The 55,368-nt window shown below is 66.5% G+C and carries 55 protein-coding genes and 1 tRNA gene (2 of these 56 cut by a window edge); 38 read left to right on the top strand and 18 right to left on the bottom strand.

The genetic code is table 11. From position 1 onward, the window contains the following. The 4 genes from IED13_RS17790 to IED13_RS17775 form a co-directional block, all read right to left on the bottom strand. Positions 1-550, bottom strand: the 5' portion of a protein-coding gene (locus tag IED13_RS17790; protein WP_191124987.1) for an ABC transporter permease. It extends 416 nt beyond the left edge of the window; 550 of the gene's 966 nt are visible here — the first part of the coding sequence; it begins with the start codon at positions 548-550; the stop codon falls past the left edge of the window. Between the two features lie 39 nt (positions 551-589). Continuing rightward, positions 590-2,506, bottom strand: a complete 1,917-nt coding sequence (locus IED13_RS17785; protein WP_404801897.1) for an ABC transporter substrate-binding protein — start codon at positions 2,504-2,506, stop codon at positions 590-592. 83 nt (positions 2,507-2,589) lie between these two features. Beyond that, entirely contained in the window at positions 2,590-4,470 is a 1,881-nt protein-coding gene (locus IED13_RS17780; protein WP_191124943.1) for an ABC transporter ATP-binding protein, read from the bottom strand. A gap of 98 nt (positions 4,471-4,568) precedes the next feature. Continuing rightward, positions 4,569-5,561, bottom strand: a complete 993-nt coding sequence (locus tag IED13_RS17775) for a heparin lyase I family protein (protein ID WP_191124942.1) — start codon at positions 5,559-5,561, stop codon at positions 4,569-4,571. 166 nt (positions 5,562-5,727) lie between these two features. Between IED13_RS17775 and IED13_RS17770 the strand changes: the two genes are divergently transcribed. From IED13_RS17770 to IED13_RS17720, 11 genes are all read left to right on the top strand, one after another. Then, entirely contained in the window at positions 5,728-8,463 is a 2,736-nt protein-coding gene (locus IED13_RS17770) for an ABC transporter transmembrane domain-containing protein (RefSeq protein WP_191124941.1), read from the top strand. Continuing rightward, positions 8,460-8,912 (top strand): Crp/Fnr family transcriptional regulator, encoded by a 453-nt coding sequence (locus IED13_RS17765; RefSeq protein ID WP_038363736.1) that lies wholly within the window; start codon positions 8,460-8,462, stop codon positions 8,910-8,912. The genes IED13_RS17770 and IED13_RS17765 overlap by 4 nt, the downstream gene beginning before the upstream one ends. A gap of 13 nt (positions 8,913-8,925) precedes the next feature. After that, a complete protein-coding gene (locus tag IED13_RS17760) occupies positions 8,926-10,743 on the top strand; it encodes an adenylate/guanylate cyclase domain-containing protein (RefSeq protein WP_210323655.1) in 1,818 nt (605 codons plus the stop codon). An 87-nt stretch (positions 10,744-10,830) separates the two neighbouring features. Beyond that, a complete protein-coding gene (locus IED13_RS17755; RefSeq protein ID WP_038363740.1) occupies positions 10,831-11,493 on the top strand; it encodes a hypothetical protein in 663 nt (220 codons plus the stop codon). Then, positions 11,490-12,740 carry a glycosyltransferase family 4 protein gene (locus IED13_RS17750; protein ID WP_191124939.1) on the top strand — a complete coding sequence of 417 codons (1,251 nt, stop codon included), beginning with the start codon at positions 11,490-11,492 and terminating at the stop codon, positions 12,738-12,740. The genes IED13_RS17755 and IED13_RS17750 overlap by 4 nt, the downstream gene beginning before the upstream one ends. Beyond that, positions 12,737-13,933, top strand: a complete 1,197-nt coding sequence (locus IED13_RS17745) for a glycosyltransferase family protein (RefSeq protein ID WP_191124938.1) — start codon at positions 12,737-12,739, stop codon at positions 13,931-13,933. Before IED13_RS17750 ends, IED13_RS17745 begins: the two co-directional genes overlap by 4 nt. A 168-nt stretch (positions 13,934-14,101) precedes the next feature. After that, positions 14,102-15,085 (top strand): cobaltochelatase subunit CobS, encoded by a 984-nt coding sequence (gene cobS, locus IED13_RS17740; protein WP_185747962.1) that lies wholly within the window; start codon positions 14,102-14,104, stop codon positions 15,083-15,085. Positions 15,086-15,101: 16 nt separating this feature from the next. Continuing rightward, on the top strand, positions 15,102-15,452 hold the full coding sequence (locus tag IED13_RS17735; protein WP_038363746.1) for a GFA family protein: 351 nt from the start codon (positions 15,102-15,104) through the stop codon (positions 15,450-15,452). A gap of 8 nt (positions 15,453-15,460) precedes the next feature. Next, a complete protein-coding gene (locus IED13_RS17730) occupies positions 15,461-15,877 on the top strand; it encodes a GNAT family N-acetyltransferase (RefSeq protein WP_038363747.1) in 417 nt (138 codons plus the stop codon). Further along, positions 15,874-17,772 (top strand): cobaltochelatase subunit CobT, encoded by a 1,899-nt coding sequence (cobT, locus tag IED13_RS17725; protein WP_113254935.1) that lies wholly within the window; start codon positions 15,874-15,876, stop codon positions 17,770-17,772. Before IED13_RS17730 ends, cobT begins: the two co-directional genes overlap by 4 nt. Continuing rightward, positions 17,772-18,770, top strand: a complete 999-nt coding sequence (locus IED13_RS17720; RefSeq protein WP_191124937.1) for an esterase-like activity of phytase family protein — start codon at positions 17,772-17,774, stop codon at positions 18,768-18,770. The genes cobT and IED13_RS17720 overlap by 1 nt, the downstream gene beginning before the upstream one ends. A 173-nt stretch (positions 18,771-18,943) precedes the next feature. Here IED13_RS17720 and rpmB read toward each other — a convergent pair whose 3' ends face one another. Then, complete coding sequence (gene rpmB, locus IED13_RS17715; protein ID WP_038363751.1) at positions 18,944-19,231, bottom strand: 50S ribosomal protein L28; 288 nt, start codon at positions 19,229-19,231, stop codon at positions 18,944-18,946. A gap of 291 nt (positions 19,232-19,522) precedes the next feature. Between rpmB and IED13_RS17710 the strand changes: the two genes are divergently transcribed. Next, positions 19,523-20,335: a DUF3108 domain-containing protein gene (locus IED13_RS17710; protein ID WP_038364412.1), complete on the top strand. Its 813-nt coding sequence runs from the start codon at positions 19,523-19,525 to the stop codon at positions 20,333-20,335. 120 nt (positions 20,336-20,455) lie between these two features. On the opposite strand, the gene IED13_RS17705 is transcribed toward IED13_RS17710, so the two are convergent. From IED13_RS17705 to IED13_RS17695, 3 genes are read right to left on the bottom strand one after another with little or no spacing between them, the layout of a single operon-like run. Next, positions 20,456-20,785: a DMT family transporter gene (locus IED13_RS17705; protein ID WP_191124936.1), complete on the bottom strand. Its 330-nt coding sequence runs from the start codon at positions 20,783-20,785 to the stop codon at positions 20,456-20,458. Then, the gene (locus IED13_RS17700) at positions 20,782-21,144 is read right to left on the bottom strand and encodes an NIPSNAP family protein (RefSeq protein WP_133564782.1); all 363 of its coding nucleotides are present in this window, start codon (positions 21,142-21,144) and stop codon (positions 20,782-20,784) included. Before IED13_RS17700 ends, IED13_RS17705 begins: the two co-directional genes overlap by 4 nt. Positions 21,145-21,146: 2 nt before the next feature. Beyond that, positions 21,147-22,331, bottom strand: coding sequence for a pyridoxal phosphate-dependent aminotransferase (locus IED13_RS17695; RefSeq protein WP_191124935.1), 1,185 nt, complete (start codon positions 22,329-22,331; stop codon positions 21,147-21,149). A gap of 258 nt (positions 22,332-22,589) precedes the next feature. Between IED13_RS17695 and IED13_RS17690 the strand changes: the two genes are divergently transcribed. The 7 genes from IED13_RS17690 (at position 22,590) to denD (ending at position 28,762) form a co-directional block, all read left to right on the top strand. Beyond that, the gene (locus IED13_RS17690; RefSeq protein WP_112763566.1) at positions 22,590-24,452 is read left to right on the top strand and encodes an IlvD/Edd family dehydratase; all 1,863 of its coding nucleotides are present in this window, start codon (positions 22,590-22,592) and stop codon (positions 24,450-24,452) included. Between the two features lie 248 nt (positions 24,453-24,700). After that, positions 24,701-25,540: an isocitrate lyase/PEP mutase family protein gene (locus IED13_RS17685; protein ID WP_191124934.1), complete on the top strand. Its 840-nt coding sequence runs from the start codon at positions 24,701-24,703 to the stop codon at positions 25,538-25,540. Beyond that, positions 25,537-25,863 carry a hypothetical protein gene (locus IED13_RS17680; RefSeq protein ID WP_038363760.1) on the top strand — a complete coding sequence of 109 codons (327 nt, stop codon included), beginning with the start codon at positions 25,537-25,539 and terminating at the stop codon, positions 25,861-25,863. The genes IED13_RS17685 and IED13_RS17680 overlap by 4 nt, the downstream gene beginning before the upstream one ends. Then, the gene (locus tag IED13_RS17675; protein ID WP_191124933.1) at positions 25,860-26,531 is read left to right on the top strand and encodes a GNAT family N-acetyltransferase; all 672 of its coding nucleotides are present in this window, start codon (positions 25,860-25,862) and stop codon (positions 26,529-26,531) included. Before IED13_RS17680 ends, IED13_RS17675 begins: the two co-directional genes overlap by 4 nt. 2 nt (positions 26,532-26,533) lie before the next feature. Further along, positions 26,534-26,989, top strand: a complete 456-nt coding sequence (locus IED13_RS17670) for a GNAT family N-acetyltransferase (protein ID WP_191124932.1) — start codon at positions 26,534-26,536, stop codon at positions 26,987-26,989. Between the two features lie 15 nt (positions 26,990-27,004). Further along, on the top strand, positions 27,005-27,751 hold the full coding sequence (locus IED13_RS17665) for an SDR family oxidoreductase (protein ID WP_191124931.1): 747 nt from the start codon (positions 27,005-27,007) through the stop codon (positions 27,749-27,751). 30 nt (positions 27,752-27,781) lie between these two features. Further along, positions 27,782-28,762: a D-erythronate dehydrogenase gene (denD, locus tag IED13_RS17660; protein WP_191124930.1), complete on the top strand. Its 981-nt coding sequence runs from the start codon at positions 27,782-27,784 to the stop codon at positions 28,760-28,762. Between the two features lie 93 nt (positions 28,763-28,855). Here denD and IED13_RS17655 read toward each other — a convergent pair whose 3' ends face one another. The 3 genes from IED13_RS17655 to rplU all read right to left on the bottom strand — a co-directional run bounded on the left by IED13_RS17655 (position 28,856) and on the right by rplU (position 30,623). Further along, positions 28,856-29,542 (bottom strand): GNAT family N-acetyltransferase, encoded by a 687-nt coding sequence (locus IED13_RS17655; protein WP_112763560.1) that lies wholly within the window; start codon positions 29,540-29,542, stop codon positions 28,856-28,858. 155 nt (positions 29,543-29,697) lie between these two features. Then, complete coding sequence (gene rpmA, locus IED13_RS17650) at positions 29,698-29,964, bottom strand: 50S ribosomal protein L27 (RefSeq protein WP_038363769.1); 267 nt, start codon at positions 29,962-29,964, stop codon at positions 29,698-29,700. A 170-nt stretch (positions 29,965-30,134) separates the two neighbouring features. Beyond that, positions 30,135-30,623 (bottom strand): 50S ribosomal protein L21, encoded by a 489-nt coding sequence (gene rplU / locus IED13_RS17645; RefSeq protein WP_191124929.1) that lies wholly within the window; start codon positions 30,621-30,623, stop codon positions 30,135-30,137. A 296-nt stretch (positions 30,624-30,919) separates the two neighbouring features. Here rplU and IED13_RS17640 point away from each other — a divergent pair. The 3 genes from IED13_RS17640 (at position 30,920) to IED13_RS17630 (ending at position 32,670) form a co-directional block, all read left to right on the top strand. Beyond that, positions 30,920-31,009, top strand: a tRNA-Ser gene (locus tag IED13_RS17640). Positions 31,010-31,242: 233 nt separating this feature from the next. Beyond that, positions 31,243-31,524, top strand: a complete 282-nt coding sequence (locus IED13_RS17635; protein WP_113254946.1) for a hypothetical protein — start codon at positions 31,243-31,245, stop codon at positions 31,522-31,524. 462 nt (positions 31,525-31,986) lie between these two features. Further along, positions 31,987-32,670 (top strand): transglutaminase-like cysteine peptidase, encoded by a 684-nt coding sequence (locus IED13_RS17630; protein ID WP_191124928.1) that lies wholly within the window; start codon positions 31,987-31,989, stop codon positions 32,668-32,670. Here the strand turns inward: IED13_RS17630 and IED13_RS17625 are convergent. After that, on the bottom strand, positions 32,657-32,977 hold the full coding sequence (locus IED13_RS17625) for a hypothetical protein (RefSeq protein ID WP_133564751.1): 321 nt from the start codon (positions 32,975-32,977) through the stop codon (positions 32,657-32,659). The two genes, IED13_RS17630 and IED13_RS17625, sit on opposite strands and share 14 nt — an antisense overlap. Beyond that, positions 32,974-33,528, bottom strand: a complete 555-nt coding sequence (locus IED13_RS17620) for a DedA family protein (RefSeq protein ID WP_404801896.1) — start codon at positions 33,526-33,528, stop codon at positions 32,974-32,976. The genes IED13_RS17625 and IED13_RS17620 overlap by 4 nt, the downstream gene beginning before the upstream one ends. A gap of 386 nt (positions 33,529-33,914) precedes the next feature. On the opposite strand from IED13_RS17620, the gene IED13_RS17615 reads away from it, so the two are divergent. From IED13_RS17615 to IED13_RS17555, 13 genes are all read left to right on the top strand, one after another. Beyond that, on the top strand, positions 33,915-34,829 hold the full coding sequence (locus IED13_RS17615; protein WP_191124927.1) for a LysR family transcriptional regulator: 915 nt from the start codon (positions 33,915-33,917) through the stop codon (positions 34,827-34,829). Between the two features lie 92 nt (positions 34,830-34,921). After that, positions 34,922-35,752, top strand: a complete 831-nt coding sequence (locus IED13_RS17610; RefSeq protein WP_191124926.1) for an NAD(P)-dependent oxidoreductase — start codon at positions 34,922-34,924, stop codon at positions 35,750-35,752. Positions 35,753-35,756: 4 nt separating this feature from the next. Then, positions 35,757-36,875: a 4-oxalomesaconate tautomerase gene (locus tag IED13_RS17605; RefSeq protein ID WP_191124925.1), complete on the top strand. Its 1,119-nt coding sequence runs from the start codon at positions 35,757-35,759 to the stop codon at positions 36,873-36,875. 23 nt (positions 36,876-36,898) lie between these two features. Next, on the top strand, positions 36,899-37,624 hold the full coding sequence (locus IED13_RS17600; RefSeq protein ID WP_113254951.1) for a PIG-L deacetylase family protein: 726 nt from the start codon (positions 36,899-36,901) through the stop codon (positions 37,622-37,624). 187 nt (positions 37,625-37,811) lie between these two features. Beyond that, positions 37,812-38,987: an ABC transporter substrate-binding protein gene (locus IED13_RS17595; protein ID WP_113254952.1), complete on the top strand. Its 1,176-nt coding sequence runs from the start codon at positions 37,812-37,814 to the stop codon at positions 38,985-38,987. Positions 38,988-39,018: 31 nt separating this feature from the next. Continuing rightward, the gene (locus IED13_RS17590) at positions 39,019-39,876 is read left to right on the top strand and encodes a branched-chain amino acid ABC transporter permease (RefSeq protein ID WP_191124924.1); all 858 of its coding nucleotides are present in this window, start codon (positions 39,019-39,021) and stop codon (positions 39,874-39,876) included. Then, complete coding sequence (locus IED13_RS17585; protein WP_248312648.1) at positions 39,873-40,880, top strand: branched-chain amino acid ABC transporter permease; 1,008 nt, start codon at positions 39,873-39,875, stop codon at positions 40,878-40,880. Before IED13_RS17590 ends, IED13_RS17585 begins: the two co-directional genes overlap by 4 nt. Beyond that, on the top strand, positions 40,877-41,629 hold the full coding sequence (locus IED13_RS17580; protein ID WP_191124923.1) for an ABC transporter ATP-binding protein: 753 nt from the start codon (positions 40,877-40,879) through the stop codon (positions 41,627-41,629). The genes IED13_RS17585 and IED13_RS17580 overlap by 4 nt, the downstream gene beginning before the upstream one ends. Positions 41,630-41,636: 7 nt before the next feature. Beyond that, positions 41,637-42,347 carry an ABC transporter ATP-binding protein gene (locus IED13_RS17575; RefSeq protein ID WP_191124984.1) on the top strand — a complete coding sequence of 237 codons (711 nt, stop codon included), beginning with the start codon at positions 41,637-41,639 and terminating at the stop codon, positions 42,345-42,347. Positions 42,348-42,371: 24 nt separating this feature from the next. After that, complete coding sequence (locus IED13_RS17570) at positions 42,372-43,481, top strand: 5-methyltetrahydropteroyltriglutamate--homocysteine S-methyltransferase (RefSeq protein WP_191124922.1); 1,110 nt, start codon at positions 42,372-42,374, stop codon at positions 43,479-43,481. A gap of 163 nt (positions 43,482-43,644) precedes the next feature. Then, positions 43,645-44,598, top strand: coding sequence for a VOC family protein (locus IED13_RS17565; protein WP_191124921.1), 954 nt, complete (start codon positions 43,645-43,647; stop codon positions 44,596-44,598). Between the two features lie 332 nt (positions 44,599-44,930). Then, positions 44,931-45,239, top strand: coding sequence for a hypothetical protein (locus IED13_RS17560; RefSeq protein WP_038363791.1), 309 nt, complete (start codon positions 44,931-44,933; stop codon positions 45,237-45,239). A 120-nt stretch (positions 45,240-45,359) separates the two neighbouring features. Next, positions 45,360-45,644, top strand: coding sequence for a hypothetical protein (locus IED13_RS17555; RefSeq protein ID WP_038363793.1), 285 nt, complete (start codon positions 45,360-45,362; stop codon positions 45,642-45,644). 65 nt (positions 45,645-45,709) lie between these two features. On the opposite strand, the gene IED13_RS17550 is transcribed toward IED13_RS17555, so the two are convergent. Together IED13_RS17550 and IED13_RS17545 are read right to left on the bottom strand one after the other, a co-directional pair. After that, positions 45,710-45,958 carry a DUF2934 domain-containing protein gene (locus IED13_RS17550; RefSeq protein WP_038363796.1) on the bottom strand — a complete coding sequence of 83 codons (249 nt, stop codon included), beginning with the start codon at positions 45,956-45,958 and terminating at the stop codon, positions 45,710-45,712. A 304-nt stretch (positions 45,959-46,262) separates the two neighbouring features. Further along, positions 46,263-47,285 carry a bile acid:sodium symporter family protein gene (locus tag IED13_RS17545; RefSeq protein ID WP_113254957.1) on the bottom strand — a complete coding sequence of 341 codons (1,023 nt, stop codon included), beginning with the start codon at positions 47,283-47,285 and terminating at the stop codon, positions 46,263-46,265. Between the two features lie 129 nt (positions 47,286-47,414). On the opposite strand from IED13_RS17545, the gene IED13_RS17540 reads away from it, so the two are divergent. After that, the gene (locus IED13_RS17540) at positions 47,415-48,332 is read left to right on the top strand and encodes a LysR family transcriptional regulator (RefSeq protein ID WP_191124920.1); all 918 of its coding nucleotides are present in this window, start codon (positions 47,415-47,417) and stop codon (positions 48,330-48,332) included. 24 nt (positions 48,333-48,356) lie between these two features. Here the strand turns inward: IED13_RS17540 and bglX are convergent, their stop codons facing one another. Beyond that, on the bottom strand, positions 48,357-50,699 hold the full coding sequence (gene bglX / locus IED13_RS17535; RefSeq protein WP_191124983.1) for a beta-glucosidase BglX: 2,343 nt from the start codon (positions 50,697-50,699) through the stop codon (positions 48,357-48,359). A gap of 352 nt (positions 50,700-51,051) precedes the next feature. Here bglX and IED13_RS17530 point away from each other — a divergent pair, with 352 nt between their 5' ends. Continuing rightward, positions 51,052-52,659: a glucan biosynthesis protein G gene (locus IED13_RS17530; RefSeq protein WP_282568287.1), complete on the top strand. Its 1,608-nt coding sequence runs from the start codon at positions 51,052-51,054 to the stop codon at positions 52,657-52,659. A gap of 93 nt (positions 52,660-52,752) precedes the next feature. On the opposite strand, the gene IED13_RS17525 is transcribed toward IED13_RS17530, so the two are convergent. After that, complete coding sequence (locus IED13_RS17525; protein WP_113254959.1) at positions 52,753-53,961, bottom strand: MFS transporter; 1,209 nt, start codon at positions 53,959-53,961, stop codon at positions 52,753-52,755. Between the two features lie 62 nt (positions 53,962-54,023). Then, positions 54,024-54,470 carry a VOC family protein gene (locus IED13_RS17520; RefSeq protein ID WP_038363802.1) on the bottom strand — a complete coding sequence of 149 codons (447 nt, stop codon included), beginning with the start codon at positions 54,468-54,470 and terminating at the stop codon, positions 54,024-54,026. A gap of 679 nt (positions 54,471-55,149) precedes the next feature. On the opposite strand from IED13_RS17520, the gene IED13_RS17515 reads away from it, so the two are divergent. Further along, a protein-coding gene (locus tag IED13_RS17515) for a hypothetical protein (protein ID WP_191124919.1) crosses the window boundary here: on the top strand, positions 55,150-55,368 show its 5' end (the start). Its footprint extends 432 nt past the window's final position; the window shows 219 of its 651 coding nt (coding positions 1-219); it begins with the start codon at positions 55,150-55,152; its stop codon lies off the right edge, out of view.

Below are 55,368 nucleotides of genomic sequence, written 5' to 3'. Positions count from 1 at the left end.
AGAGATGTTCCAGCACCGATCGGAGCTTCGCCCAGCTTATCGGCTGGTTGAGATATTGCGGATCGACGAGGCCGCCGATCGAGAGGCCGAACCAGAGATTGGCGAAGTACATGAAGACGAGCGCCAGCAGGAAGTGCGGCACGGCAAGTCCGATCAGGCCGAGGAATGTCAGGCCGTAATCGCCCCAGCTATATTGATGCGTCGCGGAATAGATCCCGATCGGGAAGGCGACGATCCAGGTGAACAGGATCGTGGCGAAGGAGACGATCATCGTCAGCAGGAGCCGGTCGCCGACGATCTCCCGCACCGGGCGCTGGTATTCGAAGGAATAGCCCATATCGCCGTGGAGCAGGCCCGCGACCCACCAGGCATAGCGCTCCACCGGGGGCCTGTCGAAGCCGTACTCCTTCTTCAGGAACTCGATGCGGCTCATATCGGCCTTCTCGCCCTGCGCCTGCATCTCGGCGGCGAGGGTCTCGAAATAATCGCCTTCGGGCAGGTTGATCACGGTGAAGATCAGCGCGCTGGTGACCAGCAGCGTCGGGATCATGATCAGGATGCGCTTGAAGATGTAGCGAAAGAGCACCGCTCAGCCCTCGCCGTCTTTCTTTCTACGAAACCAGAAGGTGTCTGGCATGTAGCGGCCGAGGAAGGCCCCGGGCTCGAAGCTGTAAAGCCCGTGATCGGGAACGTTGTTGAGGTCGCGCGACACCACGATGGGCTGCAGCGTGCTGTTGATGACGCCGATGGTGAAGAGCTGCTCGGCGTTGATCCGCAGCATCTTCTGCCAGATTTCGCGGCGCTGCGCCGTCGTCACGCTCATCCGCCATTCGTTGTAGAGCCTGACGAGCTCGTTCGCCTCGGGGAGCGACGGGCGCTCGCCCTCGCGGCCGTTGGTCTCGATGAACTGGCCCCAGCGCGGCCACTGGAACTGGGCGGTGGAGGTCGGGGCGAGCGCGTCGGGCTCCATCTCCGGCGTGACCAGCGCGTTGTCCATGCCGGCCCAGGCCGACATGATGGTCTGCCCGGCGACGATGCGGCGCCGGAAGACGTCACGCTGGCTCGAGCGCGGATAGATCTTGATGCCGACATCGAGGAAGTTCTGCTTCAGCAGGTCGAGGATGTCGGTTTCCTCGGTGTTCTCGCCGGCGGTCTCGATGGTGAATTCGAGCCGTCTCCCGTCGGGCAGGAGGCGCACGCCGTCATCGTCCCGCTTGGTCAGGCCGATCTCGTCGAGGAGCTGGTTGGCGAGGCCGGGATCGTGCTGGATCCAGAGCGAGGCGAGGGCCGGGTCGTAGAGCGGGCTTTCCGGCAGGGCCGTGTTGCCGCTTTCGCGGGCGAGGCCGAAGAAGATCACCTTGTTGACGTCGGTCCGGCTGATCGCGACCGAGATCGCCCGCCGGTAGCGGACGTCGCGGTTGAGGTCGCGCCAGACGGGGTCGATGGCGTTGAGATTGGGCAGCAGCGCGAAATAGGCGCCCTCGGCCCGTTTCCAGAGCTTGACCTCGAAATTCATCCGCTTCGAGGCTTCCTTGAGGAAGGTGTAGTTGTCGAAGCGGATGTAGCGCACCTGCAGGTCGGCCTCGCCGGCCGCGGCCTTGGCCGGGATGAGCGCGCTCGTCCCGATCGTCATCGTCACCTCGTCGGCATAGGGCAGTTGCCGGCCGTTCTCGTCGATGCGGTGGAAATAGGCGTTGCGCTCGAAAACGAACTGCTCGGCGGGCAGGGGCGTGGTGTTGCGCCAAGGCTCGAGGGTCGGAAGCTTGGGGTTCTCGGGCCGGTACATGCGGGAGTTGCGCTCATGCAGGGCGCCCCAGTCGCGAACCCGGTTCTCCTTGATCTTTGCGGCGAGCTCCTGCTTCAGCGCGTGGCGCTCGTGGAATTGCCGCAGATATTGCGAGGGCATGAAGATATAGGTCGGCTGGGCGGCGGCCAGAGCCGGTAGGAAGATCGGGTTGGGCGCCTTCCAGCTATAGCGGACCTCGGTCTCGCTCACGATCTCGAAGACCGGTGGCTCGCCCGCCGAGAACAGCGCCTGAGGCGGCCCGCCCGGCGACAGGCGCTTGTTGTTGGCGACATCCTCCCACCAGTAGCGGAAATCCTCGCTCGTCAGCGGTGATCCGTCCGACCAGCAATGCCCGGGCCGCAGGCGCAGCGTGAAGATGCGCCCCTCATCGACGTTGAAGCTCTCCAGCACGTCGGGGACGAGCTCGAGCTTGTCGTCGTAGACGACCAGGCGCGTATAGCCATAGAGCGTCATCATGCGCAGGTCGCGCTGGTCGCCCATCAGCAGACGAATATTGCCACGGTGCCGGCCGGCCTTGCGCCCGAGGCTCGCCATGTCGATGACGCGCGGAACGTCCGGAATCCGGTCGCCGACCGGGGGCAGCGCGCCGGCCGCCACGCGGTCGGCGAAGAACGGGCTGTCGATCGCGGCAGGGGTCTGGGCGGCGGGAGCCTGGGCAGAGGAAGGCTGGACGGGAGGCTGCTCGGGCGCGGCGCGCAAGGCGCGCGGTAGGCCGAGGCCGGCGGCGGTGGCCGTTCCCAGAAGCAGCGCCGAGCGGCGCGTCGGAGGAAGGCGGAGCTTCGTCACGACACCAGCTCCTTCACATCGGCATTCGGCCGCGCCAGCACATAATGGCCGCCGCCGAGGGCCAGATGCGTAAGCTCGCGGTCGTCGGCCCCGTGCTTGAAGGCGCTGCCCCAGCCGCTATCGTCCGAGGCGCCGCCGGGCGCGGCCAGCTTGAAGTCGAGCTTGCGGTCGAGATCGGCGAAGGGCACCGAGCGCAGCAGCGCCTTGGTGTAGGGATGGACGGGCCGGGTGAACAGCGTGTGGCGCGGCGCGAGCTCGACGATGCGGCCGTTGGCCATCACCGCGATGCGGTCGGCCATATAGTTCACGACGGCGAGGTTGTGCGAGATGAATAGGAAGGTCAGGCCGCGCTCGGCCTGCAGGTCCTTCAGCAGGTTGAGGATCTGCGCCTGGACTGAGACGTCGAGCGCCGAGACCGGCTCGTCGCAGATGATGAGGTCGGGATCGAGCGCGAGCGCGCGGGCGATGCCGATGCGCTGGCGCTGTCCGCCGGAGAAGGAATGCGGATAGCGGTTGAGGAAGCGGGTATCGAGGCCGACATCCTGCATCAGCGCCTTGACCCGCTCGGCCTGTCCGGGCGCCTCGCCGCGCTCGTGGATGACCAGCGGCTCGCGCAGGATGCTCTTCACGGTCATGCGCGGCGAGAGCGACGAGACCGGGTCCTGGAAGATCATCTGGACGCGCGGGCGGAAAGCGCGCAGCGCCTCGCCCTCGAGCGCCAGCACATCGGTCCGCCGATGGCCGTCATCGAAGATCACCTCGCCGGAATCGGCGGTGACGGCGCGCATGACGATCTTGCTGACGGTGGTCTTGCCGCAGCCGCTCTCGCCGACGAGGCCGAGGCATTCGCCACGGCGGATATCGAAGCCGACATCGTTGACCGCCTTGACGACGGAAAGGCTGCCCTTGCCGAAGAAGCCGCGCGAGCCGGTGACATAGGTCTTGTGCAGGTTGCGCACGCGCAGGAGCGGAGCCGCATCGGCGGCCGGCGCGGGCGCTGGCTTCGCCGCGGCGGGCGGGCGGGCCCGTGCCTCGCGCAGGGCCACGAGCCGCTCGCCCTCCTGCATGTCGAAATGCGGCGAGGCTTTCAGCAGCGCCTTCAGATAGGGGTGGCGCGGGCGCCTGAAGATGTCCTCGACCTGGCCGCGCTCCATGATCTCGCCGTGGAAGATGACGACGACCTCGTCGGCCATGTTGGCGACGACGCCGAGATCGTGGGTGATCAGCAGGATCGCCATGCCCATCTCGGTCTGGAGATCGCGCATCAGGTCGAGGACCTGGGCCTGGATGGTGACGTCGAGCGCGGTGGTCGGCTCGTCGGCGATGAGCAGCGCCGGCTGGCAGATCAGCGCCATCGCCAGCATGGCACGCTGGCGCAGGCCGCCGGACAATTCGAAGGGGTAGAGCCCGGAGGCGCGATGCGGGTTCTTGAAGCCGACGCGCTTGAGCATCGCCTCGATCAGCTCGCGCGCCTGCGCCTTCGGCATCGGCCGATGCAGGAGCAGGGCTTCCTCGATCTGGTTGCCGATGGTGTGGACCGGCGAGAGCGAGGACATCGGCTCCTGAAAGATCATGCCGATGCGGCCGCCGCGCAGTGCGCGGATGCCCGGGCCTTCCCGCGGCAGGGCGGCGATGTCGATCACGGCGTCGGGCGCGAGCGGGTCGCGGAACAGGATCTCGCCGCCGGTGACGGAGCCCGCGCGCGGCAGCAGCCCCATGATCGCCTGCGAGATCACCGATTTGCCCGAGCCGGATTCGCCGACCAGCGCGACCGTCTTGCCGGCAGGAACACGCAGGCCGACGCCCTTCACCACGTCGCGGGCGAGGCCGTGGACCGTGAAACCGATACGCAGATCGCTGACGCGAAGAATGTCCATGAACCGAACTTGTACTTCCCCTCGGGAGGTCCTTACCCTCACCTGACGTCACTAGACGTCGAAAGTTCCGTCTTGCCAATGGCTTTCGGCAAGCCGGATCACTCGGACGGACATTGGCCGGCGCGGATGACATCGCTGCAACGCGGGCCGCGGCGGAAATCGTCGTAGCTGATGCTCCAGGGCTGTACGTTCGGAGCGCGATAGGGACCGAATTTGAAATATTGATTACGGTCGAGGCCCGGTGCCGCGTGCCCGATGTGACCTTTGACCGTGACGATCGGGATGCCGTCGGCCAGAATCTCGATATGGCCGTCGCCGGACGGGCCGGGCTGCGAGCGGACCACGAAATCGATCCAGCCTTTCTGGGCCGCGGGCAGGTCGGCATGGCGCGTCACCCGGATTCCGGGGGCGCAGGCGCCGAAATAGGAGGGGTATTCCTCTGGCACCGAGCCGCTCTCGATGGCGACCAGCGCGCGGGTCTGGTGGACCTGCGGTCGGCTGAGCACGCGCGCCTCTCCGGGCAGGCAGCCTTGCGGGCGCTGCGGGCCGCCGATCGGATAGGATTCGACCAGGTCGGTCTCGACGGTGAAGCCGAGACGGCCCCGGTAGAGCCGCAGGGCCAGGAAGGGCGAGAAATCGCCCTGCGCGTCGCGCAGGATCTCGCGCTTCCACTGCGCCATCACATATCTGCGATCATCCTGCGGCAGCGGATCGTTCAGCCGCATGGCGAAGCCGTACCAGACGGTCCGCGAGTAGGGGGCGAGAACCTCCGGGCGCTCCCAGACTTCGGCGCGCTCGCTGCAAGCCCTGGCGCGCGGATCGCAGGACGGCATCGCCGTCAGGGTCAGCTCGCCCCGCCCGCGCAAGGGCGAGCGCGTGCCGAAAACAACCTGCCCGCCACGCTGTTCGGGGTTGTCCTTGTAGAAAAGGCCGCCTTCGGGCGCGAAACCGTGCTGCTCGAAGCCATCGGTCAGGACGAGGTCGGCCGGATCGGTCGGGGGTGTCGTCGCAGCGGGCTGCGCCGCCGAGAGCAGGAGCAGCGACAGCAACGCCGCGCGCCCGAGCCGATGCCTGACGGCAAGATCGCCCATATATCCCCCCGCATGCGACCGGCCCCGTCGCCGATCCACGCTTTCGCCGCTAACCGACGCACATTGTACAGCACCGCGTACTAACCATATATGGACACCCGCGGGGTGCGGTCTGCGGGGCATAATACAATCGGGCGCGTGTCCGCGCCGAACAGGATCGTCTCCTTTGGAGCCCAACCTTTTCCGCTACATCTGGCAGAAGAGTCGCGGCGAGCAGATCGTCGTCCTGGCGATCATCCTCGTGTCGATCCCGTTCAACTGGGCTTCGTTCGACGTTCCCAAGCGCATCGTCAACGACGCGATCCAGGGCGGCGCCTTCAAGGGCGGCCACACCACCGCGACCCTGATGGACCTCACGCTGCGCCTGCCGTCCTGGCTGGGCGGCGCCAGCATCAAGCTGTTCGAGGGCTTCCAGGTCGGGCAGCTCGGCCTGCTGATCGGGCTTTCCAGCTATTTCCTGCTGCTCGTCCTGATCAACGGCGCCTTCAAATATGTCATCAACGTGCGCAAGGGCATCCTCGGCGAGCGCATGCTGCGGCGCATGCGCTACGACCTCTTCAGCCAGCTCATGCGCTTCCGGCCGGAGGATATCCGGGCGGTCAAACCGGCCGAGATCGCGAGCATGATCAAGGACGAGGTCGAGCCGGTCGGCAGCTTCGTCGGCGACGCCTTCATCCAGCCGGTCTTCCTGCTCAGCCAGGCACTGACGGCGCTCGTCTTCATCATGGCGCAGAGCTTCTGGCTGGGCTCGATCGCGCTGCTGATCGTTCTGGCGCAGGCGATCATCATCCCGATCCTGCGGCGCGAGCAGCTTCGGCTCGGGCGCCAGCGGCAGATCGTCTCGCGCCAGCTCGCCGGGCGCATCGGCGAGATCGTCGATGCCGGGCCGATGATCCAGGCGCATGGCGCGACGGCCTATGTCCAGTCCGACATCGCCGGGCGGCTCGGGCGTCTCTTCGACATCCGCTACGCGCTCTACAAGCGCAAATTCGCGGTCAAGTTCCTGAACAACCTGCTGGCTCAGGTCACGCCGTTCTTCTTCTACGCGATCGGCGGCTATTTCGCGTTGCAGGGGCGGCTCGACATCGGCCAGCTCGTCGCCGTGATCGCCGCCTATCGCGACCTGCCACCGCCGATCAAGGAACTGATCGACTGGGATCAGCAGCGCAACGACGTCACCATCAAATACGATCAGGTCATCTCGCAGTTCAACAGCGACGACACGCTGGTGCTCGACGAGGAGAAGGCGGTGGCGCCGCTGCCGGCGACCGGCGAGGTCCAGGTCGAGGCGCTGCAATTGCTCGACAATCGCGGCCAGCCGCTGCTGACGCCGCTCTCCTTCGGCGTGCCACGCCCCGGCATCGTCGCGGTCGTCGGGCCCCATGGCGGCGGCAAGGATGTGCTCGGGCGCATCCTCGGCCGCCAGGCTACCAACTATACCGGCCGCGTCCTGATCGACGGGGAGCCGCTCGCGACCATGTCGGTCGAGCGTGCGAGCCACATTATCGGCTATGCCGGCGACGAGGCCGAGATCATCGCGGGGTCGATGCGCGACAACATCCTGCTGCCGCTGCAGCGTCACCGCCCGACCCTGAAGCCGGCGGGGGCGGTCACGCCGGCCGAGCATCGCCACTTCGTCGAGGCGATACGCTCGGGCAATTCACCCTTTCCCTTCGAGGCGGACTGGACCGACTATGACGGCGCGGGCCTGGGCGACCGGGGCGCGCTCGCCAAGCGCGTGCGCGAGCTCCTCGACGTGCTGGGCTGCACCGAGGACGTCTACAGCCTCGGCCTCGGCGGCAAGGTGATGCCGCCGCTCAGCGAGGAGGGGACGCAGCGCCTGATCGAGGCGCGTCGCGCGGTCGCCCACGAGCTCGCGCGCACCGATCTCGGCGAGCTGATCGAGCCCTTCGTCGCCGATCGCTACAACGCCAATGCGAGCGTGGCGGAAAACCTGATCTTCGGGACGCGGACGACGCCGCGCTTCGACAATGCGACCTTGCTGTTCGAGCCCTATGCCCATGCGATCCTGAAGGCGGAGGCCTTGATCGAGCCGCTGGCGGAGATCGGGGCGCGGATCGTCGCGACCGTGGTCGAAATCTTCGCAGGACTGCCGCAGGGCCATGCGCTGTTCGAGCGCTATTCCTTCGGGGCCAATTTCGAGCTGGAGCGGCTGGGCGAGCTTTCGGATATCCTGGCGAAGCAGGACATGCGCTCGCCGCTCGATCAGGAGAGCGAGCGCGATCTCGTCGCGCTTGCACTCGGCTATATCGAGCCCAAGCACAGGCTGAACCTGATCGACCAGCGCCTGCAAAGGCGGATCCTGCGGGCCCGCGCCAGCTTCCGCAAGCATCTGCCGGCCAATGCGGTGGACGATGTCGATTTCTACGACCCCGACAAGGTGATGTTCGGCGCCAGCGTGCGCGACAACCTGCTGTTCGGCCGCATCGGCTACGGGGTGGTCGATGCCGAGCGCAAGGTCGCCGATGTGGTTCATCGGGCGCTGTCGCGCGCCGGGCTCGAGGGCGCGCTCTATCGCCTGGGGCTCGACACGGAAAGCGGCATCCGGGGGCGTTACCTGCCGGCGCGGCTGCGCCAGGCGATCCCGCTGATGCAGGCCCTGATCAAGGCGCCGCAGATCGCGGTACTCGACGTCACCGGGCTTTTGGCGATATCGGACGATCCCGCCGGCATCGTCGCCCGCCTGCGCGGCTATTGTAGCGGCATGACGCTGTTTCTTCTTGTGGGAGATGCTAATCTGGTCGAGGACGTTCCGTTGCGGGTGGTCTTCCACGGCTCGACCGGCTCGGTCGAGGCCGGAGCCTTGCCGGAGGCGGCGAACGATGCCGGCCGGCAGCCGCCTCGCTTCGAGGACGTCCAGCGGATGGAGGTACGGTCATGACGCTCGAAACCGATATCGCCTGCCTGCGTGAACTGCCGCTGTTCCGCGAGCTGCCGCCGTCCCGCCTCAAGCTCGTGGCGCTGATGGGCGAGCGGCTGAGCTTTCCCGCCGGAACGTTGCTCGTCCGCGACCAGGACCGGCCCGACGGGGTCTATGTCATCCTCCGGGGTGAAGTTGAGTTCTCGCAGAAGCGCGAGGACGGCGGCGGCCGCCGCTTCCAGAAGGAGGCGGGCAGCATCATCGGCGACGTCTCGCTGCTGAGCGGCAAGCGCTTCCTCGGCAAGGTCACGGCCGGCTCCGACGTGCTGGCCCTGCGGATCCCGAAGGATCTGTTCTTCGAGCTGCTGCAGACCGTGCCGGAGTTCAGCCTTGCCATCTGCCGGGATCTGGCCGACCGCGTGGCGCGCCTGGCAAACGTCCTGCTGCACGAGGACGAACCGGTTTTATGAAGCAGGCCAGCGTATGAGTTTGCCACAGATCGCCGGCGCCAGGCGGGCAGCCATGGACGCCGGCATGCAGCAGGTATCGTCCTGGAGCCGCGACATCCGCCTGGTTTCCGGGCTGATCCTGCTGGCTTTCGCGACCACGCATTTCATCAATCACGCCGTCGGCATCTTCGGGCTGCAGGCCATGGAGGCGGTGCAGAACTGGCGCTACTGGTTCTGGCACACCTGGCCCGGCACGGTGGCGCTCTACGGTTCTTTCATCGTCCATCCGCTCTTCGCACTGGTGCGGGTCGCGCAGCGCCGCACCTTCAAGATGCCGGTCCGGGAGATGCTCCAGATCGCGCTCGGCCTCGCGATCCCGCTGCTGCTCGTCGATCACATCATCAGCACGCGGGTGATGGGGGCCTATTTCCAGGTCGACGAGAGCTATCATTCGATGCTGCGGCGGCTGTGGCCGCGCCTGGCCCTGTCGCAGTCCCTCCTGCTTCTGCTGGTCTGGACGCATGGGATGATCGGCATCCATTTCCTGCTGCGCTCGCGGGACAGTTACCGGCACTGGCGCGACGTCTTCCTGCTGGCGGCGATCCTGGTGCCGCTGCTGGCGCTGATCGGCTTCGCGGTCGGCGCACGCGAGGCGCTGCAGATGGCGCTGCCGCCCGAGCGGATCAGCCAGGCGCAGGAGTCGATGTTCGACTTCAACGTGACCTGGGCGAAGGGGCTGTTCTACGGCCTGGTCGGCTCTTTCGTGCTGTTCGTCGGCGCGCGCGAGATCAGGGTGCGGACCACGCGGCAGATCACGATGCGCTTCGTCGGGCACGGCACGCGGCGATTGGCTCCGGGCCCGACCGTGCTGGAGATGTTCCGCCGTTTCGGCATTCCCCATGCGGCGCTCTGCGGCGGCAGGGCGCGCTGCGCCACCTGCCGCGTCCTGGTGATCGACGGCGCGGACACCCTGCCGCCGCCGACGGCCAACGAGGCCAAGCTGTTGCGGCGAATCTCGGCGCCCGATCGCGTCAGGTTGGCATGCCAGATCCGGCCGCGCGACGATCTCCAGGTCCAGATCCTGCTCGCCTCGCGCCTCAACGCCGCGCCGGGGCGCGGCCTCGAGCCCGACGCGGCCATGGGCAAGCGCGACCTGACCGTGGTGGTGGCGGATCTCAGGGCCTTCTCCGCCCTGTCGGAACGGCAATTGCCGCAGGAGCTCATCGGCCTGCTGAATCGCTTCTTCGACGAGATGGGCCAGGCGATCACCGCCCATGAGGGGCGCATCGACGCCTTCTATGGCGACGGCTTCATGGCGGTGTTCGGCCTGGAGGGCTCGCAGGCCAGGGCCGCGCAGGCGGCGATCGCGGCCGCGGCCGACATCGTGCGCGCCGTCGAGGCGCTCAACCGCGAGTTCGGCGCCGCGCTGCCTTTGCCGCTCAGGATCGGCATCGGCATCCATACCGGCAACGCCATCACCGGCGCAGTCGGGAACGACAATCTCGGCCGGCGCGAGATCACGGTCGGCGAGACGGTGATGATCGCGAGCCAGCTCGAATCGGCGACGCGCCGGGTGCTCTCCGATGTCGTCGTCTCGGAGGACACCATCCGGGCGAGCGGGCGCAGCTATGCCGGCACGACCGCTCTCAAGATCGCGATCAAGGGGCGCGAGAAGCCCCTCATCGCCTATGGCTTCGCCAGTGCGCCCGAGATCGCCAAGCGCAAGCGGGAGAGCGCGGCCGTTGCGGCGGCCCCGTCGGGCGCCACGGCCGGCGGCGAGGTGGCTGCGGTCGCAGAGGCAGGACCGGAGGGGGCTTCCGACGCTGCGCCCCCGAAGCCGCCCGCGCCCTGAGCCTGCCGGCTCGGGCTTTCGCGCCCCCTATCCATGGGTCATGACCGCCTCTATGGTCCGCCCGCCCTCATCCTATCCGAATGAACCATGACGCCAGAACCGCCCGTCGAGGCTTTCCACGACCTGCTGAAGGGCATGGCGGCCCTGTCGGGCAACCGTATCGTCGGCGACATCGCCCGGCTCTACGGCAAGGGCGCGCCGCCCGACCTCTCGATCGCCTGCAACCACAAGCAGATCGCCTCGAAGCAGTGGCTGGTCGAGGCACTGGCCGAGACCTTGCCGCGGCCCGATGGCCCGGTCTGGGTGCTTGGCGCCTGGTATGGCGTGCTCGGCGCGCTGCTGCTCGACGACGACCGGCTCGATATCGGGCAGGTCGTCAGCCTCGACATTGATCCCACCTGCGCGCCGGTGGCCGAGACGCTGAACCATCGCCATGTCGCCACCGGCCGCTTCCGGGCCGTGACCGCCGACATGACGGAGCTGGATTTCGCCGCGCTTTCGCCGGCACCGGGACTCGTCGTCAACACGAGCTGCGAGCATCTCGACGACGTGCCGGGCTGGCTTGCAAGCTTGCCGGCCGGGCTGCCGCTGCTGCTGCAGTCGAACGACTATTATCGGGAGCCCGACCACCGCAGCTGCGTGCCTTCGCTCGACGCCTTTCGCGAGCAGGCGGGATTGGCGGAGATCTGCTTCGCCGGAGCGCGGCCGACGAAGAACTACACCCGCTTCATGCTGATCGGCCGGCGATGAGCCGTTCTGCTCCGCCGCGCATCGCGATCGCGATGAAAGGTTATCCACGCCTGTCGGAAACCTTCATCGCGCAGGAACTGCTGGGATTGCAGCAGCGCGATGTTGCCTTCGAGATCTGGTCGCTGCGCCACCCGACCGATGCGGACCGGCACCTGATGCACAAGCAGATCACGGCGCCGCTGCGCTATCTGCCGGAATATCTGCATGACGAGTGGGCGCGCGTGGCGCGCGGCATCCTTGCCGCGCTGCTGCGGCGGGGGCTGGTGCGGCTGCTGCCGGTCTTCCTGCGCGATCTCGCCCGCGACCGCACGCGCAACCGCTGGCGCCGCTTTGGCCAGGCCTGCGTCATGGCGCGGGAATTGCCCGCCGATATCCGGCATCTGCATGTGCACTACCTGCACACGCCGGCCTCGGTCATCCGCTACGCGGCGATGCTTCGCGGCCTGAGCTGGTCCTTCTCCGCCCATGCCAAGGATATCTGGACGACGCCCGACTGGGAAAAGCGCGAGAAGATCGCTGATGCCGCCTGGGGCGTCACCTGCACGCAGGATGGGCATGGCGAGCTGGAGCGGCTCTCCGATCCGCCCGGCAAGGTCGCATTGGTCTATCACGGGCTCGAGCTCACGCGCTTTCCAGCGCCCGTCGCCCGTTCGCTGCGTGATGGATCGGATGCGGCCGATCCGGTGCGTTTCGTCACGGTCGGGCGCGCCGTCGCCAAGAAAGGCTTCGACGATCTGCTGAACGCGCTGGCACGGCTGCCCCGCCTGCTGCAGTGGCGGCTGACCCATATCGGCGGCGGCGAGATGCTGAAGGCGCTCAAGCAACAGGCGCAGGCGCTTGGCCTCGCGGACCGGATCGTCTGGGCGGGGCCGAAGGCGCAAGGCGAGGTGATCGCCGCCTTGCAGGAGGCGGACATCTTCGTGCTGCCTTCCAAACAGGCGGGAGATGGCGACCGCGACGGCCTGCCCAATGTCGTGATGGAGGCGGCGAGCCAGAAGCTGCCGATCGTCGCGACCGATTTCGCCGGCATTCCCGAATTCGTGCGGCCGGGCGTCGAAGGGCTGCTCGTGCCGCCCGGCGATGTCGATGGATTGGCGATGGCGCTGGCCGAGCTCGCCGGCTCGCCGGAGAAGCGCGCGGTACTGGGGGAGGCCGCTTTCCTGCGATTGACGACATCCTTCTCGGCGGCGGCTGGACTCGACCGGATCGCCGGCATGCTGCGGGCTTCGTCGGGCGAGGGCGCATGAGCGGCACGGTCCTGATCGTCGTCACGCATCTGCTCGGCAGCGGGCATCTGGTGCGGGCGGCGCATCTGGCCCGGGCGCTGGTGCGCGGCGGCTTCGCGGTGACGCTCGCCAGCGGCGGCATGACGCTGCGGTCGATGGAGGCGGAGCCCTTCGCCTTCGTGCAATTGCCGCCGGTCAGGACCGAGGGCGTCGATTTCCGCAGCTTGCTCGATGAGGCGGGGCGGCCAGTCGAGGCCGGGCGGATGGCCGCGCGCATCGCCATGCTGGGAGCGCTGGCGACGCGTTTGCGGCCGGACGTCGTCATCACCGAGCATTTCCCCTTCGGCCGGCGGCAATTGGCTGAGGACTTCCTGGCTGCGATTGCGGCCGCGAAGGCGGCGAACCCGGCTGCTCTGGTGCTGGCCTCGGTGCGGGACGTGCTGGTGACGCCCAAGCCCACGCGCATCGCCGAGGCGCATGAGCGAATCGCAGGGCTGTTCGATGCCGTGCTGGTCCATGGTGAGGACGATTTCCTGCCGCTGGACCGATCCTGGCCGGTCGATGCCGGGCTCAGGGCCAAGCTGCGCTACACGGGCTATCTCGCGGACAAGCCGAAGCCTGCTCCAAGCATCCTTCGAAACGCCATCTCCGGCGAAATGGCTCCTCAGGATGAAGGCCTGGAGGGGAGGGGCGAAATCGTCGTCTCCGGTGGCGGTTCGGCGGCGGCCGTGCCGCTGTTCGAGCTGACTCTGGCTGCAGCGCGGTTCGGGCCGGCTGTGCGGCGCTGGCGCATTCTCGTCGGGCGCAGCGTGGCGGAGGAGGCGTTCCGGCAGCTTGCGGCCTCGGCACCTGACAATGCTATCGTCGAGCGGGCTCGGCCTGATTTCCCGGCCCTGCTCGCCCGCTGTGCCGTCTCGATCAGCCAGGCCGGCTACAACACTGTGCTCGATCTGATCGCGGCCCGGCGGCCGGCCATCGTCGTGCCTTTCGATGCGGGGGCGGAGACGGAGCAGGCTGTCCGGGCCGAGGCGCTGGAACGGGCGGGGCTTGCCCTGTGCCTGCGGCTGTCGGGCGCCGAGCCATTGACAGCCGAGGGGCTGGCTTGCGCCGTCGAGACGCAGATCGGGCGCCCCGTTCCGGCCGGCGGGTTTCGGCCCGATGACGGAGGACGTGCCGTCGCGGCGGTGAAACGGCTGCTGCGGGAGCGACGTTGAGATGTCCGGGACACTGAGCCGGCATGCCCCTTGCGAGGGCTGGGGTGCAGCTTTGCGAATTGCCGCTTCCGGTCTTTCGCTCTAATGAGGGATGATCCGCCTCCCTCCTCGGTCGGCACTGGGTAACCGGCAACTTCCGGTCAAGGCCCTGCGCCCGGAGACACGATGATGACGACGACGACCGCGCCCGGATTGCCCGACATGAAGCTGTCGGTGCGGCAGACCTTCGGGATCGACACAGACCTCGAGGTGCCGGCCTTTTCGGTAGCCGATCCGCATGTGCCGGATTTCGACCCGGATTACCGTTTTGATCGCGACACCACCATCGCGATCCTGGCCGGCTTCGCGCATAACCGACGCGTCATGATCTCGGGCTATCACGGCACCGGCAAGTCGACCCATATCGAGCAGGTCGCCGCCCGGCTGAACTGGCCCTGCGTGCGCGTCAACCTCGACAGCCACGTCTCGCGCCTCGACCTCGTCGGCAAGGACGCGATCGTGCTGAAGGAGGGCAAGCAGATCACGGAGTTCCAGGACGGCATCCTGCCCTGGGCGCTGCAGAACAACATCGCGCTCGTCTTCGACGAGTACGATGCCGGCCGCCCGGATGTGATGTTCGTGATCCAGCGCGTGCTGGAGCAGTCCGGCAAGCTCACCCTGCTCGACCAGAAGCGCGTCATCCGCCCGCATGGGGCATTCCGGCTGTTCGCCACCGCCAACACGGTCGGCCTCGGCGACACGTCCGGCCTCTATCACGGCACGCAGCAGATCAACCAGGGCCAGATGGACCGCTGGTCGATCGTGACCACGCTGAACTACCTGCCTCATGACAACGAGGTCGCGATCGTGCTCGCCAAGTCGAAGCACTACCAGAAGAGCCCGGAGGGCAAGGACATCGTCAACAAGATGGTCCGCGTCGCCGATCTCACCCGCAACGCCTTCATGAACGGCGATCTCTCGACCGTGATGAGCCCGCGTACCGTCATCACCTGGGCCGAGAACGCGGCGATCTTCGGCGATATTGGCTTCGCCTTCCGCGTCACCTTCCTGAACAAGTGCGACGAGATGGAGCGCACGCTGGTGGCCGAGTTCTTCCAGCGCTCCTTCGGCAAGGAACTGCCGGAGAGCGCGGCGAACGTGGTCCTCAGCTAACGAGAGGATACGAGCCATGGCGCAGTATCAGGGAAGCTGCCACTGCGGGCGGGTCGCCTACGAGGTCGAAGCTGATCTCGGGCAGACGCTCACCTGCAACTGCTCCTACTGCCAGCGCCGTGGCTCGATTCTCGCGTTCTCGCCCGCGAGCTCATTTGCCCTGACCAAGGGCGAGGATGCGCTGACCGAGTACCGCTTCCACACGCAGAAGATCCAGCATCTGTTCTGCGAGACCTGTGGCATCGAATCCTTCGCCAAGGCGAATGGGCCCGACGGCACGCCGATGGTCGCGGTGAATGTGCGCTGCCTCGTCGGCGTCGAGCCGACCGAATTGTCGCCGACGGCCTATGACGGGCGCTCGCGCTAGGGGGAGCGATGGTCGCGATCACGGTCGAGCCCGAGCAGGACGAGACGCGTGCCGCGGTGTTGCGCGGCCTGAGCGCCCATAACCAGTCGAGGGTCGGCCCGCGCAACGGCAAGCCGCTGACGATCAGCCTGCGCGATGCGGATGGCGCGATCCTCGGTGGGCTGGTCGGCGAGCTGAAGTGGGAATGGCTCCATGTCGACCTGTTCTGGATCGACGAAAGCCAGCGCGGTGCGGGACAGGGCGCGGCCATCATGGCCGAGGCCGAGCAGCGGGCGAGGGATTATGGCGCACGTGGCGTCTATCTCTCGACGATGAGCATCCAGGCTCCTGATTTCTACCCCAAGCTGGGCTATCGCGAGTGCGGTCGGATGGAGAACTATCCGGTGGCCGGTCAAACGCTGCATCATTTCACGAAGGCGCTATGAGCATCTCGAACCGCAAGCCCGGAACGCCGAAGGAAGCCCCGGCCGAGCCGCTCAAGCGGGCGATTTCCGGTGCGATGAAGGCCATCGCGCGCAAGCCGGAGATGGAAATCGTCTTCGCCGCCGACAAGCCTTCTCTGGTCGGCGAGCGGGCACGCCTGCCCGAGCCGCCGCGCAAGCTGACGGCGGGCGATGTCGCGGTGCTGCGCGGGCACGCCGATTCGATGGCGCTGCGTCTCGCCTGCCATGATGCTGCGATCCATCGCCGCGCCGCGCCGGAGGGCGATGCGGCGCGCGCCGTCTTCGACGCGGTCGAGCAGGCGCGGGTCGAGTGCATCGGCGCGCGGCGCATGTCCGGCATGGCCGGCAACATCTCGGCGATGCTGGAGGACCGCTATCACCGTGGCGGGCGCTATGAGGAGATCACCGACCGGGCCGATGCGCCGCTCGAGGATGCGGTGGCGCTCATGGTGCGCGAGCGGCTGACGGGGCTGAAGCCGCCCAAGGCGGCCGAAAAGATCGTCGAGCTCTGGCGCGAGCAGATCGAGGCCAAGGCCGGGGACGATCTCGACCGGCTGTCGAAGACCATCGAGGACCAGCGCGGCTTCGCCCGCACGGTGCGAGACATGCTGGCGGCGCTCGACATGGCCGACCAGAGCGCGCAGGGCGACGAATCCGAGGAGGACGAGGACAATCAGGATCAGTCCTCCGAGGATCAGCAGCAGCAGGAAGGCGAGTCCGACCAGGAGAGCGGCTCCGACCGCTCCGAGGTCGAGGTCAGCGAGGACGCGACCGAGGAATTGCAGGAGGGCGCCTCCGAATCATCCGACGCGCCGGCGGGCGACTGGGAGGAGGAGGACGAGAACTCCGAATCCGAGGAGGCCGGCGAGGCGCCACGCCCGCGCGAAGGCAAGAATGACGGCCGCCTGGCGACGGACTACAAGGCCTATACGGTCAAGTTCGACGAGGTCGTCACGGCCGAGGAGCTCTGCGACGCCGAGGAGCTGACCCGCCTGCGCGCCTATCTCGACAAGCAGCTCGCGCATCTGCAGGGCGTCGTCGCGAGGCTTGCAAACCGGCTGCAGCGCCGCCTGATGGCGCAGCAGAACCGTTCCTGGCAGTTCGACCTGGAGGAAGGTGCGCTCGACCCGGCCCGCCTGCCGCGCATCATCATCGACCCGTTCCAGCCGCTGTCTTTCCGGCAGGAATCGGATGTGAATTTCCGCGACACGGTCGTCACGCTGCTGATCGACAATTCCGGCTCGATGCGCGGCCGGCCGATCACGGTCGCGGCGACCTGCGCCGACATCCTGGCGCGGACGCTGGAGCGCTGCGGCGTCAAGGTCGAGTTGCTCGGCTTCACCACGCGCGCCTGGAAGGGCGGGCTTTCGCGCGAGGCCTGGCTGCAATCGGGCAAGCCGGCCAATCCGGGCCGCCTGAACGATCTCAGGCACATCATCTACAAGGCCGCCGACGCGCCCTGGCGCCGCGCCCGCAAGAATCTCGGCCTGATGATGCGCGAGGGGCTGCTCAAGGAGAATATCGACGGCGAGGCGCTGGACTGGGCACATAAGCGCCTGCTCGGCCGGCCCGAGCAGCGCAAGATCCTGATGGTGATCTCGGACGGCGCGCCGGTCGATGATTCCACGCTGTCGGTCAATGCCGGCAACTATCTGGAGCGGCATCTGCGCCATGTCATCGCCGAGATCGAGACGCGCTCGCCGGTCGAGCTGATCGCCATCGGCATCGGCCATGACGTCACGCGCTATTACCGCCGCGCCGTCACCATCGTCGATGCCGAGGAGCTCGGCGGCGTCATGACCGAGAAGCTCGCCGAGCTGTTCGAGGAAGATGGCCCGGCTTCCGGATCCGCTTCCGGCTCGCGCCGCCTGCACTGATGCGCCTCAGCCGTCGCGGCCTGCTGGCAGGGCTGGGTTCGCTCGCGCTGCCACCGGCGGCGCAAGCGATCGAGCAGAATCGCTTTTCCGTCGAGATCGGCGCGCGGCGCATCGCCGCCTTCGAGCCGCGCAGCCCTGAGAAGCGGCGCTTCGGCGCCTTGCAGTTTCGCGGCGGGCTCGTGCTGTCCTGCAGCCATCCGCGCTTCGGCGGCTTCTCTGGGCTGTGGCGTTCCGTCGACGGGCGCGAACTCGTTTCGGTCAGTGATCGCGGCTATTGGCTGACGGCGAAGGTCGCCTCGGACGCTGGGCGGCTGGTCGGGCTGGGGAGCGCCGAGATGGCACCTATCCTCGGCGCCTCGGGGCGGCCGCTGGCGCGCACGCGCTCTTTCGATACGGAGAGCCTCGCGATTGCCGGTGGCGTCGCCTATGTCGGCGTCGAGCGCACGCATGAGGTGCTGCGCTTCGACTGGGCCGGGGAGGGCGTCGAGGCGCGGGCGCGCTCGCTGCCGGTGCCGCCCGAGGTCAAGCGCCTGCCGAGCAACCGCAGCCTGGAGGCGGTCGGCGTGGTGCCGGCGGGGCCGCTTGCCGGCACCGTGGTCGCGATCGCCGAGCGCTCCGGCCGCGAGAACGAGCCGACGCTGGGGGTGATCCTGAGCCCCGGCCGGCCGGGGCTGTTCAAGGTCGTGCGCCATGACGGCTACGACATCACCGATCTCGCCTTCCTGCCCTCCGGCGACATGCTGGTGCTGGAGCGCTGGTACAGGCCGTGGCGTGGCGTCGGCATGCGGATCCGGCGAATCGCCGGGCGCGACCTCAAGCCCGGCGCGCTGCTCGACGGGCCCTACCTGATCGAGGCCGATCTCGGTTTCGAGATCGACAATATGGAAGGGCTCTCTGTCCATCTGGATCAGGGGCGGACGATTCTCACCCTGATCTCGGACGATAATTTCTCGATCCTGCAGCGCACGCTGCTGCTGGAATTCGAGCTGGTCGCATAGTGGGCGTCATGGTCGGGCTTGACCCGACCATCTCTTGCCGAATGAAGTTCCGATGCCTTCCTGTCTCGAGATTCTCGGGTCTGCGCTACGCTTCGCCCGAGAATGACGCCTCATTCGCCAACGAAAAAAGCGGCCTTGCGGCCGCTTCGTTCAAACCCGAGATGAAAACCCGCTCAGTTGGCGGCGAGCTTCTTCTCGAGGTCGCGCTTCAGGCCGAGAGCGCCGACCGAGAGGTCGTCGGCCGCAGCCTTGAGCAGGAAGGCGTCGAGGCCGCCGCGATGCTCGACCGAACGCAGGGCGTTGGCCGAGATGCGCAGGCGCACCGAACGACCGAGCGCGTCCGACTGCAGCGTTACATTGACGAGGTTCGGGCGGAAGACGGTCTTCGTCTTGCGGTTCGAGTGGCTGACGAGGTGGCCGCTCTGGGTGGCTTTCCCGGTCAGTTCGCAACGGCGGGCCATGGCAATCGTTCCTTGCATCCCCGGTTCGCTCAAATAAAAATGCCGACACGCGACGTGCCGGCCATCGAGCACCGGAAGTCAAATTGAGTTGGCGGTTCCATAGCCAAGGCTGTGAGCCACGTCAAGAAAAACTCCAAGCACCGCGATGGCAATCCATCAGCGTTAAGGGATCGTAAAGCGCCGGGCCGGATGCTTTCATCGGAAAGCTGCCCGAGGGTGGCGCTGCGGTCACGATTCGGACCGATTCACAATGCATGTCGCGGCATGATCGCGCCGCTCCGGAGGAACTGGATGAAGCCCGCCGTCGCATCGTCCCTGGCAGGTCTGATCCTCTCGATCTCTTTCGCCACCGCGGCGGTGGAGGCGGCGTCGCTCGACGCCAGATACGATGTCTCGCTGCTCGGCATCACCTTCGGCAAGGCCGGCCTGAGCGGCAGCATCGACGGCGCCAACTACAAGCTCGACCTCGTCGCCAAGCTGACCGGCGTGGTCGGCGGGGTGACCGGCGGCCGCGGCTCGGGCGCCGCGACGGGGGCGCTCGTCGGCGGCAAGCTCTCGCCCAAGACCTTCGCGGTGAGCGCGGCCAACTCCAGCGAGAGCCGCACCGTGCGGATGGCGCTCGCCGACAACAGCGTCGCCGGCATCGACATCGAGCCGCCGATCGACGAGAAGCCGGATCGCGTGCCGCTGACCGATGGCAACAAGCGCAACATCGTCGACCCGCTCAGCGCTTTCATCATGCCGGTCAACGGCAAGGGCAAGGACGCCTGCAACCGCACCCTGCCGATCTTCGACGGCGCGGCGCGCTACGACATCAAGCTCTCGAGCGCGGGCACCCGCCACGTCAAGCTCGACGGCTATAGCGGGCCGGTCTCGATTTGCCAGGCGCGCTATGTCCCCATCGCCGGCCACCGGGCGCTCCGGCCCAGCACCAAGTTCATGGCCGAGAACAAGGATATCACCACCTGGCTCGCGCCCGTGGCGGGCACCGATGTGATGGTGCCGGTGCGCATCTCGGTGAAGACGATGATTGGCACGGCGGTGATCGAGGCGTCGAGCTTCAAGGTCGATCCGGGCGTGACGGCGAGCGCGGCGCGGAACTGACGGGGATCTGCCGTCATGCTCGGGCTTGACCCCAGCATCTCTGAAACAAGAGCCTTCCCGTCATGAGATTCTCGGGTCGAAGCTGTGCTTCGCCCGAGAATGACGCCCGGCAGCAAGCCTTCAATGCGCCGCCGATTTCGAGAACAGGTTGATCACCATGACACCGGCGACGATCAGTGCCATGCCGCCGAGCGCGGGCAGGTCGAGCTTCTGGTCGAAAAGCACCAGCGCGATCAGGCTGATCAGCACGATCCCGACGCCCGACCAGATCGCATAGGCGATGCCGACGGGGATGGTCCGCAGGCACAGCGACAGGAAATAAAACGCGCAGAAGAAGGCCGCGAGGGTGATCAGCGACGGCAACAGCCGCGTGAACTCGTTCGAGGCCTTCAGCGCCGAGGTGCCGATCACCTCGCTGACGATGGCGATGGCCAGGTAGAGATAGCTCATGCGGTCACGGCGTTCGTCCGGCGTTCCGAGGGAGCGCGGGACGCGCCGCGGTCATCCTCGAAAACCGGCCGGAAGAAGGAGCGCTCATAGCTGACGATGAAGCGGTCCTTTTCGTTCATCGCGAAGGCGGCCTGACATTCCGGGTCCGTGGCTGCGCGCTCGCGATACTCTTCATAGGCTGCGAGCGACGGGAAACTGAACATCGCCAGCGCGACATTGGAGGTTCCTTCCGACGGCATGAAATAGCCGTGATGCACGCCGCCGAACTTCTCGACGAGCCGGATCCAGAGCTTGCCATAGGCCTCGAAGGCCGGAAGCTGATAGGGATCGACGATATAGCGCAGATGGCAGGTTATCATGCTCAGGCCACCTGCCGGCTTTCGAGGAAAGCGCGCATCCGCTCCAGCGCCTTCTCGATGTTCTCCAGCGAGTTGGCATAGGAGAGGCGGATATAGCCCTCGCCATGGACGCCGAAATCCGGGCCGCCGATCGTGGCAACGCCGGCATCCTCCAGCAGGGCGGAGGCGAGCTTCTTCGCTTTCCAGCCGGTCCTGGAGACGTTCGGGAAGGCGTAGAAGGCGCCCTTCGGTACGGCGCAGGAGACGCCGGGCAGGCCGTTCAGCCCCTTCACCACCGCCTTCCGGCGCCTGTCGAACTCGGCCATCATGGCGTGGACGGCATCCTGCGGGCCGGTCAGCGCCGCCAGCCCCGCCCATTGCGCGGGGGCGTTGACGCAGGAATGCGAGTTGATCGCGAGCTTGCGGGCGTTGTCGTAGAGCGGCTTCGGCCAGACCGAGTAGCCCAGCCGCCAGCCGGTCATGGCGTAGGTCTTCGACCAGCCGTTGAGCAGGATCAGCCGGTCGCGGATCTCGGGATATGACAGCAGGCAGACGTGGCTTTCGCCGTCATAGACCATCTGGTCGTAGATCTCGTCCGACATGATCGCGACGTCGGGAAACTTCGCCAGGCCTGCGACGAGCTTGTCGACCTCGCTCTTGGGCGTGACGCCGCCGGTCGGGTTGGCCGGCGAATTGACGATGAGCAGGCGCGTCCTCGGCGTGATCAGCGAGAGCGTCTCCTCGGCGGAGAAGGCGAAGCCGTTCTCCTCACGGACCGGCACCGGGATCGGCGTCGCGCCGGTGTACTCGATCATTGAGCGGTAGATCGGGAAGCCGGGGTCCGGATACAGAATTTCCGCGCCGGGCTCGCCGAACATCAGGATCGCCATGAACATGGTGACCTTGCCGCCGGGCACGATCATCACGTTCTCCGGCGAGACCTCCACGGAAAAGCGCTTGTGCAGATCGGCGGCGACGGCCTCGCGCAGCGGCAGGATGCCGTTCGCGGGGGTGTAGCCGTGATGGCCGTCGCGCAGCGCCTTCACCGCCGCCTCGACGATATGCTCCGGCGTCGCGAAATCGGGCTGGCCGATGCCGAGATTGATGATGTCCTTGCCCTGCCGCTGCAGTTCCGTCGCCCGTGCCAGCACGGCGAAGGCGTTCTCCTCGCCGATTCGGGCGAAGGCGGGGGCGACATGGAGGGTCATGATGGCCTCGGGCGTGATCGTTTCCGGCGGCCTGCTTGCCAGCGGCCTTGGGCCACAGTCTTCGCCGGAAAGGGCGCTGCGATGCAAGCCCGCGCGGTCGGTCGCGCCCCGACCATGCAAGGCGCGCATGAAAAATAGTATGATTTATCGTGACGGGCCCTCTTGCGGGCGAAGGGGCCGGACCGGATAATCGTCAAATCATTCTAAGAAAAGGCGCTGCCGCAAGGCCTTGACGGCAGCGCGGGAGAGGAGCGTTCGATGGCAAAGACCCCGGAGAGCAATGTGCCGCGGCAGGACCGCCCGGTGGCGGTTGCGAAGCGCAAGGCAAAGCGGCGCATCAAACCGGAACAGCTCCGCTCGAAAGCCTGGTTCGATAACCCCGCCAATGCCGACATGACCGCGCTCTATATCGAGCGCACCATGAATTTCGGCCTGTCGCGCGAGGAGTTGCAGTCCGGCCGGCCGATCATCGGCATCGCCCAGACCGGCTCCGACATCGCCCCGTGCAACCGGCATCATCTCGAGCTCGCCCCGCGCATCCGCGACGGCATTCGCGAGATGGGCGGCGTTCCCTTCGAGTTCCCGATCCATCCGATCCAGGAAACCTGCAAGCGCCCGACCGCCTCGCTCGACCGCAACCTGCAATATCTCTCGCTGGTCGAGATCCTCTACGGCTATCCGCTCGATGCCGTGGTGCTGACCACTGGCTGCGACAAGACCACCCCGGCGCAGATCATGGCTGCCGCGACGGTCGACATCCCGGCGATTGCGCTGCCGGGCGGGCCGATGCTGAACGGCTCCTTCCGCGGTGAGCGCACCGGCTCGGGCACCATCGTCTGGAAGGCGCGCCAGATGATGGCCGCCGGCGAGATCGACTATAAGGGCTTCGTCGACCTGGTCGCGTCGTCGGCGCCGTCGGCCGGTCACTGCAACACCATGGGCACGGCCTCGACGATGAACGCGCTGGCCGAGGCGATGGGCATGACGCTGCCCGGCGCGGCGGCGATCCCCGCGCCCTACCGCGACCGCTACGAGATGGCCTATCTCACCGGCAAGCGCATCGTCGAGATGGTCTGGGAGGATCTGAAGCCTTCGGACATCCTGACCCGCGAGGCCTTCGAGAACACCATCGTCATCAACTCGGCGATCGGTGGCTCGACCAATGCGCCGATCCACGTCAACGCCATCGCCAAGCATATCGGCGTCAAGCTCGACAACGAGGACTGGACGAAGATCGGCTACGACACGCCGCTGCTGGTCAACATGCAGCCGGCCGGCGAATATCTCGGCGAGGATTATTACCGCGCCGGCGGTCTGCCGGCAGTGATCGCGGAGCTGCTCGCCAAGGGCAAGCTTAAGCCCGCCATCACCGCGAATGGCCGCACCCATGAGGAAAACTGCGCCGGGGCCTTCTCGGGCGATCGCGAGGTCATCAAGACCTATGATGCGCCGATGAAGAAGGAGGCCGGCTTCCTCAATCTCTCCGGCAACCTGTTCGACTCGGCGATCATGAAAACCAGCGTGATCACGCCGGAATTCCGCAAGCGCTATCTGGAGAACCCGAAGGACCCGATGGCCTTCGAGGGCCGCGCCATCGTCTTCGACGGGCCGGAGGATTACCACCATCGCATCGACGATCCGGCGCTCGCCATCGACGAGCACTGCATCCTGTTCATCCGCGGCGTGGGGCCGATCGGTTACCCCGGCGCGGCGGAGGTCGTGAACATGCGGCCGCCGGATTATCTCATCAAGAAGGGCGTCACCGCGCTCGCCTGCGTCGGCGACGGGCGCCAGTCCGGCACCTCGGGCTCGCCCTCGATCCTCAACGCCTCGCCGGAAGCGGCGACGGGCGGAGGGCTCGCGCTCCTCAAGATGGGGGACAAGGTCCGCATCGACCTGAAGAAGCGGACGGCCGACATCCTGATCTCCGAGGCGGAGCTGGCCGAGCGCAAGGCCGCGTTCAAGGCGGCGGGCGGCTACAAATATCCGAAGAGCCAGACGCCCTGGCAGGAGATCCAGCGCAAGATCGTCGATGAGCTCTCCGAGGGCATGGTCCTCAAGCCGGCGGTCAAGTACCAGAAGATCAACAAGAAATTCGGTATTCCGCGCGACAATCATTGAGCGGGGCGCCACAGGCGCTGTCATGCTCGGGCGAAGACCCGAGCATCTCTCGACGAAGAGGCTCCAGTGCCTGCTCCGGTCAGAGTTTCTCGGGTCGCTGCTTCGCATCGCCCGAGAATGACGGACCAGGCGGCATTCGCCGCGCGCAACGGCCCCCGCCGGCTAATGCGCGCGGATGGGGCTGACAAACGGGTCGGCGCTCGACACTATGCCAGCCCGCAGCTCCCGCTGATCTGAAACGATTTAAAATGAGCTATTCCCCGCAGGTCGAAACCTTCCGCAAGCTGCATGAGAGCGGCTGCTTTGTGATGCCCAACCCCTGGGATCTCGGCTCGGCGCGCTGGCTGCGCGGGCAGGGGTTCAAGGCGCTGGCCTCGACCAGCGCGGGCTTCGCCTTCACGCAAGCGCGGGCCGATCAGGATGTGCCGCGCGACATGATGCTCGCCCATCTCGCCGAATTGGTGAAGGCGGTGCCGGATCTGCCGGTCAATGCCGATTTCGAGAACGGCTATGCCGATACGCCCGATGGCGTCGGGGCCAACGTCAAGCTCTGCGTCGCGACAGGCGTCGCCGGACTTTCGATCGAGGATGCGACCGGGCGCGAGGCGGATCCGCTCTATCCGTTCGAGCTTGCGGTCGCGCGGGTGAAGGCGGCGCGCAAGGCGATCGACGAGACCGGCTCGGGCGTGCTGCTGACGGCGCGCGCCGAATGCTTCCTGACCGGCCATCCCGAAGCGCTGAAGGAGTCGGTGCGCCGCATCGAGGCCTATGCGGCGGCGGGCGCCGACGTGCTCTACGCGCCGGGCCCGAAGACGACCGACGACATCCGCACGATCGTCGATGCGGCCGGCGGCAAGCCGGTCAATGCGCTGGTCTATGGCGATTTCGGCCTCTCCGTCGCCGATATCGCGGCGGCCGGCGCGCGGCGCATCTCGATCGGCGGGGCGCTGGCGCGGGCGGCCTGGGCCGCCTTCATCGAGGCGACGCGGCTGATCGCCGAGGAGGGCAGCTTCAAGGGCTTCGCCAATAATGGCCCCTCGGCGCCGCTCAATCCGTTCTTCCGTGGGGATCTCGAGGCGCGTTCGTGAGCGGCGTGCTGCTGATCGCGCCGGAGTGGCTTGGCCATAGCGGGCTCTGGCAGATCGACGCCAAGGGCAAGCGCAAGGCTGTCGATGCCGAGGATATTGGATTGTCGGAGAAGCTTGCCGACCGGCTCGAAGCCTGGATGGATTCCTTCGACGCGATCTATGACGAAGACGACGAGGCGGCCTCCGATTTCCCAAGCGAGGTCGAGCGGTTGGCCTGGGAGGCCGAAGGGCACGCCATCGCGGACGCGGTCGCGCGCGAACTCGGCGCGGGCTGGGACATCCGGCAGGATTTGACCGGCTGGCGGGAAAAGGGAACGTCATGACCTCGTTGCAGAACTGGAAGCCCGTGCCGTTCCCGCCGGCGAAGGTGCTGGAAGGGCGCTATTGCCGGCTGGAGCCGCTCGACGTCGGCAGGCATCTCGACGACATCTGGGCCGCGACGACCGGCCACGATCAGATCTGGGACTGGCTGCCGGCCGCGCCGCCGAAGAGCAAGGACGAATACCGCGCTTTGCTCGAATCGATGGTGGCGAAAGCCGGCATCGTGCCGCTCGCCGTGATCGACAAGGCCGATGGCAAGGCCAAGGGCCATCTCTGGATCATGGAGATCCGCCCCGAGCAAGGCGTCTTCGAAGTCGGCTGGATCACCTATTCGCCGGCGCTGCAGCGCACCCGGGTGGCGACGGAAGCGATCTATCTCGTCGGCGATTACGGCTTCTCGCTCGGCTATCGCCGCTATGAATGGAAGTGCAACAATCTGAACGAGCCCTCGAAACGCGCGGCTTTGCGCTTCGGCTTCCAGTATGAGGGGTTGTTCCGCCAGCACATGGTGGTGAAGGGCGCGAACCGGGATACGGCCTGGTTCTCCATCATCGATTCCGAGTGGCCGGCGCGTGCGCGCGCTTTCCAGGCCTGGCTCGCGCCCGACAATTTCGATGCGCAGGGCCAGCAGAAAGCGTCGCTCACCGATCTCGCCAAGGTCCAGTCCTGACGATGACGCCGCGCCGCGCCACGCCTGCCGATATTCCGGCGATCGTCGCGCTGACGGAGGCAGCCTATCTGCCGAACGAGGCGATCATCGGCGTGCCCTCGCTGCCGCGCCTCGCGGACTATCACGAGGTGCTGGCCAAGCACGAGGTCTGGCTGGTCTATGGCGAAGCGGGGCTCGATGCCGCGCTGGTGCTGGAGATCGAGCCGGAGGATTTCACGATCTGGAGCATTGCGGTGTCGCCGCAGGCCGCGGGCCGCAAGCTCGGCGCGGCGCTGATGGACTTTGCCGAGGCGCGGGCGCGGACGCTCGGCTACGCCTCGATCCATCTCTATACGCACGCGAAGCTCAGCCAGCGCATCGGCTGGTATGAGCGTCTCGGTTTCACCATCACGCATCATGAGGACATGGCCGACCGGCGGCTCACTCATATGCGCAAGACATTTTCCAAAGCCGGCTAAAAAGAGGACGAAGGCATGGCGGGTCGTTTGAAGGGTAAGGTCGCGGTGGTCACTGCCGCGGGGCAGGGCATCGGCCGCGCGATCGCCGAGGCTTTCGTTGCGGAAGGCGCCACGGTCTGGGCGACGGACAAGGACGTCACCCTGCTCGAAGGCATTCCGAAGGCGAAGAAGCGCAAGCTCGACGTGCTTTCGACCAAGGCCGTCAACGCCTTCGCCGAGAAGGTCGGGCCGATCGACATCCTCGTCAACGCTGCCGGCTTCGTCCATCATGGCACGGTGCTCGACACCGACGACAAGGCCTGGGACTTCTCCTTCGACCTCAACGTCAAGGCGATGCACCGCACGATCCAGGCTTTCCTCCCGGGCATGCTGGCCAAGGGCGCAGGCTCGATCGTCAACATTGCCTCCGGCGCCGGCTCGGTGCGCGGCATCCCGAACCGCTATGCCTATGGCGCGACCAAGGCGGCCGTGATCGGGCTGACCAAGGCCGTCGCGGCGGACTTCATCAAGAAGGGCATCCGCTCGAATGCGATCTGCCCGGGGACGATCCAGTCGCCCTCGCTCGACCAGCGCATCAAGGATCTGGCGGCGGCGACCAATGTCACCGAGGCGGCGGCGCGGCAGGCCTTCATCGATCGCCAGCCGATGGGCCGGCTCGGCACGGCGGAGGAGATCGCCTGGCTCGCGGTCTATCTCGCCTCCGACGAAGCGACCTACACCACCGGCCAGATCCACCTCGCCGATGGCGGCTTCGCGCTCTGACGCGCACACAAAAACTCAAGGGAGGTCAGGGTGCATATCCTCGTTCTCGGCGGCGCCGGCATGGTCGGGCGCAAATTCATCGAGCGGCTGGCGCGCGATGGCGGGCTGGGCGGCAAGCCGGTCACCCGCGTGACGGCGCAGGATGTCGTGCCGGCCTCGCCGCCGCCGGCCGCACCCTTCGATTTCGAGGCGGTGGTCTCCGATCTGTCGGTCGAGGGCGCGGCCGAGACGCTGATCGCGACGCGGCCCGAATTGATCGTCCATCTTGCGGCGATCGTCTCCGGCGAGGCGGAGGCCGATTTCGACAAGGGTTATCGGATCAATCTCGACGGCACGCGCTACCTGTTCGAGGCGATCCGTCGAATCGAGGGCTATACGCCGCGCCTCGTCTTCACCTCTTCCGTCGCGGTGTTCGGTGCGCCCTTCCACGACAAGATCGAGGATGAGTTCTTCACCACGCCGCTGACCAGCTACGGCACGCAGAAGGCGATCGGCGAGCTTCTGCTCTGCGACTATTCGCGGCGCGGCTTCTTCGACGGCGTCGGCATCCGCCTGCCGACGATCTGCGTAAGGCCGGGCAAGCCGAACAAGGCGGCCTCGGGCTTCTTCTCCAACATCATTCGCGAGCCCCTGAACGGCGAGGAGGCCGTGCTGCCGGTCTCCGACCAGGTGCGGCACTGGCACGCCTCGCCCCGTTCGGCCGTCGGCTTCCTCGTCCATGCCGCGACGATGGACACCACGAAAATCGGCCCGCGCCGGGCGCTGACCATGCCGGGCTATTCCTGCACCGTCGCCGAGCAGATCGAGACGCTGCGCAAGGTGGCGGGCGAGAACGTCGTGAAGCGGATCAAGCGGGTGCCTGATCCGGTGATCGATGGGATCGTCGCCGGCTGGCCGCGCAATTTCGACCCCCAGCGCGCGCTGGCGCTTGGCTTCAAGGCAGAGTCGAATTTCGAGGAGATCATCCGCGTGCATATCGAGGACGAACTGCACGGGACCTTCGTGAAGTGACTTTGCCGGCCTCAGGGCCGTCAGCATCACGCTTCCATCTGCGGCACGCCCGGCCTTGAGCCGGGCGTGTTCTTTTTTCAAGCTCCGGTGCGCTCAGGCCGCACAGGTCTCGCTCTGCGACTGCTGGAGCCGTGCCGGAAGCTCCGGCTCCGCATCGGCGGATGTCCTGGCCTCGAGCTCGGGCGCATGGGCCCAGCCGGTGGCGCCCCAGCTCTTCAGCGCCGCCCAGGTCGAGCGGTCGAGCCGGAACTGCTCGCAAGGGAACAGCCCGCCCCGCGCCGGCAGCGACTTGAGGAAGGAGCCCTCCGGCCGGAAGCCGGACTTCTCCAGGACCCGCCGCGAAGCCGGATTGATGACGCGGGTATCGGCCTCGATCGCCGGCACGTCGACCAGCGAGAACAAGGTGTCGATCAGCCCCTGCACCGCCTCCGTCGCATAGCCCTTGCCCCAATGCTGGGTGCCGAGCCAGTAGCCGATGAAGGGCGTGCCCGAGGCCTGCCGGTGCGCGCCGATCATGCCGATCAATTCGTTGGGCTTCGCGCGCGGGGTGACCGCCAGCACGAGGTGCTCGCCCAGCGCATTGCCCTTGCGCATCGCGAAGATGAAGGGTTCGACCGCCTCGGGCGGGTAGGGATGCGGGATATTGGCCGTCATCTCCGCCACGGCCTTCTCACCGGCCTGGCGCAGGATGGCGGCGGCATCCGCCATACGCGGCCAGCGCAGCCAGAGACGCCGGGTCTCGAGCCGGAAGACATCGTCGCGGGTCAATTCGGGGAACATTCTCGTCTCTCCGTCGGCGCAAACGAAAAAAGGGAGCTGGGACTTCGGTCCCATCTCCCCTTCGCTGACCTTCGGGAGACCCATTTCGGGCCTTCAACCCTTGATCCGTTCGGTTCGATGGAACCGGCGGATCGAGAGAATTCCCTATCCGCCTTTTACTCTGCGGCCTCTTGGGCCGGGACTACGTTCACGAAAGCTCGGCCGAGTTTCGTCGTGAATCGGACGCGGCCGTTCGTCGTCGCAAAGAGGGTATGGTCTTTGCCCATGCCAACGTTCGCGCCGGCATGCCACTTGGTGCCGCGCTGACGAATAATGATGTTGCCGGCAACGACGGCCTGATCGCCGAAGCGCTTCACGCCGAGTCGCTTGCTTTCGGAATCGCGGCCGTTACGCGACGAGCCGCCTGCCTTTTTGTGAGCCATAACGCCCTACCTCAAAACTTCTCGTGTCTCTCTAACCCGAATCGGCGGCGAAAGCCACCCGGTTCGGATACGAAATGCCGGAGCACCATTCTGTCAGGAGCGACAGGCCGAGGACGTAAGCCTTCGGCGATGGCGATCCGGCGTGGATATCGACGCCGGGAAACCCGGTCTCAGGCCTCGGACGCCTCGTCCTTGGCCTTCTTGGCAGGGGCCTTCTTGGCCGCGGCCTTCTTCGGCTTCTCGGCATCCTCGCCGGCCTCGGCCTTGGCGGCCTTCGGAGCAGCCTTCGCCTTGGCGGCGACCGGAGCAGCGGCGGCATCGCCCTTCTTCATCTCCGGCTGCTTGCCGCCGGTGAGGATGTCGGTGATGCGGATGACGGTCAGCTCGGCGCGGAAGCCGCGCTTGCGCTTCGAGTTCTGGCGGCGGCGCTTCTTGAAGGCGATGACCTTCTCGCCACGGGCCTGCTCGACGATCTCACCGACGACGGTGATCTCGGAGAGGGCCTTGGCGTCGAGCGTGGTCTTCTCACCTTCGGTGAGCATCAGCACGGAGCCGAAAGCGACGGTGTCGCCCGGGTTGCCCTCGATCTTGGCAGCGGTGATCTTGTCGTTGGCGGCGACGCGGAACTGCTTCCCGCCGGTCTTGATGACTGCGAACATTTTGTCCTCCATGTTCGGCCCCGCCCTGTCACGGCCTCCGGACTGGAAGCGCATGCGGGACGGCTTTTTGGCAGTCGATTGCGTGGTCTGGTTTGCTCTTGCCGGCACGCGACGCAGCGCACATGCCAAAAGAGATCGGGCGCGGGTTTCCCCACGCCGGACGGTGCTCGATAGTCGGGCTCTCCGCGAAGGTCAAGCGAAAGCGGCGGGGGACGATCGATTTCTCCCGCCCGGGAGGCTTGCCCCTCGGGCGTGGCTTGTGTAGTAAGCGCCTCGCTTCGACCGATAGCGACCGCGGACAGGTGGCAGAGTGGTTGAATGCACCGCACTCGAAATGCGGCATACCTGCAAGGGTATCGGGGGTTCAAATCCCTCCCTGTCCGCCATCATCCCGCCAAGGGATTGAGACCATCGATATCACCGCGCCTGACCTGATCCGTTCCCGGCTTGCGCTGGGAAAGTGGGCGAAAGCCCGCAAAGGTTGACGCAATCATCATGCGTGCGCGCCGACCGCGTCCTCGTTCTTTTTCAGCACGCCGAACGACGCATGCAGCAGCTCTCCTCAGGCCGGCGCGGAATACGCTTCGGCGCCAAATGGGATAACATTTAGGAAGCGGGAATGGCCAAGCGTACGAAATCCAAAGCTCTCGATACCGAGTTCACGATGTTCGATGTCATCTATGAGGATGGGTCGAGAACCTCCAACCGACGCGTTCCGACAGCGCTGCTCGGGGGGCTTGATGGCGATGAGCCGGCCAAGGCGGCAATCCTGGAGCAGGACCAGATCATCTCCGAGAAGTCGGGCAAGCCGCCCTTGGCGATCGCGACCCTCGTCCGGTCGACGAAGGCAGCGGCCGAGCCAGAGAAGCGCAAGGATGACCGCAAGAAGCGCAGTGCGTGATCGGCGAGGAGTTGGATAGGCCAGCAGATGCCGGCGAATCGCCACCGGCCGCAGAGAAGACGTGCGGGGCTCGGTCTTTCTTCCCGCCGATCCGTTCGTAGAAGCCGAGCCCGGTGAGCCGCCCCAGGTTCGCGGGAGGCCCCGACTCCCAAGAGGGCGGGGCTCTGACGAGCAAGGCGACGAATACGTTCTCGCCTGAGATGCCTGCTTGCGCGGTGCCCGCTGGGTCGTGTCAGCCGGGCGTTTTACACGCTGGCGCGGAGCCGGCGTCAGATCTCGGACAAACGGGCTCCAAAGCAGCTGGAAACGAACCGGGGTCGGACCGATCTTCGGCAGGCAACGCCAAGTCCGAACGCCGGCAGTTGCTGTGACGCATTAACCATTAACGGGGTTTTAACTTTTCGAAAGCCCGAAAGCCGCGCTATTTTGTTAAGGAGTTGTTAACCATACGGCGGCCCCGGCATGCGTATCAGAGCCAGGTTGATCCTTTCGATTGTTGCTCTGCTTGCGCATTTTTCGATGCCGATCTCCTCGGCCGCGGCCGGTGCGACCCAAGCCGAGCGCCTGCCGGTCGCAGAGCCTGCCGCATTCGCCCGGATCGGCGGGCAAGCGAGGCCGATGATCGGCTGGACCCTGTTTTGCCAGGCGCAGCCGCTCGAGTGCAGCGAAACGCGGCTCGCTCCGGTGGCGGTGATCCTCACGCCGGACTCATGGGCGGAGCTCAACGCCATCAACGCCTTGGCCAACAAGCAGATCAAGCCGATCGGCGACGACGACCATTACGGGATCTCCAAAATGGGGATCCCCAATTGGTGGACTTACCCCGATGACGGATCCGGCAATTGCAATGACTATGTGCTGCTCAAGCGGCGGCTCCTCATCGAGGCCGGGTGGCCGAAATCCGCGCTGCTCATGACGGTCGTCGTTACCCCCGAGGGTGAAGGGCATCTGGTTCTGACAGTCCGGACGGACCGGGGCGACCTCATCCTCGATAATGTGCGCGAGAAGATTCTGGTCTGGAACAAGGTCGGCTACCGCTTTGTGAAGCGGCAATCCGCCGCGAACCACAATGTCTGGCTTTCGATCGAGGCCGACGAGCTTGCTCCCGCGACATCCGCGGCCTCGTCGCGGGTCAGCAGTCGTTGAGGCTCCAGTATTTGCTCACGAGCTCTCTGTCATCGTCGTCCAGGACGGCGAAAGTGCCGGGGATCACGACGAAAAACCGTTGCGCCGATTTTCCCGACGCGGCGACTCGGCCGCATACGGCGAACCCCGGCATCCGCCTGCTCGGGCGAATTCTCAGATCGGACATCCTGGCTGCCGGCCCCAGTCGCCGGTTCAGTGCTTCCTGAGTGAGACGCGGAACGTCGCCGCGCGTCGCGGGAGCTTCTCCTGGAGCAGCGGCAAGCGTGATCTGCAGGGCTGTGAGGATGGCCGCGGTCCAGCTCGTCATGGCGAAAGCATCTTTGCTGTGGTGGCGCCGGGCAAGAGCAGGGCTCCAGCCCAGAGAAACGCCGACGCCCAGTTCGAGAGATGGAAGGCGAGGGGTGGCATAGCCGACAGACCCGCGACGAGCGGGACCGTCGCGCGCAACGGCCCGAAAAAGCGGCAGCCGACGATACCGAGCCAACCCCATTGCCGAAAGAATGCTTCTGCGCGGCCCATCAATGCAGGATGGCGCAATGCGAAGCGCGAGCGCCGCATCGTTGCCTCGTACCGCCTTCCGAGCCAGTAGGAGACCCAGTCTCCCAGCGCAGCCCCTATGGAGATCGCGATCCAGATGGGCAGAAAGGCGATGCCGCTGGCGCCTATCAGGCCGCCGATCGCCAGCAATAGAGCTGTGCCGGGAATGATCAGGGAGACGAAGGCAAGGGATTTGAGGAAAGCCAGAAGAAACGCAATCGGCGCCGCCCAGGCTTCGTGAGCCTGAATAAAGGACAGAACGGGCGCAATCCACTCATTGAGGATCGCGAGGACGCCGTGGTTTGCGAGGGTGTCCTTCAATCCGTCAGCCCCGTTGGCGCTTGCGTCGTTGCGGCTTTAGCAGGCCGGTTTATCCGGGCAAGCGGTGTGGTGCGAGATGAAGAGCTGCCTTCCGGTGCCACCTTTAGTCCTCGCCTCGCGCGGCCGCAAACGTCGTCACGGCACCCTCGGCTGCAGGCGCGCATTCATGCAATCGGATCCGGCTGCTGAAGCGGGAGATGAGCCTGTAAAGTCCAGGCTCGGGGTGGCTCGACGGTGAGCTGCCGGAGTGCTACACACGGTCGATAGGATAGGCATTAAGCTATTGATCTTACTCGGTAAGAGGCGCGGAAAGCCACATCCATCCCTCTCCGCCACTTCCGCATTGCGCGCAGTTGCCATGGGGTTGCTGTGCACGGGCTGTTTTCATGCGCGTTGACGTCCTGGGACTTCAGGCTTTCGTCGCCATAGCCGAGCGCGGCAGCTTCCGCGCTGCCGCCTCCCATCTCAATCTCTCCCAGACCGCGCTCAGCCATCGCATCCGCAAGCTGGAGGAGATGCTCGGCACGCCGCTTTTTCTGCGCACGACCCGGCAGGTCTCCCTGACCGCCGCCGGCACGACGCTGCTGCCGCGGGCGCGGCGCATCTTCGAGGATCTCGGTTCCGCACTCGACGAAGTCCGGATCGATCTGCAGGAAGGGGACGATCAGGTCTCGGTCGGCTGTCTGCCGACCGTCGCGGTGCATTGCATGCCGTCGGTCATCGCCGCCTTCGCCAGGCGCCATCCCGGCGTCGGGGTGAGGGTCCACGACAATTCGGCGTCCGAGATCGCCGGCAAGGTCCAGTCCGGCGAGGTCGAGTTCGGCGTCACCATCGTTGCCGCCAATCGCTGGGATCTGGAGCTGAAGCCGGTCGTGAAGGAGCCCTTCGTTCTGGTCAGCCATCGCGACATGCCGCTGGCCCAGGCCGCTTCGCTGACATGGGCGCAGTTGCAAGGCGAGCCGCTGGTGCGGATCAGCGCCGAAACCGGCAACCGCATCCTCATCGACGATGCGCTGGGCGCACGGCGCGAGAGCCTGACCTGGCGCTACGAGGTCCAGCGGGTGGTCACGGCGGTCAGCCTGGTGCGCTCCGGCATCGGCTACGCGATCGTCCCTCAGCTCGCGCTCGACGCGGTCGAGGCCGGCGGGCTGGTGGCGGTGCCGCTGCGTTCGCCGACCGTCACGCGCACGCTGGGCATCGTCACGCGCAAGACCGTGCCGCTGCGGCCCGTGGCGCGCGATCTTCTCTCGTTGCTGAGCCAGGCCCTGAAGCGCAGCATCACGCCGCGCCGAGATGAATGAAATTAATCAATCGCTGCATTCTTATCATTTGATGAGGGAATGAGGCTGCTCCACCTTTGCCGCGGGAGAAAACGCACAAGGGAGTGGCGGCGATGGCTGGTTCGGCCAGGATCGCATTCATCGGCTATGGCGAGGTCGGCCAGACGTTCTCGCGCGGATTCCTGGCCCATGGCGTGGCCGGGATTCACGCCTATGACCTGCTTTTCGGCAGCGGGCCTGGCAGCAGGCTCGAGGAAGCGGCGCGCCGGATCGGCGTGACCTGCGCCGACACAGCCGAACGGGCTTGCACTGAGGCCACCTTCGTCTTCTCGGCCGTTACGGCGGACCGCACCGAGGCGGTGGCCGCCGAGGCCGCAAGCTGGCTGAAGCCCGGCCAGATCTTCGTCGATGTCAATTCGGCCGCGCCCACGACCAAGCAGCGGGCGGCGCAGGCGATCGCGGCAAGCGGCGCCGATTATGTCGAGGCGGCGGTGATGGCGCCGGTGCTGAAGCCCGGCCTGCGGGTCCCGATCCTCGCCGGCGGCCCGAAGGCGGTGGATGCGGCCGAGGCGCTCAACCGACTCGGCATGAACCTGACACCGGTCTCCGAAATCTTCGGACGGGCATCGGCGATGAAGCTCTGCCGCAGCATCGTCATCAAGGGACTGGAGGCGCTGATGGTGGATTGCGCCGCCGCCTGCGAGGCCTGGGACGTCAAGGATCCCGTCTTCGCCAGCCTGCACGAGACCTTTCCCTCCATCGATTTCCATGCGCTCGCCGCCGATATGCGCGAGCGTGTCGCGACCCACGGCATCCGGCGGGCGGCGGAGATGCGCGAGGCAGCCGAGATGCTCGCCGCCGCCGGCCTCGAACCCGGCCTCGCCAGCGCCATCGCGGACGCCCAGCAGCGCGGGGCGCGCGCCAAGCCGGCGGCAGGAGCCTGAGGCCATGGCCCAGATCGCCATTCCCTGCATGCTGATCCGCGGCGGCACCTCGAAGGGAGCCTATTTCCTGCGCGGCGACCTGCCGGCTGACAATGCGGCGCGGGACGCATTCCTGCTTGCGGTGATGGGCTCGCCCGACAAGCGGCAGGTCGATGGGCTCGGCGGCGCGCATCCGCTGACGAGCAAGGTCGCGATCGTCTCGCCGTCCAGCGAGCCGGGCTGCGACATCGATTTCCTGTTCGCGCAGGTCGGCATCGAGACGGCGCAAGTCGATACGACACCGAATTGCGGCAACATCCTCGCCGGCATCGGGCCCTTTGCCCTGGCGCGCGGTTTGGTCAAGGCGCAGGGCGCGCGCACGACCGTCCGGGTCCGCACCATCAACACCGGCACCATCGCCGATCTGACCATGGATACGCCCGATGGCGAGGCGAGCACCGAGGGCAGCGCGCGCATCGATGGCGTGCCGGGGACCTCGGCGCCGATCGATATCGGCTTTCTCGATGCCGAGGGCTCGGTCTGCGGCGCGCTGCTGCCGACCGGCCATGTCGTCGATGTGATCGAGAGCGTGCCGTGCACGCTGATCGACAATGGCATGCCGGTGATCGTGATGCGCGCGGCCGATATCGGACGCAGCGGCTACGAGTCGCGCGAAGAGCTCGACAAGGATAGGGAGCTGAAGCAGCGGATCGAGCGCATCAGGCTCGCAGCCGGGCCGCTGATGAATCTGGGCGATGTTTCCGGGAAGGTCGTGCCGAAGATCGCGCTCGTCGCGCCGCCGCAGGCCGGTGGCGCGATCTGCACGCGCAGCTTCATCCCGCATGAATGCCACGCCTCGATCGGTGTTTTCGCGGCAGTGACGGTCGCGACCGCGGCCGTGCTGCCGGGTTCGCCGGCGGCGTCCGTCGCGGCGATGCCCGAGGGCCGCGAGCGCTCGCTCTCGGTCGAGCATCCCACGGGGGAGTTCACGGTGACACTCACGGTCGGCGGCACGGCCGAGCGGCCTGTGGTCGAGCGGGCCGGGCTCCTGCGCACCGCACGCATCCTGATGGAGGGCCGCTCCTTCGTGCCGGCGAGCGCCCTGGCCGCACATGCGGGCAGCGCCCGCCATGCCGCCGAATGAGTTGAGAGAGGGTTGAGGTTTCGATGGCGAACGCGCAGAAGACGGGTCTCGTGATCACCGCCCATCCGGGCGATTTCGTCTGGCGCGCGGGCGGCGCCATCGCGCTGCATGCGAAGCGCGGGATGCGGGTGAAGATCCTCTGCCTGTCCTATGGCGAGCGCGGCGAGAGCCAGTTCGCCTGGAAGAAGGCTGGCGTCAGGATGGAGGAGGTCAAGGCCCAGCGCCGGGAGGAGGCCGAGGCTGCGGCCGAACTGCTCGGCGCCGAGATCGAGTTCATGGACGCAGGCGACTATCCGCTGCGCACCACGCCGGAGATGCTCGACCGCGCCATCGACATCTTCCACGAATTGGGGCCGAGCTTCGTGCTGACCCATGCACTCGAAGACCCCTACAATGTCGACCATCCCGAGGCGGCGCGCTTCGCCCAGGAGGCCCGCATCATCGCGCAGGCGGCCGGCCACAAGCCCGATCCGGAGCGTGCCTATGCCGCCCCGCCGGTCTTCCTGTTCGAGCCGCACCAGCCCGAGCAATGCGACTTCAAGCCGAATGTCATCCTCAACATCGACGAGGTCTGGGAGGTGAAGCGCCGGGCCTTCGAGATCCTCGCCGCGCAGAAGCATCTCTGGGAATATTACACCCGCGTCGCGCTCAATCGCGGCATGCAGGGCGGCCGCAACTCCGGCAAGGCGATGACCTATGGCGAGGCCTATCAGCGGCTGTTTCCGGAAGCGCTGGAGGCGCTGGCATGACCCGGTGGGCATCCGCGCCCGCCAGTCCAAGGAAGACGAAAAACCTAGACGATTGGCGGCTGGCGAAGGCGGACGGGATATGTAGGCTATGCGCAAAGGCCCTGCCAAAGCGGGCCGCGTCCATCGCGACGGCGATGAGAACGAAGAACGGCTTCGCAGAGAGCCAATTCAGGGGAAGGGAACGGACATGACGGTTCGCAGGACGTTACTCGGTGGCATGCTCGGGCTGGCGCTGGCCGCCTCGACGAGCGGGTTTGCGCTGGCGCAGGAGGCGGTGAAGATCGGCCTGATCCTGCCGATGACGGGGCCTTTCGCCTCGACCGGCAAGCAGATCGATGCCGCGGTGAAGCTCTTCCTCGCCAGGGAAGGCGCCACCCATGGCGGTCGCAAGCTCGAAGTGATCCTCAAGGACGATGCCGGTAACGCCGATGCGACGCGGCGCCTCGCCCAGGAGCTGGTCGTCAACGAAAAGGTCTCGGTGCTTGCCGGCTTCGGGCTGACGCCGCTTGCCATGGCGACCGCACAGATCGCGACGCAGGCCAAGGTGCCGGAGATCGTGATGGCGGCGGCGACCGCCTCGATCACCGAGGCCTCGCCCTATATCGTGCGGACCTCCTTCACCTTGCCGCAGGCTTCCGAGCCGATGGCCAACTGGGCCGCCAAGAACGGCATCAAGAAGGTCTTCACCGTCGTCACCGATTACGGGCCGGGCATCGATGCCGAAACCTCCTTCGCCAACACGTTCAAGGAGGCCGGTGGGACCGTCGAGAGCGTGCGCATCCCGCTGCGCAATCCGGATTTCGCGCCCTTCCTCCAGCGCGTCTCGGAGGCCAAGCCCGACGCGCTCTTCGTCTTCGTGCCGTCGGGCGTCGGCGCGCAGTTCATGAAGCAGTTCATCGAGCGCGGCCTCGACAAGGCCGGCGTCAAGCTGATCGGCACCGGCGACGTGGTCGATGACGACATCCTCGAAGGCATGGGCGATGTCGCGCTCGGCGCCATCACCACGCACCACTATTCGGCCGCACATGACAGCCCGGCGAACAAGGCCTTCGTCGAAGCCTTCCAGAAGGCCAATCCCGGCATGCGCCCGAACTTCATGGCGGTCGGCGGCTATGACGGGATGAAGCTGATCGCCAAGGCGCTCGACGCGACCAAAGGCGACGCCAGCGGCGACAAGCTGATCGCGGCGATGAAAGGCGCCTCCTGGGAGAGCGTGCGCGGGCCGGTGAAGATCGACCCCGACACCCGCGACATCATCCAGAACATCTATGTCCGCAAGACGCAGAAGCTCGGCTCCGAGCTGCACAATGTCGAGTTCGAGACGATCAAGGACGTCAAGGACCCGGTGAAGGCCCGCAAGTGACGGGCTTTCCGACGGCGGCGGATCGACGCGCATGCTGACCATCCTGTTCGACGGCATCGCCTATGGGATGGTGCTGTTCGTTCTCGGCTGCGGGCTCTCCGTGACCATGGGGTTGATGAATTTCGTCAACCTCGCCCACGGCGCCTTCGCGATGCTCGGCGGCTATGTCGCCGTGCTGGCGATGCAGCGGCTCGGCCTGCCGTTCCTGGCGAGCCTGCCGCTCGCCTTCCTCGCGGCGGCGCTGGTCGGCGTCGTGCTGGAGCGGCTGATCTACCGGCCGATGTATACGAAAAGCCATCTCGATCAGGTGATGTTCTCGATCGGGCTGGTCTTCATGGCGGTGGCCGGCACGGACTGGCTGATGGGCTCGACCCAGCAGTTCATCCGCCTGCCGGACTGGCTGCAGGGGCGCTTCGAGGTCGCCGGCATCGGCATCGGCCGTTATCGGCTCTTCGTCATCGTCGTCTGCGGCCTGCTCGCCGTCTCGCTGCAATGGGGCTTCACCCGCACCCGCTTCGGCAGCCGGCTGCGCGCGGCGGTCGACGATGCGCGGGTGGCGCGCGGTCTCGGCATCCCCGTCAACCGCCTGTTCGCACTGACCTTCGCGCTTGGATCGGGGCTGGCGGGATTGGGCGGCGCGCTCGGCATCGAGCTGATGGGCCTCGACCCGACCTTCCCGCTGAAATTCATGATCTACTTCCTGATCGTCGTCACGGTCGGCGGCACGTCCAGCATCACCGGGCCGTTCTTCGCCGCGATGCTGCTCGGCGTCGCCGATGTCGTCGGCAAGTATCTCGTGCCGCAGGTCGGCGCCTTCATCATCTACGCGCTGATGGTCGTGCTGCTGATCACTCGGCCGCACGGGCTGTTCGCGAAGGCGCGGGCATGACGATGCCCGTGTTCGAGACACGCGTCCGGCAGGCGCTGTTCGCCTCGCGGCGCTGGCATCCGGCCGAAATCGTCTTCTGGTGTCTCGCCTTCGCGGCCTTCCTGCTGTTCCCGCGCAACCTGCTGCTGCTCAACGAGATCGCGATCCTCGCGCTGTTCGCGCTCTCGCTCGATCTGATCCTCGGCTATGCCGGCATCGTCTCGCTGGGACACGCCGCCTTCCTCGGCATGGGCGCCTATGCGGCCGGGTTGCTCGCCAAACATGTCTCGGCCGATCCGTTTGCCGGGCTGTTGGCCGGCATGGGAGCGGCCGGGTTGCTCGGCCTCGTCACCAGCCCGCTCGTCTTGCGCGGCACCGATCTCACCCGGCTGATGATCACGCTCGGCGTGGCGCTGATCCTCTACGAGCTGGCGAATTCGCTGAGCGCGCTGACCGGCGGCGCCGACGGTTTGCAGGGCATCATGATGGCGCCTGTGCTCGGCCTGTTCGATTTCGATATTTTCGGCCGCACCGCCTATCTCTATTCGCTCAGCGTCCTCTTCCTGCTGTTCCTGATCGCAAGGCGGGTGGTGCATTCGCCCTTCGGCCTGAGCCTGCGCGCGATCCGCGACAATCCGCTGCGGGCCGCGGCCTCGGGAGTTCCGAATGATCGGCGTCTTGCCGCCGTCTACACGCTCGCGGCGGCCTATGCCGGGGCGGCGGGCGCGCTGCTTGCCCAGACGACGCAATTCGTCTCGCTCGACGTGCTCGATTTCCACCGCTCGGCCGATCTGATGCTCGTGCTGATCATCGGCGGCGCCGGCTATCTCTATGGCGGGCTGATCGGGGCGATCGCTTTCAAGCTGCTGCAGGACCTGATCGCGAGTTTCACGCCGCAATACTGGATGTTCTGGATCGGGCTCTTCCTCGTGCTCTTCGTGCTCGGTGGACGCGAGATGATCCATGGCGCGGTCAAGGCCGTTGCGGCACGCTTCGCCCGGCTCGGCAAGGGAGCGGCCCGATGAGCGCGGTGCTGCAAACCTTCGACCTGTCCAAGAGCTTCGGCGGCATCACCGCGACCGATCATGTCGATTTCACGCTCGCGAAGGGCGCGCGCCATGCGCTGATCGGCCCGAACGGCGCCGGCAAGACCACCTTCGTCAATCAGCTCACCGGCGTGCTCCGGCCGAGCTCCGGCCGCATCGAACTGATGGGCGAGGACATTACCGCGTTGCCGCGCGAGGCGCGGGTGAAGCGCGGGCTCGCCCGCACCTTCCAGATCAACCAGCTTTTCGGGACGATGACGCCGCTCGAGATGATCGCGCTCGTCACCTCCGAGCGGCTCGGCCGTGGCAGCCATCCGTTTCGCGCGCTCGACCGCGATCTGGAGCTGGTGGGTCAGACTGCCGAGATTCTGACGCGCTTCCGGCTCGACGACATCATGGACCGGCGCATCGCGACACTGCCCTATGGCAAGCAGCGCCAGATCGAGATCGCTGCCGCCTTCGCTGCAAGGCCGAGCGTGCTGCTGCTCGACGAGCCGGCGGCCGGCGTGCCAGAGGCCGAGCGGCGCGAATTGATGCAGACGGTCGCCGCACTCCCCGACGACGTCTCCGTGCTGCTGATCGAGCACGATATGGATCTCGTCTTCCGCTTCGCCACGCGCATCACGGTGCTGGTCAATGGCCGCGTGCTGGCGGAGGGGACGCCGGAGGAGATGGCGCGCGACAGCAGCGTGCGCGCGGCCTATCTCGGCGAGGGCGCCCATGCCTGACGCATCGCTGCCTGAGCTGCTCAAGATCGAGAAGCTGAGCGCCGGCTATGGCGAGGCGCAGGTGCTGTTCGACATCGACCTGGCGCTGGCCGAGGGGCAGTCGCTCGCGCTGCTCGGCCGCAACGGCGTCGGCAAGACGACTTTGGTCAACAGCATCATCGGCGTCACCCGCCGGCGCGGCGGGCGGATCGTGCTGGCCGGGCGTGATCTCACCGCCGCCTCGCCGGAGCAGAGGGCGCATGCCGGCATCGGCTGGGTTCCGCAGGAGCGCAACATCTTCAAGTCGCTGACCGTGCTGGAGAACCTGACGGCGGTGGCCCGGCCGGGGCCCTGGGATGCCGCCCGCGTCTTCGGCATGTTCCCGCGATTGGCGGAGCGGAAGACCAATCTCGGCAACCAGCTTTCCGGCGGCGAGCAGCAGATGCTGGCGATCGGCCGGGCCTTGATGATCAACCCGAAGCTTCTGCTGCTCGACGAGCCGACCGAGGGGCTGGCGCCGATCATCGTCGAGGAGCTGCTCAAGGCGCTGAAGGCCCTGTTCCGCGAGGAGGGGCTTTCCGCCATCGTGATCGAGCAGCATGCGCGCAAGATCCTCGAGCTGACGGACGAGACCATCGTGCTCGAACGCGGCCGCGTGGTCCTCGCCGAGCGCAGTGCTACGCTCATCGCCGAGCCCGAGCGGCTCGAACACCATCTCGGCCTCGCCGCCGCAGCCTGACCGTCAAGAACCGGAGGAAACCTGATGACCCAGAGGAAGAAGCCACCATTCCGGGGCGACATGGTGGGAAGCCTGCTGCGCAGCGCGCCCGTCAAGGAAGCCCGCGCCAAGGTCGCTGCGGGCGAGATGGCGCAGGCCGAGCTGGCGAAGATCGAGGACGAGGAGATCAGGAAGCTCGTCCGCAAGCAGGAGGAGATCGGCCTGCAGGCGGTGACCGACGGCGAATACCGCCGCGCCTTCTGGCATTTCGACTTCCTCGACGGCTTGACCGGCGTCACGACCTACGAGACCGATGCCGGCATCCAGTTCAAGGGCGTCGCCACGAAGGGGCATGGCATCCGCGTCACCGGTAAGCTCGACTTCCCGGCCGACCACCCGCATCTGGCCCATTTCAAGTTCCTGGCCTCGGTGACCAGCCGTGTGCCGAAGATGACCATCCCGAGCCCGTCCATGCTGCATTACCGCGGCGGGCGGAAGGCGATCGATCCGAGCGCCTATCTCAAGATGGAGGATTACTACGACGATCTGGGCAAGGCCTATGGCAAGGCGATCAAGGCCTTCTACGATGCCGGCTGCCGCTATCTGCAGCTCGACGATACCAGCCTGTCCTATTTCTGCGATCCCGAGCAGCGAAAGATGCTGGCCGAGCGCGGCGACGATCCGGACAAGCTGATCTTCGTCTATCGCGACGTGCTCAACGCGGCGTTGAAGGCGAAGCCCGCCGACATGCAGATCACCACCCATACCTGCCGCGGCAACTTCAAATCGACCTTCATCGCGTCCGGCGGCTACGAGCCGGTGGCCGATCTCGTCTTCAACCAGATCGATGTCGACGGCTATTTCATGGAGTGGGACGACGACCGCTCGGGCGGCTTCGAGCCGCTGCGCTTCCTGCCCAAGGGCGACAAGCAGGTCGTGCTCGGCCTCGTCACTTCCAAGTTTGGCACGGTCGAGAGCAAGGACAACCTGAAGCGTCGCATCGAGGAGGCCGCCAAGTTCGCGCCGCTCGAACAGCTCTGCCTGTCGCCGCAATGCGGCTTCGCCTCGACGGAAGAAGGCAATGTGCTGGCCGAGGACGAGCAATGGGCCAAGCTCTCGCGCATTCTCGAAGTGGCGAAGGAAGTCTGGGGCTGAAAGCGCCTTTGGGGGAAATCTGGTCATCCCGGACGGAGCGAAGCGAAGATCCGGGATCCATGCCTGAACATTGATCGGAAAGGCTCCGGCATGGATCCCGGGTCAAGCCCGGGATGACCGCGTGGCTCCGTGCAAAATCAGCTTGCTCCAGAGGACACCAGACATGAGCGCCGAGCCCTGCTTCGACATCGCCCATCTCGGCCATGTCGAACTCTTCACCAACAAGCCGCAGGAGAGCCTCGACTTCTTCGTCAACATCTTCGGACTGACGGAGAGCGGGCGCGCGGGCGACTCCGTTTATCTGCGCGCCTGGGACGATTACGAGTTCCACACGCTGAAGCTGACGGCCTCGAATACGACCGGCGTCGGCCATATCGGCTATCGCGCTGCGAGCGAGGCGGCGCTCCTGCGCCGCGTCGCGGGAATCGAGGGGATGGGCGCGGGCATCGGTTGGGTCGAGGGCGACCTCGGCCATGGCCGCGCCTATCGCTTCCGCGACCCCGACAACCATGTCTTCGAGATCTATTTCGACACGAACAAATATGTGGCGCCCGAAGGCGAGCGGCCGGCGCTGAAGAACCAGGCGCAGCGCAACCATGGCCGGGGCTGCGCCGTGCGCCGGATCGATCACGTCAACCTGCTGGCGCAGGACGTCGCCGCGATCCGCGACTTCATGCCGAAGGCGCTGGGCAGCCGCGTCACCGAGCAGATCGTGCTGGATTCCGGCGAGGTCGGCGGCTGCTGGTTCACCGTCAACAACAAGAGCTACGATATCGCCTATACGCGCGACCACACGCCGGCGCAGGCGCGCTTCCACCATGTCACCTATGCAGTGGACCAGCGCGAGCACATCCTGGAGGCGGCCGATCTCTTCCTGGAGAACGGCGTCTTCATCGAGACCGGCCCGCACAAGCATGCGGTGCAGCAGACCTTCTTCCTCTATGTCTATGAGCCGGCCGGCAACCGCGTCGAGATCGCCAATGCCGGCGCGCGCCTGATCCTGGACCCGGACTGGCAGACCGTGACCTGGACCGAGACAGAGCGGAAGAAGGGCCAGGCCTGGGGGCTCAAGACGATCGAGAGCTTCCACATGCATGGCACGCCGCCGGCGGCGTAGCGCGCGCCACAGGCTCTGTCTCAGGGAGAGATGTCTGGGATGCCGTTATGGCGGCATCTGCATGGCTTCCGCCGGAAGTCCTGCTTCGACTTGGTCGGATCGTCGGCCAATGATCGGGCTGCGGCGACGACAAGAAAATGTCGATGGTCCAGATCGCTGTCGGGTTCCGTTCAGAATCGCGATTCTAAACTGCATCGTGTTCTCGAAAGCGGTGCCATCGATTTCGGTCGAGCGCCGTTAACGAAACATTCTTGCTCATCACCCGTTTTGGGCAATAGCCTTGTCTCGTTTGATTCGACTGGGCTTTGTTCATGCGATTTGGAGAAACGCTTATGGAACGACGTTCTTTCCTGCTCGGGCTGTTTGCCCTTTCCGCTGGCGCCGCCACCGTCGCCGTGGCTGGCAAGGCTGATGCGGCCGGGCTCGGCGCTGCCGGCCAGGCGCTCGGCGCCATGCCCTCCGAGAAGGCCGCGACGCTGCCGGACGGCACCCCGATCGAGCAGGTGCAGTATTCTCACCGTCCTCACCCCGGCCACCGCCCGCGTCCTCCCTACCATCGCCCGCGTCCGCGGCGTCAGGTCTGCACGGTGCACCGCAACCGCTTCGGCCGTCCGGTCCGCGTTTGCCGCTGGGTCTACTGAGCGTTTTGACCGTTTCGGCGGAAATGGCTTTCGAGCTATCTTTCGCCGCGTGAGTATCGGGCGATGGCGGAGGCGCCATCGCCCTTTCGGTTTCCTCGTCGACGCGGCACAGGTGAGGTCATGATCAGGACATCGGTAACCCTTGGAGCTCTGGCGGTCCTCGTTGCGGGCTGCGTTTCAAATCGCCCGGAACCTGCTCCTGTCCCGCAGGGCGGTACGGCGAAGCAGATCCTTCGCGATGGCGGCCAACTCGTCCTTCCCGACGGGACGCGGGTCACGCCCGATCCCACCGGAGGCTTCCAGCTGCCGAACGGCGACTATGTCCGGCGCGATCGCGGCGGCGCGCTCATCCTGCCGACTGGCGCACGCTGCGCGGCGACGCCCAGCGGCTATATCTGCCCCTGACGGGCAGGCTTCTGCTGGCCTGAACCCTTGCCGGTGCATCCCCACCGGCCTGCGGGCGCGCAGCCTTACATCGCACGGCCGCGCGGCGGGCGGCGGCGTTCGTGCCGGTCGGTCAGATCGGGCGGCATCGGCCGGGCTGCGCCGAACGAGTCCTCGTTCTCGTCGGTGAGGACATGGTTGTGGCTGCGGAAGGCCCAGATTTCCTTGGCGGCCTCCCAATGCTCGCGGTCACGGCCTTCCGGCTGGCCTTCCTGCATCCAGATGCCGTAGGCGATCTTCCTGATCTCGCGCTGGGCCTTCTCGTCCTTGCTCATGCAATCCTCCATCGTGACCGACGGCCGGGCTTCACCCTATGGCGACCAGCCGCCATGATGCCGCTTCGAGGCGGGCCGCAGCAGCGGCCGTCGCGGCTTTTCAGCGGTGACATCCGGCGAGGCCAGCCCGGATCGCGTTGGGCCTCGCCCTGTCTCCACGGCGCCCTTCCATGAAGGCGCTCGCTTCCGGGAGAGCGACGTCCTTTCATGTGGGGGCAGGCAGGGGATCAACAAGGCTGAAGCCCGGCTTGTTCCGGTGGAGCGAGGTGAGACGTAAGCGCGCAGATCGCGCGCCCGGCTTCGTTCAGGCCTTTGCCGGGCCGAGCATGGGCTGGGATTCCGGCTCGGGATGGGTCTCGACGGGACGCTTGGCGTAACGCTGCGCCAATGTGGCGCAGGCGAAGAGCTGGATCTGGTGGAACAGCATCAACGGCAGGACGATGAGGCCGAGCGCCTGGCCGGGGAAGAGGATGTTGGCCATCGGAATGCCGCTCGCCAGGCTTTTCTTCGAGCCGCAGAAGACGATGGCGATCTCGTCCTCCTTGGAGAAGCCGAAGCGGCGGCTGACGACCGTCGTGATCACCAGAACGGCCGCGAGCAGGACCATGTCGAGCAGCACGACGGCGACGAGGTCGCCCGCCGTGACCTGCGACCAGATGCCGGCCGCCATGCCTTCGCTGAAGGCAGCGTAGACGACAAGCAGAATCGAGCCGCGATCGACCAGCGAGATCACCGCCTTGTGCCGCTGCAGGAATGTGCCGATCCAGGGGCGCAGGATCTGGCCGACCGCGAAGGGCGCCAGGAGCTGGAGTGCGATGCTCTCCACCGCCGCGGTGCTGAAGCCCCCGCCGTTCGCGTTGAGCAGCAGCATGACGAGCAGCGGCGTCACCACCATGCCGAACAGGTTCGAGACCGAGGCGCTGCACAAAGCGGCGGCGACATTGCCGCGCGCGATCGAGGTGAAGGCGATGGAGGATTGCACCGTCGAGGGCAGTACGCAGACGAACATCAGCCCGAGAATCAGCGTGGGGGAGAGAAAGTTTCCGAACGCCTTGGTCAGGCCGAGCCCGAGCAGCGGGAACAGCACATAGGTGCTGGCGAAGACGAGGGATTGCAGCCGCCAGTGCAACAGCCCGTCCCAGACCGCCTTCGGCGAGAGCCGTGCGCCATAGAGGAAGAACAGCAGCGCGACCGCCACGGAGACCGCGTCATTGGCGACCACGGCGCCCCGGCCGGTGGCGGGCAGGATGATCGCGACCGCGACGGTGGCGAGGAGCGCGAGCAGATAGGGGTCGATGCCGAAGCGGGCGAGGGTGCGGCGGAGCATCTGATGCCCTCCTGAATGAGTGGCTTCTGCGGCATCGGCCTGTTCCGAAAATCGCCTGCCACTTTCGGGCCGATGCTGTAACAGATCGCCGGCTCATTTTGATCCGGACTGGACATGATATTGCTCATCATGAATCATGATGAGGTGACATCCGATCCGAAACCGCTCGATCCCGTGCTGCTGCGCAGCTTCCTCAAGGTCTGCGAGACGTTGAGCTTCACCGAAGCGGCACGGCAGCTCGGCTTGCGGCAATCCTCGGTCAGCCAGCATGTGGCGCGGCTGGAGAAGCGGGTGGGGCGCAAGCTGCTGGCACGGGATACGCATGAGGTCCGCCCGACGCCGGATGGCGATGCGATCCAGCCCTTCGCCCGGCAGGTCCTCGAGGCCGGCAGCCGCATCGAGCACTATCTCAAGGGCTCGACGCTGCGGGGGCGCCTGCGGCTCGGCGTCTCCGAGGATTTCGCCTTCACGGCGCTGCCGGACATCCTCGCGGAATTCGCGATGCAGCATCATGCCGTCGATCTGGAGCTGACGGTGGGGCTGAGCGGCCGGCTCTACGAGCAATACGATGCGGGCGATCTCGACCTGATCTTCGTCAAGCGCCGCAATGGCGACGCGCGCGGCGTCGTCGCCTGGGAGGAGCGGCTGGTCTGGATCGGGCGGCCGGGCTCGCGGCTGGCCGAGCAACCGGTGGTGCCGCTGGTGCTCTATCCGCCGCCGAGCATCACGCGCATCCATGCGATCGAGACGCTGGAACAGGCCGGCCGGGCCTGGCGCGTCGCCTGCACCAGCGGAAGCCTTGCGGGCCTGCGCGCCGCGACGGTGGCGGGGCTCGGCGTCACCGCGCATTCGGCGCGCTTGATCCCGCCGGGGCTGGCCGAGGCCGAGCCGCGCGAGGCGCTCCCCCGGCTGGGCTCGATCGAGTTTGTCGTGGTCGGCGGGCAGTCGCATGAGGAAGCGGCGCGGGCACTCGCCGCCAGCATCCTCTCCGGCGCCGGCCGGCTGCTGCCGGCCGAGAGTTCCGCGGCTCGGCGGGGCAGGGCGTAGAGCCTGCCCCGCTTCGGGAACGCGTCAGACGAGCTCGAAGCTCTGCACCAGGACGTCGTGCGAATCGAGGCCGAGCTGCACGTCGAAGCGCCCGTTCTCGACCACTTCCTTGAGCTCGCCATTGATGAATTTGAGCTCGTCCTCGCCGATCTCGAAACGCACGACGCGGCTCTCGCCCGGCTTGAGCGTGACCTTCTGGAAGCCCTTCAGCTCCTTCACCGGCCGCGCGATCGAGGCGTAGGGGTCGGCGATGTAGAGCTGCACGACATTGGCGCCCTCATAGCTGCCCTCATTGGTCAGCGTCGCCTCGGCGCTCAGCTTCTGGCCGCGCTTGAGGCGCGTGGCCGAAAGCTTCAGATCCTTCAGCGTGAAGCGGCTGTAGCTCAGGCCGAAGCCGAAGGGATAGAGCGGGCCTTGCGCCTCCTCGAAATATTGCGAGGTGTAGTTGCCCGGCTTGCCCTCGGTATAGGGCCGGCCGATGCGCAGCGCGTTGTAATAGGTCGGGATCTGACCGACCGAGCGCGGGAAGCTGATCGGCAGCTTGGCGGAGGGGTTGTGATCGCCGAACAGCACGTCGGCGATGGCATTGCCGCCTTCGGTGCCGGTGTACCAGGTCTCCAGCAGCGCGTCGGCATTGTCCTTCTCCCAGCCGATCGCGAGCGGCCGGCCGTTCATCAGCACGACGACGAGCGGCTTGCCGGTCGCCTTGAGCGCCTGCAGCAGGCGGCGCTGCGAACCGGGCATGTCGATGCTGACGCGGCTCGAGGATTCATGCGACATCCCGCGCAACTCGCCGACGGCGGCGATCACCACATCGGCCTGGCTGGCGACCGAGACGGCTTCCTCGATCATCGCCTCGATGGAGCGAGGGTCCTGGACGACCTCGGGTTTGTCCCAGTTCAGGAAGTTGAGGTACTCGACCACTTTCTGGTCGTCGATGACGTTGGAGCCGCGGGCGGTGACGAGGCGCGCCTTGCCCTCGATCGCCGCCTCGAGGCCGGCGCGCAGCGTCACTGCCTGCTCGGGCACGCCCTGGGCCGACCAGCTTCCGAGGATGTCGAGCCCGGAATCGGCCAGCGGGCCGATCAGCGCGATGGTGCCTTGCTTCTTCAGCGGCAGGGTCTGGTTGCGGTTCTCCAGCAGCACGATGGTCTCGCGGGCGATCTCGCGGGCCGGCTGGCGGTTGAGGCGGCTGTCGGCCTTGACGTCGACGGGGTCGTCCTCGGGCTTGCCCATGCGCAGGAACGGATCGGCGAACAGGCCCATATCGTATTTCGCGCCCAGCACCTCGCGGACGCAGGCGTCGATCTCGGCCATCTTGATCTCGCCCGAGGCGATCAGCCCCGGCAATTCGGCGAGATAGACCTGATCGGCCATGCTGAGGTCGATGCCGGCCTTGATGGAGAGCTTGGCCGCCTCGCGATTGTCGCGCGCGACGCCGTGTCGCGTCAGCTCGGTGATTGCGCCGTGATCGCTGACGGTGACGCCCTTGAAGCCCCATTCCTTGCGCAGGAGATCCTGCAGCAGCCAGGTATTGGAGGTCGCGGGGACGCCGTTGATGGAGTTGAGCGCGACCATGACGCCGCCGGCGCCGGCATCGATCGCGGCCTTGTAAGGCGGCAGATAGGTCTGGCGCATCCGCAGCGGGCTCATATCGACCGTGTTGTAGTCGCGCCCGCCCTCGACCGCGCCGTAAAGCGCGAAATGCTTGACCGCCGCCATGATGGTGTCGGGCTTGTCGGGCGAGGTGCCCTGGAAGCCGCGCACGCTGGCGCGGGCGCATTCGGAAACGAGATAGGGGTCCTCGCCGAAGCCTTCGGAGGTGCGGCCCCAGCGCGGGTCGTGGCCGATATCGACCATCGGCGCGAAGGTCATGTCGACGCCGTCATTGCAGGCCTCGACGGCCGAGACGCGGGCCATCCGCTCGATCACGGCCATGTCGAAGCTCGACGCCAGCCCGAGCGGGATGGGGAAGGTGGTGCGGTGGCCGTGGACCACGTCATAGGCGAAGAACAGCGGAATCTTGAGGCGGCTGCGCTTGACGGCGGCCTCCTGCAGCGGCCGATTGTCGCGCCGGATGACGGTGTTGAAGGAGCCTGCGATGCGCCCGGCTGCGACCTCGTCCATCAGCTTGGCATGCGGCATTTCGGGGCCGATGCTGATCAGGCGGAGCTGGCCGATCTTCTCGTCGACGGTCATGCGTTTGATAAGGTCGTCGACGAACGCCTTCTTGGCGGCGTCAGAGGGCTTTCCGGCCCGTTTCGGCGTTGCTAGTGCGGGATTCGCGGTCATTCCCACCGCCAGCGCGGCCCATGAGATGGCCCCGAGCGCCTGCCGCCGGGACAGGCCGTTCCTGCTCTCCTCCATGCGGGAACCATCCCCTCGCCGGTCGGCGACTGGCACGCTGTTCTGATTGTCCATGCTGTGTTCGTTCACTTCGATCGAGGTTGGCGGGGGAGGCGCGGGCGCGGGTCGAATTGGTCGGCGCTCATTCCTTGACCCTTGTCCCCACGATGGGCATGTGTGCTCGGACGCGCCTCTGCCAGTGCAGGACCGGCGCACGTCCTGCCATTCGTTATGTAAGGGAGCTTCTGTGAACTTGTCGACCCGTCCCGCGGCCGCACCCTGCGATCCGACCCGACGTTTCTCGATCCGGTCCACCCAGGCTTCGTTCGGATTCAAGCCTTCCCGGCGGAGGCCCGGCCTTGCAAGGCTGCAGGTGGCTCTGGGCTGGCTGGTGGCCGGCACGCTCGCCTTCTGCGCCTCGGCGATGGCGCAGGAACGCCCGGCCTTCGGGCTGGGCGAGGTGGTGGCGCGGGCGAAGGCGCTGGCGGCGGCGCCCTATGCCGCGCCGGTCAGCAACCTGCCCGACGTCTTCAGCAAGATGCAGTTCTTCGACTACCAGAAGATGCAGCCCCGGCGCGATCGCTTCGCCTGGTCCGAGCTGGACACGCCGTTCAAGCTGTCCTTCTACCACCAGGGCATGCAGTTCAACACGCCGGTCAGGATCAACGAGATCGTCGACGGCGCCGTGAAGGAGATCCCCTACGATCCCGGCCGCTTCGATTTCGGCGACCTGCATTTCGACCGCGAGCAGACCAGCAAGCTCGGCTGGGCCGGGTTCCGGGTGTTGTTTCCGGTCAACGAGCCCGGCAAGAACGACGAGATCATGAGCGTGCTGGGCGCGAGCTATTTCCGCGTCATCGGCAAGGGCCAGATCTATGGGCTGTCCGGGCGCGGGCTCGGCATCGACACCGGCCTGTCGATTCCGGAGGAGTTCCCCGCCTTCCGCGAATTCTGGATCCGCCGCCCGGCGGCGCTGGACACGTCGCTGACCTTCTATGCCCTGCTCGATTCCCCGCGTGCGACCGGCGCCTATGAATTCACCCTGACGCCCGGTTCCGACGCGGTGCTCGCCGTCAAGGCGCGCGTCTTCCAGCGCCCCGGCGGGAAGCCGGCCCTGTTCGGCGTCGCACCGCTCACCAGCATGTTCCTGTACGGCCCCAACCAGCCGTCGCCGGTCTATAATTTCCGCCCCGCGATCCATGATTCCAACGGGCTCGCGATTCATGCCGGCAATGGCGAATGGATCTGGCGTCCGCTCAACAACCCGCCGATGGTGGCGCTCAGCAGCTTCGCGGCCGAGAATCCGAAAGGCTTCGGCCTGCTCCAGCGCGGCCGCTCCTTCTCGCGCTACGAGGATCTGAAGGACCGCTACGATTTGCGCCCGAGCGCCTGGATCGAGCCGATGAACGACTGGGGCAAGGGCTCGGTCCGCCTCGTCGAGATTCCGACCGCGGACGAGACCAACGACAACATCGTCGCCTTCTGGGCGCCGGACACGCTTCCGCCCCCCGGCCAGCCGATGCAGTTCGACTACCGCATGCACTGGACCATGGATGAGCCGGCCATCATGAAGGACGGCCCGGCCCATGTGCTGCAGACGCTGCGTGCTACGGGCGAAATCTATCAGTCCAACCTGATCCGCGCCGGCGACGGCACGCTCGCCTTCCTCGTCGATTTCAAGGGGGAGCGGTTGCGCGACCTGCCTCAGGGTGCGCCGGTCACGGCGCTCGTCAGCGCCAACGACAATGTCGAGGTCGTGGGCACGCTGCTCCAGCCCAACCCGGCCATCCAGGGCTGGCGCCTGACCTACCGGATCAAGGTCAAGGACTCCACCAAGGTGTCCGAGCTGCGGGCCGCGCTGGAGGCGGATGGGCGCACGCTTACCGAGACCTGGAGCTTCCAGCTTCCGCCGCTGCCGGCCAGCATGTCGCCCGGCGACAGGGAGCGTTATCTCAATCTCCTGCGGATTGGGCAGCAGTAGTGCTGCGAGCCGGGGGCATCCGCCCTCGACGCGACGATCCCGCGCCGGGCACCGACCCCGCGCGGGCAGGCGCCGTATCGGCTGGGCGCGCTGTCATGCCGGTGCCATGTCCCGCTGCCTGCCGGCGAACGGCCGGAAGGTCATCAGGACCAGCATCGCCGCCAGCCCCAGGGCCCAGGAGGCGGCATACATCGGCACATAGCTGGCGAAATGGTCATAGATCATGCCGCCGAAGAGGGGGCCGATGGACATGCCGAGGCTGCCGGCCATCGCCGTGCCGCCGATGATCGTGCCCATCATCCTGAGCGGGAAGTTCTCGCGGATGATCACGGCGTAGAGCGGCATCGTGCCGGCATAGATGAAGCCGACCACCACCGCGACGGCATAGAAGCCGGCGAGCTCCCCGACGAAGGCATAGGCGAGCACGCCGAAGGCCTGCGCCAGCAATCCGATGACGAGAACGCGCTGGGCGCCGAAGCGGTCGCCCGCGACACCAAAGCCGATGCGGCCGAACATGCCGGCCAGCCCCTCGACGCTGTAGATCGAGACCGCCGCGATCATCGGGATGCCGCAGGTCACGGCGTAGCTCACCGTGTGGAAGATCGGGCCGGAATGGGTGGCGCAGCAGAAGAAGTTCGCCAGCATCAGCGTGATGAACTGCGGCGAGCGCACGGCCTGCCGGACCGTCATCCCTTCTTGCGGGCCCTCCGTCATCGCCCCGGCCTCGGCGTGATCGAGCGCGGGCGGACGGCGCACGAGGAGCGCGGCCGGGATCATCAGCGCCGCCGCAATGCCGGCGATGATCAGCATGGCGCCGCGCCAGTCATGGATGGTCACCAGCCAGGCCGCGAGCGGCGCCATGGTCATCGGCGCCATGCCCATGCCGGCGGAGACGAGCGAGACGGCAAGCGCGCGCTGCGTCTCGAACCAGCCGGTGACGCAGGCCATCATCGGTGCGAAGACGGCGGCCGTCGCGCCGCCGACCAGGAGACCGAACAGGAGCTGGAACTCGACCAGCGACTGCGCCCGGCTGGCGAGCGCGAGGCTCGATGTCAGCACGATCGATCCCGTCAGCACCACCGGGCGCGGCCCGAACCGGTCGGAGAGGTTGCCCCAGACCATGCTGGCGCCCGCCATGGCGAGGAAGCCGATCGTCATCGCCGTGGAGATGCCGGTGACCGACCAGCCGGTGTCCTGCGACATCGGCCGCAGGAAGACGGGCAGCGAGAACATGGCCCCGACCGCGGCGCAGCCCAGCAGGGCACCCGCGGCGACGATCACCCAGCGATAGGGATGGTTCATGACATTCTCCGGGATGCGCCGGCGCCGGCATCCATATCCTTCAACCGGTGTTTCGGGGCGGATCAGCTCTGCGGCGGCCGCCAATCGGCCGAGGGCAGGGTGTTGACCATCCAGGGGATGCCGAACTTGTCGACAAGCGAGCCGAAGCCGGGCGACCAGAAGGTCTCGGCGAACGGCATGCCCACCTTGCCGCCTTCCGAGAGCTGCTCGAACCAGCGCTGGCTCTGCGCCTTGTCGGTGCCGTGCAAGGTGACGTCGAAGCCGTTCTTGGGCTTGTCGATGTTGGAGGCCCAGCCGACATCCATGTCGGCACCCATCAGGGCCTGGTCGCCGACCTCCAGCCAGCAATGCATCAGCCAGCTCTTGTACTTCTCGTCGCTGATCGGCATGCCGGGAGGCGCGTCGGCATAGGGAATGGCGGCGGTGATCTTGCCGCCCAAGACCTTGGCGTAGAATTCAAATGCCTCGCGGCACTGACCGCGGAAGCTCAGGCTGGTCACGATCTTCATGGTCGTCTCCTTTGTGATCGGGCTTCGGCGCGCATCAGGCGAGATCGATGGGGCCTTCCGCACCGGGCTCGCCTGTCGGCCGGCGCGTCACCTCGACGATCCCCACCGTCGTCGAAGAGCGAGGCGCAAAGGGGCGCCGCATCTTCCGCGTGGCCGCCCCGGAACATCAGGACGTGCAGCATCGTGGACACGGTCCGATTCCTTCCAGGCGGGCGCGGAGAACGGTTGCCCTAGCCGGTCGGCGGTTTCTTCTTCGTTGATATCAACGTAATGATCGCGCCGATGTCAACCTTGCGGCCGCGCGTTCCTGCCAGTTCCTGTCACCTGAGAGACGGCGCGTTTGAGAGAAGGCGGCCTTGGCTGGCAGCGCTTCCGGGCGGCAGGTTAGCGCCAATGGTGTTTGCAGTGGGCACCCTGTTCCGGCGCGGCCATCGTCCGGTGGGGCGGCCGTGACCGGCCGAAGCAAGAAAAAACCCTGCAAGAGCTGAGTCTTGCAGGGTTCGAAAATGGTGGGCGCGACAGGGATCGAACCTGTGACCCCTACGATGTCAACGGCATGCGCCACCGTTGCAAGCGAATGCAATCAAGCACTTAGCGATCACGCTCGCTCTCCTCGAAACCCGGTGTTCCGCCGGTTTCGCGGCTCTGCTTTGAGATTGCTTTCAGACGGTCCGGCACGATGACCGCGCGTCTGACGGATCTCCTGACGCCGGATGGTCGGCGCGCGCTCGATGGCATCCTCGCCGAATCGAGGACCATGCTCGGCGCGATCCAACCGATCCAGGCCATCGCGAACCGGTCGATCGATCTCTTCGATATCCTGACCGGGGGCGGCGTCTCGCCTGCGGATATCTGCCGGCTCCTCGCCGAAGGCGGAATTTTGGCCCAGGACGGGAAG

Origin of the sequence: Allobosea spartocytisi, assembly GCF_014764685.1 — a bacterium.
Lineage (GTDB): Bacteria > Pseudomonadota > Alphaproteobacteria > Rhizobiales > Beijerinckiaceae > Allobosea > Allobosea spartocytisi.
Note: the sequence above shows the minus strand (reverse complement) of the source record. Positions and strands in the feature narration are given on the sequence as shown.

What these genes read in the sequence shown, in the direction of transcription:
- IED13_RS17540 (WP_191124920.1), top strand. Translation starts at nt 47,415, where the DNA reads ATGAATCATGATGAGGTGACATCCGATCCGAAACCGCTCGATCCCGTG.
- IED13_RS17755 (WP_038363740.1), top strand. Translation starts at nt 10,831, where the DNA reads ATGACGCCAGAACCGCCCGTCGAGGCTTTCCACGACCTGCTGAAGGGC.
- IED13_RS17695 (WP_191124935.1), bottom strand. Translation starts at nt 22,331, where the DNA reads ATGACCCTCCATGTCGCCCCCGCCTTCGCCCGAATCGGCGAGGAGAAC.
- IED13_RS17585 (WP_248312648.1), top strand. Translation starts at nt 39,873, where the DNA reads ATGACGATGCCCGTGTTCGAGACACGCGTCCGGCAGGCGCTGTTCGCC.
- IED13_RS17780 (WP_191124943.1), bottom strand. Translation starts at nt 4,470, where the DNA reads ATGGACATTCTTCGCGTCAGCGATCTGCGTATCGGTTTCACGGTCCAC.
- IED13_RS17690 (WP_112763566.1), top strand. Translation starts at nt 22,590, where the DNA reads ATGGCAAAGACCCCGGAGAGCAATGTGCCGCGGCAGGACCGCCCGGTG.
- IED13_RS17730 (WP_038363747.1), top strand. Translation starts at nt 15,461, where the DNA reads ATGGTCGCGATCACGGTCGAGCCCGAGCAGGACGAGACGCGTGCCGCG.
- IED13_RS17665 (WP_191124931.1), top strand. Translation starts at nt 27,005, where the DNA reads ATGGCGGGTCGTTTGAAGGGTAAGGTCGCGGTGGTCACTGCCGCGGGG.
- IED13_RS17625 (WP_133564751.1), bottom strand. Translation starts at nt 32,977, where the DNA reads ATGACGAGCTGGACCGCGGCCATCCTCACAGCCCTGCAGATCACGCTT.
- IED13_RS17565 (WP_191124921.1), top strand. Translation starts at nt 43,645, where the DNA reads ATGAGCGCCGAGCCCTGCTTCGACATCGCCCATCTCGGCCATGTCGAA.
- IED13_RS17615 (WP_191124927.1), top strand. Translation starts at nt 33,915, where the DNA reads ATGCGCGTTGACGTCCTGGGACTTCAGGCTTTCGTCGCCATAGCCGAG.
- cobT (WP_113254935.1), top strand. Translation starts at nt 15,874, where the DNA reads ATGAGCATCTCGAACCGCAAGCCCGGAACGCCGAAGGAAGCCCCGGCC.
- IED13_RS17545 (WP_113254957.1), bottom strand. Translation starts at nt 47,285, where the DNA reads ATGCTCCGCCGCACCCTCGCCCGCTTCGGCATCGACCCCTATCTGCTC.
- IED13_RS17605 (WP_191124925.1), top strand. Translation starts at nt 35,757, where the DNA reads ATGGCCCAGATCGCCATTCCCTGCATGCTGATCCGCGGCGGCACCTCG.
- IED13_RS17610 (WP_191124926.1), top strand. Translation starts at nt 34,922, where the DNA reads ATGGCTGGTTCGGCCAGGATCGCATTCATCGGCTATGGCGAGGTCGGC.
- rpmA (WP_038363769.1), bottom strand. Translation starts at nt 29,964, where the DNA reads ATGGCTCACAAAAAGGCAGGCGGCTCGTCGCGTAACGGCCGCGATTCC.
- IED13_RS17555 (WP_038363793.1), top strand. Translation starts at nt 45,360, where the DNA reads ATGATCAGGACATCGGTAACCCTTGGAGCTCTGGCGGTCCTCGTTGCG.
- IED13_RS17685 (WP_191124934.1), top strand. Translation starts at nt 24,701, where the DNA reads ATGAGCTATTCCCCGCAGGTCGAAACCTTCCGCAAGCTGCATGAGAGC.
- IED13_RS17720 (WP_191124937.1), top strand. Translation starts at nt 17,772, where the DNA reads ATGCGCCTCAGCCGTCGCGGCCTGCTGGCAGGGCTGGGTTCGCTCGCG.
- cobS (WP_185747962.1), top strand. Translation starts at nt 14,102, where the DNA reads ATGACGACGACGACCGCGCCCGGATTGCCCGACATGAAGCTGTCGGTG.
- IED13_RS17760 (WP_210323655.1), top strand. Translation starts at nt 8,926, where the DNA reads ATGAGTTTGCCACAGATCGCCGGCGCCAGGCGGGCAGCCATGGACGCC.
- IED13_RS17590 (WP_191124924.1), top strand. Translation starts at nt 39,019, where the DNA reads ATGCTGACCATCCTGTTCGACGGCATCGCCTATGGGATGGTGCTGTTC.
- rplU (WP_191124929.1), bottom strand. Translation starts at nt 30,623, where the DNA reads ATGTTCGCAGTCATCAAGACCGGCGGGAAGCAGTTCCGCGTCGCCGCC.
- IED13_RS17765 (WP_038363736.1), top strand. Translation starts at nt 8,460, where the DNA reads ATGACGCTCGAAACCGATATCGCCTGCCTGCGTGAACTGCCGCTGTTC.
- IED13_RS17655 (WP_112763560.1), bottom strand. Translation starts at nt 29,542, where the DNA reads ATGTTCCCCGAATTGACCCGCGACGATGTCTTCCGGCTCGAGACCCGG.
- IED13_RS17705 (WP_191124936.1), bottom strand. Translation starts at nt 20,785, where the DNA reads ATGAGCTATCTCTACCTGGCCATCGCCATCGTCAGCGAGGTGATCGGC.
- IED13_RS17525 (WP_113254959.1), bottom strand. Translation starts at nt 53,961, where the DNA reads ATGAACCATCCCTATCGCTGGGTGATCGTCGCCGCGGGTGCCCTGCTG.
- bglX (WP_191124983.1), bottom strand. Translation starts at nt 50,699, where the DNA reads ATGGAGGAGAGCAGGAACGGCCTGTCCCGGCGGCAGGCGCTCGGGGCC.
- IED13_RS17595 (WP_113254952.1), top strand. Translation starts at nt 37,812, where the DNA reads ATGACGGTTCGCAGGACGTTACTCGGTGGCATGCTCGGGCTGGCGCTG.
- IED13_RS17550 (WP_038363796.1), bottom strand. Translation starts at nt 45,958, where the DNA reads ATGAGCAAGGACGAGAAGGCCCAGCGCGAGATCAGGAAGATCGCCTAC.
- IED13_RS17750 (WP_191124939.1), top strand. Translation starts at nt 11,490, where the DNA reads ATGAGCCGTTCTGCTCCGCCGCGCATCGCGATCGCGATGAAAGGTTAT.
- IED13_RS17520 (WP_038363802.1), bottom strand. Translation starts at nt 54,470, where the DNA reads ATGAAGATCGTGACCAGCCTGAGCTTCCGCGGTCAGTGCCGCGAGGCA.
- IED13_RS17670 (WP_191124932.1), top strand. Translation starts at nt 26,534, where the DNA reads ATGACGCCGCGCCGCGCCACGCCTGCCGATATTCCGGCGATCGTCGCG.
- IED13_RS17570 (WP_191124922.1), top strand. Translation starts at nt 42,372, where the DNA reads ATGACCCAGAGGAAGAAGCCACCATTCCGGGGCGACATGGTGGGAAGC.
- IED13_RS17560 (WP_038363791.1), top strand. Translation starts at nt 44,931, where the DNA reads ATGGAACGACGTTCTTTCCTGCTCGGGCTGTTTGCCCTTTCCGCTGGC.
- IED13_RS17630 (WP_191124928.1), top strand. Translation starts at nt 31,987, where the DNA reads ATGCGTATCAGAGCCAGGTTGATCCTTTCGATTGTTGCTCTGCTTGCG.
- IED13_RS17775 (WP_191124942.1), bottom strand. Translation starts at nt 5,561, where the DNA reads ATGGGCGATCTTGCCGTCAGGCATCGGCTCGGGCGCGCGGCGTTGCTG.
- rpmB (WP_038363751.1), bottom strand. Translation starts at nt 19,231, where the DNA reads ATGGCCCGCCGTTGCGAACTGACCGGGAAAGCCACCCAGAGCGGCCAC.
- IED13_RS17580 (WP_191124923.1), top strand. Translation starts at nt 40,877, where the DNA reads ATGAGCGCGGTGCTGCAAACCTTCGACCTGTCCAAGAGCTTCGGCGGC.
- IED13_RS17735 (WP_038363746.1), top strand. Translation starts at nt 15,102, where the DNA reads ATGGCGCAGTATCAGGGAAGCTGCCACTGCGGGCGGGTCGCCTACGAG.
- IED13_RS17600 (WP_113254951.1), top strand. Translation starts at nt 36,899, where the DNA reads ATGGCGAACGCGCAGAAGACGGGTCTCGTGATCACCGCCCATCCGGGC.
- IED13_RS17700 (WP_133564782.1), bottom strand. Translation starts at nt 21,144, where the DNA reads ATGATAACCTGCCATCTGCGCTATATCGTCGATCCCTATCAGCTTCCG.
- IED13_RS17745 (WP_191124938.1), top strand. Translation starts at nt 12,737, where the DNA reads ATGAGCGGCACGGTCCTGATCGTCGTCACGCATCTGCTCGGCAGCGGG.
- IED13_RS17675 (WP_191124933.1), top strand. Translation starts at nt 25,860, where the DNA reads ATGACCTCGTTGCAGAACTGGAAGCCCGTGCCGTTCCCGCCGGCGAAG.
- IED13_RS17635 (WP_113254946.1), top strand. Translation starts at nt 31,243, where the DNA reads ATGGCCAAGCGTACGAAATCCAAAGCTCTCGATACCGAGTTCACGATG.
- IED13_RS17710 (WP_038364412.1), top strand. Translation starts at nt 19,523, where the DNA reads ATGAAGCCCGCCGTCGCATCGTCCCTGGCAGGTCTGATCCTCTCGATC.